Source organism: Pseudonocardia oroxyli (assembly GCF_900102195.1).
Lineage (GTDB): Bacteria > Actinomycetota > Actinomycetes > Mycobacteriales > Pseudonocardiaceae > Pseudonocardia > Pseudonocardia oroxyli.
Map to the genome: position 1 here is coordinate 225,282 of NZ_FNBE01000006.1, position 56,618 is coordinate 281,899.

The following is a 56,618-nucleotide window of genomic DNA, read 5'->3' on the forward strand; positions in this document are numbered from 1 at the left end:
CTCGACGACCCGACCCCGGTGCAACACGACGATCCGGTCCGCGGCGGCGGCCGTGGCGAGCCGGTGGGCCACCACGAACGCCGTGCGACGCGCGGTGAGCCGGTCCCCCGCGGCCAGCACGGCCGCCTCGGTGGCCGGGTCCAGCGCGGCGGTGGCCTCGTCGAAGATCAGCACGTCCGGGTCGACGAGCTCGGCGCGGGCCAGGGCGACGAGCTGGCGCTGCCCGGCCGAGAGCCCCTGCCCGCGCTCGCCGACGGGCTGGCGGAACCCGTTCGGCAGGGTCCGGACCAGCTCCAACGCGCCGACCGCACGCGCCGCCGTCTCGATCTCCGCGGGCGCGGCGGAGGGCCGCCCGTAGGCGATGTTGGCCGCGACGTCCCCGGTGAACAGGTGCGGTTCCTGGGGCACGAACCCGAGCCGGCGCCGGTAGCCCTCCAAGGGATAGTCCCGCACGTCCACCCCGTCGACCAGCAACGACCCGGAGCCCACGTCGTAGAACCGGGCGAGCAGCTTGACCAGCGTGGACTTGCCCGCCCCTGTGGCCCCGACCAGGGCGACGGTCTCCCCCGGACGCACCGACAGCGACACGTCCGCCAGAGCGGGCTCCTCCACGCCGGGGTACTGGAACGTGACCTCCCGCAGCTCGACCGCGCCGCGCAGCCGCGCCGGCGCCGGGACGGTCGGGTCCTCGCGGATCGAGCTCGGCGTGCGGAGCAGGTCCGAGATGCGCAGCAGGCCGATCCGGGCCTGCTGGTAGCCGTCGAACACCTGGGACAGCTGCTGCACGGGCGCGAAGAACAGGCCCAGGTACAGCAGGAACGCGGTCAGCACGCCGGGGGTCAGGTCGCCGCCCGCCACCCGGGCGGCCCCGACGCCGAGCACCGCGGCCTGCGCGATGTCGCTGAGGAAGGCGACGCCCGGGAAGTACGTGGCGATGTAGCCCTGCGCGCGGATGCGGGTGCGGCGGTAGGCGTCGCTGCGGGCGGTGAACGCCTCGGCGCTGCGCTCCTCGCGCACGAACGCCTGCGCCACGCGGACGCCGGTGACGTTCTCCTGCATGTCCGCGTTGACGATGCTGACCCGTTCGCGGGCCTCGGCGTAGGCCCGCGAGGACTTGCGCCGGAAGACCACGGTCGCGGCCAGCAGGACCGGCAGCACCGCGAGCGCCACCAGGGCGAGCTCGGGGTCGGTGACCAGCAGCGCCACCGCCACGCCGCCGACCGTCAGCAGGCTGACCACGGCCTGGGCGAGCCCGGTCTGCAGGAACGTCGACAGCGCGTCCACGTCCGTGGTCATCCGGGTCATGATCCGGCCGGACAGCTCGCGCTCGTAGTAGTCCAGCCCGAGCCGCTGCAGGTGCGCGTAGCTGCGGATGCGCAGCAGGTAGAGCAGGCTCTCCCCGGCGCGCGCGGTGACGATCGTCTGGAACCCGACGACCAGGGCGTCCGCCAGCACGATGCCGACCCCGGCGAGGGTCGCGATCAGCAGCACCTGCGACACCCCGGCGGTGATCCCGCCGTCCACGGCGTAGCGGGCGACGGTCGGGAACGCGAGCGTGGCCAGCGCGTCGAGCGCGACGAGGACCATGCCCAGCGCGAGGGTCCACCGGACCGGCCGCAGCAGCGTGGCCAGGCGGAACGCGGGGTCCGGCGCCACCGGGTCGACGTCCCCGAGCTGCGGGGTGTCCCGGGCGGGCCGCAGCGCGGCGACGGCCGCGAGGAGCTCCGGCGTGGCCGCGATGCCGCCGACCATCCCGCCGGCGCCCGGGCCGGTGCGGCCCGACGGCGGTCCCCCCGGCCCGCCCGCCTGGGCGGCGGCGGTGCGCAGTGCCCGATCGGACTCGACGACGGCCGCGGATGCCCCGGACTCCGCGGACTCCTGCGGCCACAGCTCGGCGGTGACCCCGTCCGCGGGCACGGCGACGGCGGGCGCCGCCGCGGGCAGCGGATCCCCCGCGGGGCCCGCGCTCGGCGGCGCGACCGGCTCGCGGGTCCCCGCCGTGGCGAGCAGCTCGCGGAACAGCGGACAGCGGCGCTGCAGCTCCGCCTCGGTCCCGACGTCCACGAGGCGGCCCCCGTCGAGCACCGCCACCCGGTCGGCGAGCGCGATGGTGGAGCGCCGGTGGGCGACGAGGATCGTGGTACGCCCCCGCACGAGCGTGTGCAGGGCCTCGTGGATCGCGGCCTCGGTGGCGGTGTCCACGGCCGAGGTCGCGTCGTCCAGGACGAGCACCCGCGGATCGGTCAGCAGGGCCCTGGCCAGGGCGATCCGCTGCCGCTGCCCGCCGGACAGGGTGAGCCCGCGCTCGCCGACCTCGGTCTCGTAGCCGGCGGGCAGGGCCTCGACGAACGACGCCACCTGAGCGGCCTCGGCGGCGGTGCGGATCTCCTCCTCGGTGGCGTCCGGCCTGCCGTAGGCGATGTTGCCCCGGATGGTGTCGGAGAACAGGAACGCCTCCTCGAACACCACCCCCAGCTCGGAGCGCAGGTCGTGCAGCCGCAGCTCCCGCACGTCCACGCCGCCGATCCGCACGGCCCCGTCCCAGGGGTCGTAGAAGCGCGGGACGAGCTGCGCCGCGGTGGACTTGCCCGAGCCCGCGGTGCCGACGATCGCCAGGGTCTCCCCGGGCTCGGCGCGCACCGACACGCCGTCGAGCACCGGGCGGCCGGGCTCGTACCCGAACCGCACCCCGTCGAGCTCCACGGCGAGCGGGCCCTCCGGCAGGGCCCGGGGCGCGGCCGGGTCCCGCACCTCCGACTCCGCGTCCACCAGGTCGTACACCCGCTCGACGCCGGCCCGCGCGAGCTGCGCGGACACCACCAGCGAGCCCACCAGGCGGGCGGGCCCCACGAGCTGGGCGACGTAGGTGGTGAACGCCAGGAACGTGCCCAGCGTGATCGACCCGGTCATCGCCATGTACCCGCCCGCGCCGATCACCGCGACCTGCCCGAGCGTGGGCAGCGCGAGCAGCACCGGGTTGAGCCGGGCGGTCATCCGCGCGGCGCGCAGGCGCTCGCCGAACAGCCGCCGCGCCAGGCCCTCCAGCGTGGCGACCTCGCGGTTCTCCTGCCCGAAGCCCTTCACCACGCGCACGCCGGTGACGGTCTCCTCGACCTGCTGCGCCACGTCCGCCGCCCGCTGCTGGGCGGACCAGGTGGCGGGGAACAGCGACCGGCGGGTGCGGCTGGTGATGTACGCCGCGAGCGGCAGCATGACCAGCGAGATCACGGTGAGCAGCGGCGAGAGCCACAGCATCGCGGCCACGGAGGCGACGACCAGCGCGATCGTGCCCGCGGTCAGCGGGACCATCGACAGCAGGGACTGCACGAGCTGCAGGTCGGTGATGGCCCGGGAGGCGACCTGGCCGGTGCGCAACGCGTCCTGGCGCCGCCCGTCGAGCCGCTGCACGGCGGTGAAGACCTGCCGCCGCAGGTCGTGCTGCACGTCCAGGGCCAGCCTGCCCGCGAGGTAGCGGCGCAGGAAGGACGCGCCGAACCGGATCACGGCGAGGCCGAGGAACGCCCCGACGATCACGGTCAGGGTGTCGGTGACGCCCGCCACCGCGTCGTCCACCGCGGCGCGGGTGAGCAGCGGACCCAGCGCGTCGAGACTGACCCCCAGCACCGAGGCGACCAACGCGCCGATCGCCACGCCCCGGTGCGTCAGACACTCGCGGGCGAGGCGGCGGATCCAGGAGCGGGTGGGGGGAGCGTCGGGCACCGACCCAACGTACGCCCGGGCACCGACGGGTTTGAGCGACCGGCCACGGCCGGGACCACCGGCTGGTTCACGATGCTGACGCTGACCACGGCCGCCGTCGGCCTGCCGCCCGCCGTGATCGCGGCCGGGATCGCCGTCGTCATCGGCATCGACCCGATCCTGGACATGATGCGCACGGCGACGAACGTCGCGGGCCAGATCACCGTCCCGGTGCTGGTCGCCGCGCAGGAGGACCTGCCGGACCGGGAGCCGCAGCAGGAGCCGACCGCCCCGGAGCCCGTCGCTAGGTGATGTCCCGCCGGTCCCCGACGACCCAGGCCAGCGCCATCCCCGCGCCCGCCCAGACCAGCAGGACGAGGAGCGCGCCCCAGCCCGGCGGCGGCCCGGAGACGCCCGCCAGGCCCTCCACCAGCGACGTGCCGAAGCGGCCGCCGAGCTCGTGGGCGGGCAGGTCGTAGAGGGCGATGTCGGTGGCGTTGCCCGGCAGGAAGGACGAGAGCCGGGCGACGGCGCCGGGGGCGCGATCGTCGTCCGCGCCGGAGCGCAGCACCAGCGCGATCAGGTTCTCGGCGACCAGCAGGTACACCAGCAGCGAGACGACGGCGCCCGCCTGGTTGGTCACCAGCGTGCCGACCGCGACGCCGAGTGCCCCCCACACGGCGCACACGGCGATCCCGAACGCGATCACCCCGAGCAGCAGTCCGACCGGGGGCAGCCGGGCCGCGCCCTGGCCGAGCAGCCCGGCGAACAGCCCGAGCACCCCCGCGAGGAGCGCGTACCCGGCCCCGACCCCCGCGGCCACCGCCGCCTTGGCCAGCAGCACGGGATGCCGCCCGCCGGTGAGGTAGGTGGTGCTGACGGTCCGGTGCCGGAACTCCGCGGTCGCCGACACCGCGCCGTACACCGCGGCGAACACACTCGTCAGGGACAGGGAGTAGGCGAGCGAGGCGAGGAGCACGCCGGGGAGCCCCTCGTCGAGGCCGCTCCCGACGGCCGCCCCGAACACCCCGCCGAAGATGTTGATCATGATGGCCAGCGCCGCCACGGGCAGCGCGAGGGTCCACCAGGACCGGACGGTCAGCGCCTTGAGCGCCTCCGAGCGCAGCACCGGCGTCATGCCACACCCCCCGTGAGCCGCAGGAACATCTGCTCCAGATCGCCCCGTTCCTCGACCAGCCCGTACAGCGCGACCCCCGCGGCCAGCGCGGTGTCCCCGACGAGCACGGCGTCGGCGGCCACGGCCAGCTCGCCGTCCGCGAGGTGGTCGATCTCCAGCACCCCGCGGGCGGCGAGCGCTTCGGCGAGGCGGGCCGGGTCGGCACACCGCACCCGGACGGCGGCGCGGCCGCGGACGCCGTCGAGCCCGCCCTGGTAGACGCAGGAGCCGCCGTCGACCACCACGAGCCGGTCGACGGTCTGGCCGATCTCGGCGAGCTGGTGGCTGGAGACGAGCACGGTCCGCCCCGAGCGCGCGAAGCCGCGCAGGAACGTCCGCAGCCAGGCGATGCCCTGGGGGTCCAGGCCGTTGCCCGGCTCGTCGAGCACCAGGATCCGCGGGTCGCCGAGCAGCGCGGTCGCCAGCGCGAGCCGCTGGTTCATGCCGAGCGAGAACCCGCCCGCGAGGCGGTCCGCGGCGTCGGCGAGCCCGACGAGCTCCAGCACCTGCGCGACCCGCTCGTCGCTCACCCCGACCGCCGCCGCGACGGCCTCCAGGTGGCGGCGCGCGGTGCGGCCCGGGTGCACGCCCTGGGCCTCGAGCACCGCGCCGACGACGCGGCCCGGCTGCGCCAGCTGCGCGTACGGGACCCCCTCGACCAGCGCCGACCCGGTGGTCGGCCGCACCAGCCCGAGGATCGCCCGCAGCGTGGTCGTCTTGCCCGAGCCGTTCGGCCCCAGGAACCCGGTGACCGCCCCGGGCTCGACGGTGAAGCTGAGCCCCCGCACGGCCGCGACCGCCCCGAAGGTCTTGCCGAGCCCGTCGACCCGGATCCGCCCGCTGCCGTCCGGCTGCACACCCACTCCCTCGTTCGCGTGCGCCCCATCGTGCCTCCCCCGCCTGCGGCGCCGGGTGCGGGGGCGTGCTCGGTTCGGCCCTTCTGTCCGGTCCGGAACCCGAATAGTGTGGTCGCGATCACCTCGACGAGGAGGCTCCGCATGACCCTGTCCCCCGAACGCCCCGTCGTCTCCGACATCCCCGGTCTGCTCGATCGCTGGGCCGCGGAGCGGCCCGAGGCCGAGGCCCTGCGGTTCGGCGAGGTGCGCCGCACCTGGGCCGAGCTCGACGAGCGGGTCCGGCGGCTCGCCGCGGCGCTGCGGGCCGAGGGGATCGGGCCGGGCGACCGGGTCGCGGTGCTGGACCTGAACCACCCGTCGTGTCTGGAGATGACGCTGGCGTGCGCGCGGATCGGGGCCGCCAACGCCATCGTCAACTTCCGGCTGGCGCCGCCGGAGATCGTCTACGTGATCAACGACGCGGGCGCGTCGCTCCTGCTCGTCGGGCCGGAGTTCGCGGCCGCGGCGGCCGCGATCGGCGACCGGATCCCGAGCGTGCGCCGCACCGTCGGGACGGACGAGTACGAGGCCTGGCTCGCCGCGCACGAGCCGGAGCCGGGCCCCGCCCAGGTGGATCCCGCGGACTGCTTCGTGCAGCTCTACACGTCCGGGACCACGGGTTTCCCGAAGGGCGTCCTGCTGACCCACCGCGCGATGCTGGCGCACTCGGACAACGTGGGGCACAGCTTCGAGGTCGACCCGACCGCCGTCGTGCAGGTGGCGATGCCGCTGTTCCACGTCGGCGGCACGTCCTACGCCCTGCTCGCGATCGCGCACGGCGCCCGGATCGTGATGCTGCGGATCCCGGACCCGGCGGCGGTCGTCGCCCAGCTGGAGCAGGAGCGGATCACGCACACGTTCCTGGTCCCGGCGCTGCTCGCGGGCGTCGCGCAGGTGCCCGGGGTGGCCGAGCGGGACCTGTCGGCGATCCGCACGCTGTCCTACGGCGCCTCGCCGATGCCGCTGCCGGTCCTGCGTGCCTGCCTGCCGCTGTTCCCGGGCCGGATGCACCAGGTCTACGGCATGACCGAGGCCTGCGGCGTGGTGTCGGCGCTCGGCCCGGCGGACCACGAGGACCCGTCGGTCGCCCACCGCCTGATCAGCGCGGGCACGCCGATCCACGGCTGCGAGATCGAGGTCCGGGACCCGGCGACCGGGGACCCGGTGCCGACCGGCGAGCCCGGCGAGATCTGGGTGCGGTCCGCGCAGCTGATGGCCGGGTACTGGACGCAGCCGGAGGCCTCGGCGGCGGCCGTCACCCCCGACGGCTGGCTGCGCTCCGGGGACGGCGGCCACCTCGACGCGGACGGCTACGTGTACGTGACCGACCGGGTCAAGGACATGATCGTCAGCGGCGGGGAGAACGTGTACCCGGCCGAGATCGAACGGGTACTGGCCGAGTACCCGGGCATCACGGACGTCGCGGTGATCGGGGTGCCGGACGAGCGGTGGGGCGAGGTGCCCCGCGCGGTCGTCGTGGCACCCGGCGGCCTCGACGAGGCGGCCGTGCTCGCCCACTGCCGCGCGCACCTGGCCGCATTCAAGTGCCCGAAGGGGATCAACGTCGTGGACGAGCTGCCGCGCAACCCGACCGGCAAGATCCTCAAGAAGGACCTCCGCGCCCCGTACTGGGCCGGCCGCGAACGCCGCACGGTCTGACCGAACGGGGCCTGTGCCTGCGCGGAACGATCTGACAGTCTCACTGTCATGAAGCTCTCGACACAGCTGCCGTACTCCGACGACCCGGTCGGCGGGGCCGAGCGGATCGTCGAGCTGGAGAAGGCGGGCCTCGACGTCGTCTGGGTCGCCGAAGCCTACAGCTACGACGCCGTCTCGGTGATGGGGTACCTCGCCGCCCGCACCGAGCGGGTCGAGATCGGCTCGGGGATCCTGCCGATCTACTCCCGCACCCCCACCCTGACGGCGATGACGGCGGCGGGGTTGGACGCCCTGACGAACGGCCGGGCCATCCTGGGCATCGGCACCTCCGGCCCGCAGGTGATCGAGGGCTTCCACGGCGTGCCGTTCGACAAGCCCGTGGCCCGCACCCGCGAGGTGATCGAGATCTGCAGGCAGGTGTGGCGGCGGGAGAAGATCGACCACCACGGGATCTACGACATCCCGCTCTCCGGCGGCACCGGGCTGGGCAAGCCGCTCAAGCTCGTCAACCACCCGAAGCGCAGCGACATCCCGATCTGGGTCGCGGCCCTCGGCGACAAGAACCTCGAGATGACCGCCGAGCTGGCCCAGGGGTGGCTGCCGCACGCCGTCGTCCCGGAGCGGATCCAGCAGGCCTTCGGCGGCCCGCTCGCGGCGGGCCTGGCCAAGCGGGACCCCGCGCTGGGGCCGCTGCAGATCGCGGGCGGCGGGTTCCTCGCCCTCGAGCCGGAGATGTTCGAGCACGCCCGCAACGCCGCCCGGTCGATGTTCGCGCTCTACGTCGGCGGCATGGGCGCGCGCGGCAAGAACTTCTACAACACCGTCATGCAGCGGCAGGGCTGGCCGGACGAGGCGAAGCTCGTGCAGGACCTCTACCTCGACGGGCGCAAGGAGGAGGCCGCCGCCGCGCTGCCCCAGGAGTTCATCGACTCCGTGACGCTGGTCGGCGAACCCGGGTTCGTGAAGGAGCGGATCGCCGCGCTGCACGAGGCGGGCGTCACGCACCTGCAGGTCACTCCGGTCACCGCGGACGCCCCGAAGGTCTTGTCGCAGGTCAAGGAGTGGCTCCCGGCGTGACCCGGGGGGTCGGTCACGGCGCGTGAGGAGCCCGTTCCACAATGGGGTGGTGCCGGATCTGCCCGTACGTACCTCGGACGAGCCGCTCGCCGCGGACGCCTACCGGTACATCGCGACGCACGCGTGGTGGATGGGGACCTTCTGGGACGACGCCGCGGACGACCCGTCGTGCTACGTCCACCTCTCCGAGCACCTGCTCCAGCAGTGGACCCCGGCGATGCAGGAGTCCGACTGGCTCCTCGACCGGGTCCTCACCGGCCGCGTGCAGTGGCTGGCGGGGTCCGGTGAGGCCGCCGTCGCCGCCGGGTTCACCCTGACCGACCACTGGCCCGTCGGCCGCTTCCGGGCGCCGTTCGGCGACTTCTACGCGGAGCTGAACGAGCTCGAGCCGCGGCGGCCCGCGGGCGGCTGGGCGAACCCGACGCCGGAGTTCGTCGCCCTGCTCCCCCGCGATCCGCGCGCCCTGCGCGCCCGGCTCGAGGAGGACTCCCCGCCCGGGCGCAGCTACAGCGGCCCCTTCCGCAGCGCCGTCGACGCGCTGCGCACGTGCATGCTGCCCGCCGACCTGCGCGGCGCGCTGTACGCGGCCCTGCTCGAGCTGCCGGACGTCACGCTCGTCGACGAGGTCAAGGACCTCGACGGCAACCTCTGCCAGGCCCTCGTGCACGACGCCGGGCCGACCCGCACCGAGCTCCTCGTCGACCCCGTCGACGGCCAGTACGCCGGGGAGCGGGACGTGCTGCGCCGGAGCTCGCCGTGCGGATTGGCGGCGGGAACCATGATCGCCGAAACGTCGGTCCGCACGTCCGTGGTCGGCTTGATCGGTTCACCGCCCGGGTTCTAGCCCGCGCAACGAAACGGACACGTGATACGCGACGAACACCGTGGGTACGCCCGATTGAAGAGGACTACCCTGGGAACCCGGTCATCGGCGATCGAGAAGCGTCAGGCGAACCAAGGCGGTTGAGAGCGAGTGTCCACAGGCAGTACGACCGGCCATACCGGCGAATTCGGGGCGAACGACTTCGGCCCGAACGAATGGCTCGTGGAGGAGATGTATCAGCGCTTCCTCGACGATCCGAAGGACGTCGACCCGGCCTGGCACGACTTCTTCGCCGACTACCGACCCGGAGGCTCGCTGTCGGGCGCCGCCCCCGCCGAGGACAGCCCGACCGCGCAGGCGGCCGCCGAGCAGGCCGATGCCGAGCAGGCCGCCGCCGCCGCGCCCGCCGAGCCCGCCGCACCCGCAGCCAAGTCGTCCACCAACGGTTCCACCCCCGCCGCCGCCGAGACTGGAAAGCAGAACGTGGCCCCCGTCAGCTCCGCCACCACGTCCGCCACCGAGACCCGCGCGAACGGGACCCGCACGCCCGCCGCCGCGCCCGCCAAGCCCGCCGCGGGCAGCACCTCGCAGGCCGCCGCGAGGCCGGCTGCGGAGAACAAGGACCAGGTCGCGCCGATCCGCGGCGCCGCGAACGCGGTCGTCAAGAACATGAACGCCTCGCTGGCCGTGCCGACGGCCACCAGCGTGCGCGCCGTGCCCGCCAAGCTGCTGGCGGACAACCGGATCGTCATCAACAACCAGCTCAAGCGCACCCGTGGCGGGAAGATCTCCTTCACGCACCTGATCGGCTACGCGGTCGTGCGGGCGCTCGCGGACTTCCCCGGGATGAACAAGTCCTTCGCGGAGACCGACGGCAAGCCCACGATCGTCACGCCCGAGCACGTCAACCTGGGCCTCGCGATCGACCTGCCCGGCAAGAACGGCCAGCGCTCGCTCGTCGTCGTGTCGATCAAGGGCTGCGAGAACATGACGTTCGCGCAGTTCTGGTCCGCCTACGAGGGCATGGTCCACAAGGCGCGCAACGGCGCGCTCACCGCCGAGGACTTCCAGGGCACCACGATCTCGCTGACCAACCCGGGCACGCTCGGCACCAACCACTCGGTGCCGCGGCTGATGCAGGGCCAGGGCGCGATCATCGGCGTCGGGGCCATGGAGTACCCGGCCGAGTTCCAGGGCGCGTCCGAGGAGCGGCTCGCCCAGATCGGCGTCAGCAAGATCATCACGCTGACCTCGACCTACGACCACCGGATCATCCAGGGCGCCGAGTCCGGGGACTTCCTGCGCCGGGTCCACCGCCTGCTGCTGGGCGACGACGGCTTCTACGACGACATCTTCACGTCGCTGCGGGTGCCGTACGAGCCGATCCGCTGGGTGCAGGACTTCCCCGAGGGCGAGGTCGACAAGACCGCGCGCGTCCTCGAGCTGATCGAGTCCTACCGGACCCGCGGCCACCTGATGGCCGACACGGACCCGCTGAACTACCGCCAGCGCCGGCACCCGGACCTGGACGTGCTCAGCCACGGGCTCACCCTGTGGGACCTCGACCGGGACTTCGCCGTCGGCGGGTTCGGCGGCGAGCACCACATGAAGCTCCGGGACGTGCTGGGCCTGCTGCGGGACTCCTACTGCCGCACCGTCGGCACCGAGTACATGCACATCGCGGACCCGGAGCAGCGCGCCTGGCTGCAGGAGCGCATCGAGGTCCCGCACCAGAAGCCGAGCGTCGTCGAGCAGAAGTACATCCTCTCGAAGCTGAACGCCGCCGAGGCGTTCGAGACCTTCCTGCAGACCAAGTACGTCGGCCAGAAGCGGTTCTCCCTCGAGGGCGGCGAGACCGTCATCCCGCTGCTCGACGCCGTGTTGGACAAGGCCGCCGAGAACGAGCTGGACGAGGTCGTCATCGGCATGCCGCACCGCGGCAGGCTGAACGTCCTGGCGAACATCGTCGGCAAGCCGATCAGCCAGATCTTCCGCGAGTTCGAGGGCAACCTCGACCCGGGCCAGGCGCACGGCTCCGGCGACGTTAAGTACCACCTGGGCGCCGAGGGCAAGTACTTCCGGATGTTCGGCGACGGCGAGACGGTCGTGTCGCTGGCGTCGAACCCGAGCCACCTCGAGGCGGTCGACCCGGTGCTCGAGGGCATCGTCCGCGCCAAGCAGGACCTCCTCGACAAGGGCGAGGGCGGGTTCACCGTCCTGCCGCTGATGATGCACGGCGACGCGGCGTTCGCGGGCCAGGGCGTCGTCGCGGAGACGCTGAACCTCGCGCTGCTGCGCGGCTACCGCACCGGCGGCACCGTGCACGTCGTCGTCAACAACCAGGTCGGCTTCACCACCGCCCCGGAGCACTCCCGCAGCTCGCAGTACTGCACGGACGTCGCGAAGATGATCGGCGCGCCGGTCTTCCACGTGAACGGGGACGACCCCGAGGCCTGCGTCTGGGTCGCCAAGCTGGCGGTCGAGTACCGCGAGCGCTGGAACAACGACGTCGTGATCGACATGATCTGCTACCGCAGGCGCGGCCACAACGAGGGGGACGACCCCTCGATGACGCAGCCCGCGATGTACGACGTGATCGACGCGAAGCGCTCGGTGCGCAAGATCTACACCGAGTCGCTGATCGGTCGGGGCGACATCACGATGGAGGAGGCCGAGCACGCGCTCAAGGACTTCTCCTCGCAGCTGGAGCACGTGTTCAACGAGGTCCGCGAGCTGGAGAAGAACCCGCCCGTCGTCTCGACCTCGGTCGAGAGCGAGCAGGTCATCCCGAAGGACCTCGACACCGCCATCCCGCTCGAGGTGGTGCACCGCATCGGGGACGCGCACGTCGACCTGCCCGAGGGCTTCACCCCGCACCAGCGGGTCAAGCCGGTGCTGGCGAAGCGCTCGACGATGTCACGCGAAGGGAATATCGACTGGGCCTTCGGCGAGCTGCTCGCCTTCGGCTCGCTGGCGATGGACGGCAAGCTCGTCCGCCTCTCCGGTCAGGACTCCCGGCGCGGCACCTTCGTGCAGCGCCACTCGGTGGTCATCGACCGCAAGACCGGCGAGGAGTACTACCCGCTGCGCCACCTGTCCGAGGACCAGGGCCGGTTCCTGCCCTACGACTCGGCGCTGTCGGAGTTCGCGGCCGTCGGCTTCGAGTACGGCTACTCGGTGGCGAACCCGGAGGCGCTGGTCCTCTGGGAGGCGCAGTTCGGCGACTTCGTCAACGGCGCCCAGTCGATCATCGACGAGTTCATCTCGTCCGGTGAGGCCAAGTGGGGCCAGATGAGCGACGTCGTGCTGCTGCTGCCGCACGGCCTCGAGGGCCAGGGCCCGGACCACAGCTCCGGTCGCATCGAGCGGTTCCTGCAGCTGTGCGCCGAGGGCTCGATGACCGTCGCGCTGCCCAGCGAGCCCGCGAACTACTTCCACCTGCTGCGCAGGCACGCGCTCGACGGGGTCCGCCGCCCGCTCGTCGTCTTCACCCCGAAGTCGATGCTGCGGAACAAGGCCGTGGTCTCGCGAGTCGAGGACTTCACCGAGGGCAGCCGGTTCCGCCCCGTGATCGACGACCCGCAGTTCCGCTCCGGCGGCGACACCGCCGGCGTCACGAAGGTCCTGCTGTGCAGCGGCAAGATCTTCTGGGAGCTGCACCAGCACCGGCAGAAGAACGAGATCACCGACACGGCCATCGTGCGCGTGGAGCAGCTCTACCCGGTGCCGGACGCGGAGCTCACCGAGATCCTCGAGCGGTACCCGAACGCGGGTGACGTCCGCTGGGTCCAGGAGGAGCCCGCGAACCAGGGCGCCTGGCCGCACATGGGTCTGGAGCTGCCGGAGAAGGTCGAGCGGCTGGCGAGCATCAAGCGGGTCTCCCGGCGCCGGATGGCGGCACCCGCGGCGGGGTCGTCGAAGGTGCACGAGGTCGAGCAGCGCGAGCTGATCGGCAAGGCCTTCAGCTAGTCGGATGTACTTCACCGACAGGGGCATCGAGGAGCTGGTCTCCCGGCGTGGGGACGAGGCGGTCAGCGTGGAGTGGCTGGCCGCCCGGCTCCGAGACTTCGTCGACGAGCACCCGCACTACGAGGACGCGGTGGAACGCCTCGCCACCTACCTGGCCCGCCAGGACGAGGACGAGTAGGCGGACGGCGCGTTCGCTCACACCTGGTGGGCGAACGCGCCGTTCGTCGGTCGGCGGGGCGGGGACTCAGCGGCGGAAGCCGAACTTGGTGCGCTGGATCAGGGCCATCAGGGCCTGGTGGGCCGCGTACATCTCCTGCTCGTACTCCGCCAGGCGCCGTGGGTCCGCGCTCGGGTCGGGGCGGGGAAAGGGGCGGACGGTCATCCACGCCTCCGACCACATGGCGTCCAGCGCGGTCTCCCAGTGCGAGCGCGCCGCGAGCTCGCTCATCGCGGCCCGCTCCCCGATCCGGCCCATGCGGTCGTCGAGCACCGCGAGCCGGTCCTCCAGCTCCGCGGCCCGCACCGCGTCCCGCCTGCGCAGCGCCTCGGCGGCGGAGGCGATCCGGGCCGTCTCCGCGCGGTAGCGCTCGGCGGGCGACTGCTCGGTCACGACATCTCCCCCGGCCCCGGCGCCGCCTCGTCCGGTCCGGGGACCAGGACCACCTCGGGCCGGGCGTGTTGGGCGCGGTCGAAGAACAGGCCGCGGCCCGCGCGGGGGCTCCACGCGACCGCCGTCATCGAGGCGAACGGGGCGAGCTCGGCGCCCTGGACGTCGAGCCCGATCCAGGCTCCGACGTCGTCCGGGCTCGCGGACAGGGTGAGCAGCTGTTTGAGCCGCATGGGCGAGCGCCACCAGCCGACGACGTGCACGCCGACCTCCGGCCCGAACCGCACGACGGTCCGCAGCGCGTCGGTGCCGCTGCGTTCGAGCAGGGGATCGGCCGCGTCCGCCCCCTGGACCAGCAGGAACACCGGGCTGCGGTCGCCGCCTGCGGCGCGGCCGCGCACCTGCTCCGCGAGGTCCTCGACGGCGGCGCGGAACCCGGTCAGGGTGACGGTGACCAGATCCGGGTCGGACGTCCCCTGCCGCACCGCGGCCGCCACCGTCTCGGTGTCCCCGACCAGCGGGGCGACGAGGAACCGGGCCCGCGGGCTGGTAAGGGCCAGCGACCGCGCCGCGGCGGCGAGCACGCGCACGGCGTCCTCACTGCTGCCCAGCACCGCGACGTTGCGCCCCGGCGCGTCCGGCAGCCGGACGCGCGCGGCGGTGCCGTCGATGTCGATCACCTGGCCGAGCACCGCCTGGACGGGATCCTCGGGCGAGACGCGGGCGACGAGCGCGGCCGCGGACGGCGAGCGCGCGCCGTCGAACAGCCGCGGCGGCTCGCCCGCATACCGCTGGTGGGCCTCCTTCTGGACCTGGTGCACCGCGGACCCGGCGCCGGCGTCCGGGATCCGGGCGATCTCGTTGGCGTGCCGGATCCCGGACTCGTGGTTGATCACCGCATGCCACTTGGGCAGCGTCAGCGCCACCTCGTTGAGCTGGGCCAGCACCCGGCGGGCCCGGGGCAGCGCGATGCGCAGCACGAACTGCTCGAAGATCGCGGGCCTGCCCCAGAAGGCCTCGATGCCGGACACGTCCTGGCTGGCGAAGACCAGGTGGATGCCCTGCGAGCGCCCGCGCCGGGCGACGTCCTCGAGCAGGTTGGTCGCCCGCTTGGCCAGCGCGTCGTTCTCGGCGAACAGGTACTGGAACTCGTCGATCACCGCGACGATCCGCGGCCACTGCCGCTCGTGGTCGGGCAGCCCGCGCAGCTCCTGGAGCTTGGTCACCTCGTTGGCCTTCGCGACCTCCGAGCGGGTGCGCATCTCGTCCGCGAGGAACTGCAGCAGCGCCAGCCCGAACTCCCGGTCGGTGTTGACGTTGATCCCGATCAGCCGCGCGTGCGGCAGCCAGGTCTGGTCCCGGCGGCCGGGCGCGAACTGCGCGAAGGAGACGCCCTCCTTGAAGTCGAGCAGGTAGAAGGCGAGCTGGTCGGGGCGGTAGCGGGCGGCGAGCGAGGCGATCATGCCCAGCAGCAGGTTGGTCTTGCCGGAGCCGCTGGGGCCGCCGATCAGCGCGTGCGGGGAGCTGTCGTCGAGCCGCAGCTCGACGACCGTGCCGTCGTTGAAGCCGATCTCGGTCTGCAGCCCGGGCGCGGAGTCGCCCTCCCCCCGTTCGGCCGGAAGCAGGTCGTCGAAGCGGCGCACCAGCGCCCGCCACCGCTCGTGCGCGCTGACGATCGTGGTGCAGGCGGCGGTGACGGCGGCCCGGTCCAGCGGCGGGTCCGGCGCCACCTCCACGGCGGGCCCGGTCATCGAGCAGCGGACGTCGGTCTCGGTCAGCCGCACGCTCTCCACGGGCGCGGCCACCGTGATCGGCAGGTCCAGCAGTACGAGCACGATCCCGCAGGCCAGGCCGCTGCGGGCGATGCGCTGCAGCTGCCGCTGCTGCTCGTCCGGCAGCGCCGAGCGGTGGCCGGCCAGCACCACGACCACCCACGGCTCGCTGCGTTGCCCCTTGGCCGCGGCATGCGCGGACACCGAGGTGTAGCCCTCGATCAGCACCTGCTGGTGCACCCGGCGGATGCGGGCCGAGAGCTCCTCAAGCAGGTCGTCGAGCCGGTTGGGGTCGTGTGCCACGAGCAGGTCGGTCCGCGAGAGCGGGTGCATCGCGGGGAACATCGAGTACTGGCTGCCGTCCCAGACGTCCACCCGCAGCACCCCCGGCCGGAAGGCGGACAGCAGCCGCATGAGCAGCCGCTCCACCAGTGCCTCGCCGTCCGCCCGGGTGTTCGGGGTGGTGTCCACGCGCAGGTGGGCCTCGTCCAGCAGCGGGACCGCGACCGGGAACTCGCCCCCGTCGTCCCCGCCGCCCTCCACCCGGCCCGCGCCGATCCGCCACAACCGGGGAAAGCCCTCGATGCCGCCCCGCGCCGGGTCGTCCCCGCGGGACTCGCCGCCGACCGGGGGCAGCGGCACGTCCCCCATCCAGCCCAGACCGGGGTCACCCGCGGCGCCGGGCGCGGCCTCGGCCAGGAGGTCCCGCAGCCGCCCGGGCCCGTCCGTGGCCCACTCCGCCAGCGCCGCGCTGCGGTCCGCCTCCGCGCGCGCGGCGACGGGGCCGAGCAGCCGGGAGCCGAACGCGGGCCCCAGACCGGGGTCCCGGGCCGCGCCGTCGACCCCTTCGCGGCGCAGCCACAGCTCGAACATCGCCACGGCCTGGCGGTGCACCGCCTCGTCCCGCAGCCCACCGGCCGCGCCGAGTACGCGCGCGGTGGCGGCGTGGAAGGCGTCGAACGCCGCGGCGACGCGCTCGCGCCGCCGCGCACCGGGCAGTCCCGCCATCTACAGCCCGGCCCCGAGGCCGCCGATCAGCTCGCCCGCCTCGTACAACGCGACCGCCACGTCGTCGACCTCCTCGCGCGCCCGGCTCAGGTGCTCGGCGGGCAGGTCGGTACCCGCCCGCGCCGTGAGCTCCTCCAGGATGCGCGCCGCCTCGCTCAATCGCTCGGCGGCGACGAGGGTGTGCGCACGGGCCTCGGCGGTGAGCCCACCGATCCCGTCCAGCGCGGCGCGCAGTTCACCGAGGGACACTACAAGCGCGCGGAGACGCCCTCGGCGGCCTCCATCGCGGCGTTCACGGCCTGCTGGACGTCCCCGATCTTGCTGGCCGCGTCGGCGAAGTAGGCGTTGGCCTGCTCCACGTCGCTCTGGCTGCTGCCCTCGGTCACCTGGGCCAGCGCGGTCTGCGCCTGCTCGATGCAGTCCTGGGCCTGTTGCAGGGCCCCCAGGCTCTCCGACGCCCGGTCGTTGGCCTGCGCGATCCCGGACCGCACTTCCTCGATGCTCGCCACGGCGGCAGTCGTCCCTCTCTGTGCAGATGATTTCGCGAGCAACGTACCGCGTGGGTGTCGTCACCGGCAGTGAAGCCCTCGTCCTGCGGGACGGACCGGACATCCTTACCGTGACCCGGGACACCCACCCCGGGAGGCCGCGGTGAGCACCGAGCAGGTCGGTACCACCGAGCAGCCGCCGCCGACCGGGGTCGGCCCGGGCGACCTCGTCGCCACGATGGTCGCCGGTGCTGTTGCTGCTCAACCCGACGCGGGTGGCGCGGGAGGGGCGCTCGGGGTGGGTCTCGAACCTGTTCCTGGGTACCGCGTCGCTGCTGTTCCTCGTCCTGCTCGTCACGGACCTGGTGAATCGCTCTCAGATCATGGTGAGCAGCATGACCGCCATCGCGGAGGCCATGACGAGGTGCGCCACGGCGGCGGCCTGCGGGGTCCGCAGGACGGCGAGCCGGGTGCCCTCGATGGCCGGGGCGTGGGCGGCGCAGCCCGCGGAGTGGACGGAGTGCGCGGGGTGGGCGGAGTGCGGCTCCTGCTCCGCCGGGCCGCCCGCGGTGGCGAGCACCGCGGTGCGCGAGCGGTGGGCCGCGGCGAAGCGGTCTCCGCAGCGCATGACGTGCCAGGCGAAGTACCCGGCCAGCCCGATCGCGACGACCGACGCCCAGGCCCCCGGGCCCGTCGCGCCGCCGTGGTGGGCGTGCCCGCCGGCACCGGACGCCTCGGTCTGCAGGCCGATCCCGAGCATGAACAGCATGGCGATGCCGCAGACGACGTGATGCCCCGCGTCGTCCGTCTCGAGGCCGGTGCGCAGCACCGAGGCCGCGAACCAGGCGGCGCTCAGCCCGAACACGGCGATCCAGGCGGCGGCGGGCAGCGGGTCACCGAGCGGCGAGAACATCGCGGCCATCCCGAACCCCATGGCGGCGTGCGAGGCCTCCCCGACCGCGGGCCGACCGTCTCGGCGGGCCGTGGCCAGCCGTACCAGGTGCAGCAGCCCGAGGCCGAGGGAGACGGCGGCGAGCAGGGCGGTGAACCAGGTCATGAACGGTCGACTCCCTCAGGCCGGACTACTGCTCGGTCGGGCCGGAGAGTAAGCAGAACGGAGCAATCGAATCCACTCCGTGGTCGGGTACCCACAGCGGGTGACAGGCGGTCCGGGGCACTTCAGTGTCCCAGCCCGACGCCCGTGGCGGAACCACCGGCAGCGGTCCGGACATTCGTCCTGGACTCCGCCGACACGAGGGGGCTGTCGGCCCTGCCTCCCAAGGGCGCGGACGCGCCACCCCGCACCCGTCGAATGACCGGACCGGTCCGACTGTGCGACAGATCACACCCGGAGCACCGCGATGATCCACTCGTCAGGAGCGGAGCGGTCGGAGATCGACCGCTCCGCTCTCGTCGGACGGATCAGTGGCGGATCAGGGCGGCGCGGCGCCGCGCGGGGCCGCTAGAGGCCCTGCTGGGTCAGCCAGTTCTTGGCGACGGTGTCCAGGTTGGGCTTGTCCGGCGCGTTCGCGGTCTTGTTGAGCTCCAGCAGCCCCTCGGTGGTGAGCTTGGCCTGCACCGCGTTCAGGATCTGCTTGACCTGGTCGGTCGCCTTCGCCGAGTTGATCAGCGGGACGACGTTCTGCGCGGCGAAGTTGTTCTGCGGGTCCTCGAGCACCACGAAGTTGTTCGCCTCGATGCTCGGGTCCGTGGTGAACAGGTCCGCGGCCTGGACCTGGCCGTCCGCCAGCGCCTTGACCGTGACCGGGCCGCCCGCGTCCAGCGCGGTGTAGCCCTTGAACTCGAGGCCGTAGGTCTCCTTGAGACCCGGGATGCCGTCCGGCCGGGTCTGGAACTCCGAGGGCCCGCCGAAGGTGACGTTCGCGGCCAGCGGCGCCAGGTCGGCGATCGACTTCAGGTTGTTCTGCTGCGCGAACGCCTGGGTGACCACCACGGCGTCCTTGTCCTCGGCCGCGGCCTTGTCCAGCACCGTCAGCGGGGCGGGGACGACGGACCGCAGCGCCGTGTAGACCGCGTCCGGCGCGGTCTCGGTGGCGTCCTTCTTGATGTACTGCAGCAGGGTGCCGGTGTACTCGGGCACCATGTCGATCGAGCCGTCGGTGAGCGCCGGGTAGTAGACCTCGCGGCTGCCGATCGGCGGCGTGACCTCGACCTGGACGCCCTTGGCCTGCAGGGCCTGCGCGTAGATCTGGGCGAGCAGCTGGCTCTCGGTGAAGTCGGCGGAGCCGATCCGGATGGTGTCGCCCGCGGCGGGCGCCTGGCTGGATCCGCCCGCGACCGGGTTGCCCCCGCCGCCGCAGGCGGTGAGGCCCAGCACCAGGGCCGCGCCTGCGGCCACGAGAGTGAGGGGTCGTCTGAGGTTCACGGCGTCGCTCCTGCCGGTTCGGGTGTCGCAGTGGTGGTGTCGGTGGAATCGGGGGACGAGTCGGGGGTGGTGATCTCCGCGGTCGGCGAGCGCCTGCCGCCGCCGCGCAGGCCGGGTGAGACGACGGCGCGCTGCACAAGCGCGAGCAGTCCCTCCACGGCGAGGGCCAGCAGGGCGACCAGGATCGCCCCGGCCGCCATCTGGGAGTAGTCGAGGGACTTGAGCCCGTCGATGAGGAAGCGGCCGAGGCCGCCGAAGCTGACGTAGGCCGCGACCGCCGCGGTGGCGATGACCTGCAGGGCCGAGGCGCGCAGCCCGCCGAGGATCAGGGGCAGCGCGTTCGGGATCTCGACCTTGAACAGGATCTGCCACTCGCGCATGCCCATCCCGCGGGCCGCGTCCACGGCGCCCTGGTCGACGTTGCGCACCCCGGAGTAGGTGCCCGCCAGCAGCGGCGGCACGGCCAGGACGGCGAGCGCGATGGTGACCGGCAGCAGGTCGATGCCCATGAGCAGCACCAGCAGCGTGAGCAGGCCGAGCTCGGGCAGCGCCCGCATCCCGTTCGCGATCCCGACGACCAGGAACCCGCCGCGGCGGGTGTGGCCGATCAGCGCGCCGAGGGGCACCGCGACGACCGCGCCCAGGGCCAGGGCCAGCACCGAGTAGAACAGGTGCTCCCCGATCCGCGCCGGGATGCCCGTGGGCCCCGACCAGTGCGCCGCATCGAAGAGGTAGGAGAACAGGAGGCTCATGCCGCCACCCGGGCCCACGGAGTGATGAAGCGGCCCGCCAAGACCAGCAGCCCGTCCACGACCAGCGCCAGGAGCACGATCAGCACGATCCCGACGATGATCTCGGTCGGGAAGTCCCGCTGGTAGCCCTCGGTGAACAGCTGCCCCAGGCCGCCGACACCGATCAGCGCGCCCACCGACACCAGGCTGATGTTCGACACCGCGGCCACCCGCAACCCGGCGATCAGCACCGGCACGGCGAGCGGCAGCTCCACGGACACGAACCGGCGCCCCGGCTTGTAACCCATGGCCGTGGCGGCCGCGACGACCAGCGCCGGGACGGCGGCGAGCGCGTCCGCCACCGACCGGACGAGCAGGGCGACGGTGTAGATCGTCAGCGCCACGACGACGTTCAGCGGGTCGAGGATCTGGGTGCCCAGGATCGCGGGCAACACGATGAACACCGCCAGCGACGGGATCGTGTAGAGCACGCTGGCCGCGGGGATGAACACGGCCCGCACGGCGCCGTTGCGGCTGGCCAGCCAGCCCAGGGGGACCGCGAGCACCAGCCCGGCGACCACCGGGATCAGCGCCAGCACGACGTGGACCTGCAAGGCCCCCCAGATCAGCGCGGTGTTGCGCGGGATCCAGTCCCAGACCATCAGCCGGTCCTGCCCCTCACGCCGCTTCGCGGGCCGCGGCGAGGGCCGCGAGCACCGCATCCGCCGAGATCGAGCCCGCGAGCCTGCCCTCGTCGTCCACCGCCACGCCCTGCCCGGACGGGGAGGACAGCGCGGCGTCCAGCGCGCTGCGCAGCGACCCGCTCGCCACGGGGTGCAGGGTGCCGCCGGGCAGCACGTCCGCCTCCGCGACCGGGCCCGCCCCGGTGACCCACCCGAGCGGCTTGTCCTCCTCGTCGACGACCAGCGTCCAGCCGCCCGTCGCGGACTCCCCCACGTGCACCGGGGTGATGGTGCCGAGCGGCACCTCGTCCGACAGGAAGCCCAGCGTGCGGTACCCGCGGTCGCGGCCGACGAAGCCGTCCACGAAGTCGTCCGCCGGGCGGGCGAGCAGCTCGGCGGGCTCGGCGTACTGCGCGAGGTGCCCGCCGGTGCGGAACACGGCGACCTTGTCCCCCAGCTTCACGGCCTCGTCGATGTCGTGGGTGACGAACACGATGGTCTTGCCCAGCTCGCCCTGCAGCCGCAGCAGCTCGTCCTGCAGGCTCTCCCGGACCACCGGGTCGACGGCGCTGAACGGCTCGTCCATGAGCAGGACGGGCGGATCCGCGGCCAGCGCGCGGGCCACCCCGACCCGCTGCTGCTGCCCGCCGGAGAGCTGCGCCGGGTAGCGGCCCGCCATCTCCGGCCCGAGCCCGACGGTCTGCATCAGCTCCTCGGCCCGCGCCCGCGCCTTCGGCTTGGACCAGCCGAGCAGCAGGGGGACGGTGGCGATGTTGTCCCGGATCGTCTTGTGCGGGAACAGCCCCGCCTGCTGGATGACGTAGCCGATGCCGCGCCGCAGGTCGGCGGGGTGGCCCGCCATGACGTCCCGCCCGTCCACCGTGATGGTGCCCTCGGTCGGCTCGATCATGCGGTTGATCATGCGCAGCGAGGTGGTCTTGCCGCAGCCCGAGGGCCCGACGAACACGGTGATCTTCCCGGACTCCACCACGAGGTCCAGCCCGTCCACCGCGACCGTGCCGTCGGCGAACCGTTTCGTGACGCTCCGGAACTCGATCACGTCGATTCCCCCGTCCACAGACGCCCGCCGTTCGGGCGCCTTGGGACCCTAACCGCACCCACCGACAAGAGCGACACGAATGGCGGACCGTGATCCCATCGGGACCGGTCGGGGCGGCGCCGCGCGGGCCCTCAGGCGCCGAGGGCCCGGGCGGGGGTGGCGAGGCGGCCGCCCGCGAGGGTGCGGCGCAGGGCGTCCGGCTCGAGGGGCCGGGCGAAGAGCCAGCCCTGGTAGGCGTCCACGCCGAGGCCGCGCAGCACGTGGAACTGCTCGGCGGTCTCCACGCCCTCGGCGACCGTCGTGCGGCCGAGTGCCCTGGCCATGTCGACGACCGCGCGGGCGACCGCGAAGTCCGCCGGGTCCGCCGCCACACCGGTCACGAAGGCCCGGTCGACCTTCACCGTCTGGGCGGGCAGCTGCTTGAGCCGGGCCAGCGAGGAGTAGCCGGTGCCGAAGTCGTCGACGGCGAACCGGACGCCCAGCCCGACCAGCTCGGCCATGGCGTCGAGCGCGGACTGCGGCAGCTCGACGAGGCTGGTCTCGACCAGCTCGAGGATCAGCCGGTTCCAGCCCAGCCCCGCCGCCTCCACGGCCGCGGTGACCTCGGCGAGGAACAGCGGGTCGCTGGGCAGCAGCCCGGCGAGGTTCACCGCGACGGCGGCCGGCGCGGGCCAGTCCGCGGCCTCCCGCACCGCGGTGCGCAGGACCCAGAGGTCGAGCTCGCGCATCATCCCGGCGCGCTCGGCGACCGGGAGGAACTCCCCCGGGCTGACCGTCCCGCGCTCGGGGTGGCGCCAGCGCACCAGGGCCTCCGCGGACAGCACGGTCCCGTCCGGACCGACGACCGGCTGGTACTCCAGCACCAGCTGGTCGTCCGCGAGGGCCGCGCGCAGCTCGGCCTCGAGCTCCAGCTGCTGGTCCGCGGCGGCCACCACCGAGGCCGTCGCGACGACGACCTCGCCGCGGCCGGTGCGCTTGGCGTGCTGCATCGCGACCTCGGCGTAGCGGAGCAGGTCCGTCTCGCCGTCGGGGAGGACGTCCGGGGTGACGACGCCGACGGACGCGGTGATCCGGACCGTCGCGCCGTGCACCGGCGCCGTCGCCCGCAGCAGGCCCGCGACCGTGTGGGCGAGTGCCTCCGGGCCGTCGGTGAGGGCGTGGTCGGCGCAGAGCACCGCGAACTGGTCGGCGGACAGCCGTGCGGCGGTGCAGGAGGCGGGCAGTCCGCGCCGCAGCCGCTCCGCGGTCTCGACCAGCAGGTCGTCCCCCGCGTCGTGGCCCAGTGAGGAGTTGACGCGGGCGAAGTCGTCCAGGTCGCCGCAGACGACCGCGACCCGGTCGTGGCCCGCGCCCGCGAGCAGGTCGGCCAGCAGCGCGACGGCGCCCGCGCGGTCGAGCAGGCCGGTGAGGTCGTCGTCGCCCATCGCGGCGGGGACCGCCGGGCGTTCCGGGCGGGTGGCCGTGACCAGCCAGAACGGATCGCCGTCGTCGGACAGCGAGGCGCTGACGCCGACCCGGCAGGTGAGGGTGGTGCCGTCGCCGCGGGCGAAGCGCACGGCGTCGAGCCGGTAGCCCTCGCCGCCCGGCGCGATCCGGCGCAGCCAGATGGGCAGCTCGGCGGCGCCGGTGTCCGGCTGGGGGGTGGCGTCGGCCGAGAGGGCCAGCGCGGTCCGCGAGCGCAGGTCCTCGAGGGGGCGGTCGAGCAGCCTGCAGAAGGTCGGGTTGGCGTCGGTCAGGCGACCGGAGGCGTCGAACAGGGCGACGCCGTCCGCGACGGTCGCCATGAGCGCCGCGAACCGCTCGGCGGCGTGGTCGGAGCGGGGTCGGACCGGCTGCTCGGGCGTGACGTCCCGGACCATGCCCGCCAGCCGCAGCGGCCGCCCGTCCGGACCGCGCTCGACGCGGGCGCGGCAGGTCAGCACGTGACCACCGGACGAATGGTCGGCTCCGCGAGCTCCGCCTCCGCCGACCCGCAGCTCCACCTGCTGCTCCTCCGGCACCTCACCGGCGCGCAGCGCGCGGCACAGCGCCGCGACCTGCTCGCCCTCGATCGGGCCGAGCGGCCCGTCCGGCCGCACGCCGAGCTCGGCGTAGAGCCGGTCCAGCGAGGGGCTGCGCCGCAGGGTCGCGGTGGCGAGGTCGTAGCCCCAGGTCCCGACGCGGGCCATCCGCTCCAGCTCGGCCGTCCAGCGTCGGTCGGGCTCGGGCTGCTCGACGAACAGCACGGCCTCGAGCCCGCCCGGCAGCGCCCAGCGGACGACCCGCACCCGGACGGTCACGCCGTCCGCGCGCCGCAGCCGGGCGTCGGCGTCCGGGCCGCTGAGGATGCGGTCGAGCGGAAGCCCGATCGGGTCCGGGCCGTGGTGGGCCGCCAGCCGCAGGAAGGCCGGGTTGACCCGCAGGATCCGGTCCCGCGCGTCGCAGACCACCGACGGCGCGGTCGGCAGCGGCACCACCTCCACGGGCGGCGGGCCGAACGCGGCGTCCCGCACGGTCGGCGGCACCCCCGGGTCGGTGATCTCGGCGGGCGGGAGGAGGTGCGGGCCGGAGTACTGCTCCGGCGGAGCGACCACCTGCACGGTGCCGGGCTCGGTGCCGGCCTCGGCGTCCCCGTCGTCCACAGGCTCGGCTTCGACCGGGAGCGGCGTCGGCCTGCGCGAGGTCGGGACGCGACCGCCCGAGGGCGCCGAGATCGCCCGCGCGATCCGGTCGGCGAAGCGGGCCTGCTCCGGCTTCGGGGCCTCAGCCCGCGAGCGGAGCCGCCCGAGCCTGCGGACCGGGTCCTCGTCGGGATCGGGCAGGCCGGGGGGTACCTGCTCGTCGACCCCCTCGTCGCGATCTCCGTAACCGCCCACCGGTGCCCCCCGTGTAAGCCCGTGCCGGCGCCGTTCTGACGCCGTCACCGACTCCAACGAGCGACTGCTCCACTCGATCCGGTCATCCGCCTCGAATGGCCGACGTCAACCCGAGTGAGGTACGTCTCCGTGATCCACTCTGCGTGATCGGCTGGGCCGACCGGCGGAAGAGCCCCTGGTGGGGCTGCTACCGCCGATCACTCCCGGTAGACCCCGCGGCCCAGGCCTGCGCGACCGCCGCCGCGACCTCGGGCGCGACGCGCGGGTCGAACGGGCTCGGCACGATCCGGTCCACCGCCAGGTCGTCCGTGGCGACGGAGAAGATCGCCTCCGCGGCGGCCAGCTTCATCGCCTCGGTGATCCGGCGCGCCCCGGCGTCGAGCGCGCCGCGGAAGACGCCGGGGAAGGCGAGGACGTTGTTGATCTGGTTCGGGAAGTCGCTGCGCCCGGTGGCCACGACCGAGGCGTACCGGCCCGCCGCGGACGGGTGGATCTCCGGGTCCGGGTTGGACAGCGCGAACACGAACGGGTCGGGCGCCATGGTGGCCAGCAGCTCCTCCGGGAGCGTGGCGCTGGACAGCCCGACGAACACGTCCGCGCCGCGCATCGCCTCGGCGATCCCGCCGGTGACCCCGCGCGGGTTGGTCTCGGCCGCGAGCGCGCCCTTCTCCCCGCCCCGGGCGGTGTCGATGACGCCCCGGGAGTCGAGGACCACGACGTCCGACGCCCCGGCCGCGAGCAGGATCCGCGCGCACGCGACCCCGGCGGCCCCCGCCCCGGAGATGACCGTCCGCAGGCCGGCGAGGTCCCGCCCGGTCGCGGCGCACGCCCCCTTCACCGCCGCGAGCAGGACGATCGCGGTGCCGTGCTGGTCGTCGTGCATGACCGGGCAGTCCAGGGCCTCGATCAGCTTGCGCTCGAGCTCGAAGCAGCGCGGCGCCGCGACGTCCTCGAGGTTGACCGCGCCGAAGCTGGGGCGCAGCCGCACCAGGGTCTCGACGATCTCGTCGACGTCCGTGGTGTCCAGGACCAGCGGGATCGAGTCCAGCTCGCCGAAGGTCTTGAACAGCGCGGACTTGCCCTCCATGACCGGCAGGCTCGCGCGCGGGCCGATGTCGCCCAGGCCCAGCACGGCGGTGCCGTCGCTGACCACCGCGACCAGCCGGTCGGTCCAGGTGTAGCGCCGGGCCAGGGCGGGATCGGCGGCGATCGCCCGGCTGACGTCCGCGACGCCGGGGGTGTAGGCGATGGCCAGGTCGCGCGCGTCCCGCAGCGGGGTGGCGAGGCCGGTGGAGAGCTTGCCGCCCTCGTGCGCGGCGAAGATCTCGTCGCGGGTGGGCAGGGTGCGCTCGGGAGAGAGGGTCACGGGAGAGCTCCGGAAGATCGGGTGCGGTGAAGAGCGCCTGCACCTCCGGGCGGGGTCTCGCCGGACGGGTGCCGGACGGCCCCTCGTCGGTTCGCCGCGGGTCGGCGACGAGACCACGAGGATGGGCTGTCGGGTACTGGGGGAGGACGGTACCTCAGAGTCGTCGTGGGCGGGGCCACATCCTGTGCGTGACGACGGCCACGACCTCCGCCGGGCCGAGCGTGCGCGAGTCGGTGGAGCCGAAGGGGTTGTCGCCCTCGACCCACCAGCCGCCGCCCTCCGGCCGCGTCGCGCGCTTGACCGACAGCTGCTGCGGACGCGCCGACCAGCGGACGAGCACGACGTCACCCGGGCGGGCGGTCCGTCCGAACCGGACCAGGACGACGTCCCCGTCGGACAGGGTGGTGGACATGGACGGGCCGCGCACGGTCACCCGCCGCCATCTCGTTGCCAGATCAATCACCCACCTCTCGCGATGCCTCCGGCCGACCCCCGAGAGTAGGGTCGGCCCTGCCAGAGAAGATCACCACCAGGGAGGACCCATGCGGCTGCCCCGCATTCTCCGCCCGCGGCTGGAGGCCACCGCGCACTGCGACCTCCCCTGCGGCGTGTACGACCCGGCCCAGGCGCGCATCGAGGCCGAGTCCGTCAAGGCCATCCAGGAGAAGTACCAGGGCAACGAGGACGTGGACTTCCGCGCCCGTGCCATCGAGATCAAGGAGCAGCGCTCCGACCTCGTGAAGCACCACCTCTGGGTGCTGTGGACCGACTACTTCAAGCCGCCGCACTTCGAGAAGTACCCGGAGCTGCACGAGCTGTTCAACAAGGCCACCAAGGCCGCGGGCGCCGCAGGCACCAAGGGCTCCAACGACCCGAAGACGGGCCAGGAGCTGCTGGACTACATCTCCCAGATCGACAAGATCTTCTGGGAGACCAAGCAGGCCGCCTGAGCCCAGGGTCTGACGAGCGGCGCCGATCGGCGGGACGCGTTCCCGCGGGTCGGCGCCGCTTCGCGTCGTCGGGGGTCCTCGGGACGATCCGGGGATCGGGGAGTGCCCCTCGTCAGCCGGCGGGCTGAGGCTTCGGGCAGGGCAGACCCCGTCCACGGATCAGCGGCAGGTAAATCTCGTCGACGATCTCCACAAGGACCTCGTCCGGCACGGCCGGGACACCACGCAGGGCGTACTCGCCGCGCAGCACCGTCATCGGCAGGGCCGCCACCCGCGGCTGCACCGCCTCCGGGGGCGCCTCGCCGCGCGCCACCGCCCGACCCAGGAGCGTGAACCAGGCGGCGCTCAGCGCGCCGCCTCCCGCCTGCTCGCGCAGCAGCTCGAGTAGGGCGGGCTCGTCCGCGGCGGCCGCCAGGAGATCACGCAGCACCGCCCCGTGGGGCGAGGACCACGTGGCGTTGGCCTGCCGCAGCAGTTCCAGGGCGTCGCCACGGAGACTGCCCGTGTCCACTGTGGGCGTCCGCGCGTCCGCCACGTACTTGTAGGCGGCGACACCGAGTGCGGCCCGCTGCGGCCAACGCCGGTAGATCGCGTTCTTGTTCGTGCCGGCGCGCCGAGCGACCTTGTCCATCGTCATGCCGGCGTACCCGGACGCACGGAGCTCCTCGGCGGCCGCACGCAGGATCGCCTCCTCCAGCTCCGCGCCTCTCCGCCGCCCCACCGTCACGGTACGGAGCGTACCTTCTCGCCTGATACGGTACGCCCAGTACCTTGAGGAGGTCGCGATGCGCGCCTGGGGCGTCACCTACGACACCGGCTTCACGAGCTGCGGGAGCACGACCCACGAACCGTTCGACCCCGACATCGTCGGCGAGGACATGCGGATCATCCGTGAGGAGCTGCGCGCGGACGCCGTGCGGATCACCGGCGGGGTCGCGGACCGGCTGGAGATCGCCGCCCGGCACGCGGCGGCCGTCGGACTGGAGGTCTGGTACTGCCCGTTCACCCACGACCTGACCACCGACGAGCTGCTGGACTTCCTCCTCGACGCCGCCGAGCGCGCCGAACGGATCCGACGGGAGGGGGCGGAGGTCCGGTTCCTCACCGGATCGGAGATCAGCATCATGACGATCGGGTTGATGCCCGGGGCGACGCTGTCCGAGCGGTCCGCCGTGCTCGCGGACCCCGCGCGCCTCCGGGAGGTCCTCCCGGAGGTGCAGCGCAGGACGAACGCCCTGCTGGCCCGGGCCCTCGACGGCGCCCGCGCGCGATTCGGCGGACCCATAGGGTACGCATCGCTCCCTCTGGAGGCGGTGGACTGGGCGCCCTTCGACTTCATCGCGACCGACGCCGGCTACCGGGACGCCACCAACGCCGCCGGCCTCCCGGCCACCCTCGCCGCGATGACCGCTCAGGGCAAGCCGTTCGCGGTCACCGAGTTCGGCTGCGCCCCCTTCACCGGGGCCGCCGACCGGGGCAGCCGTGGGGACGTCATCGGCTACGACGAGCAGAGCGGACGGGCGACGCACCTGACCGAGGCCGTCGAGCGCAACGAAGCCGAACAGGCCGGCTACCTGCTCGACCTCCTCGGGGTCTACGACGCGGGCGGGGTGGACACCGCCTTCGTGTACACCTTCGCCTGCCGGCACCTGCCGACGTCCGACGATCCCGAGCAGGACTTCGACCTGGGGAGTTTCGGGATCGTCAGGGTCCTCCCCCCGGGCCACACCGGACGCACCCACCCCGGGATGCCGTGGGAGCCGAAGGCCGCCTTCACCGCACTGGCCGAGTACGGCCGGACCCGGACCCGGCCGCAAGCCTGACGGCCGACCGGGGTTGCCCGGCTCGCCCCGCGGGTATGACTCGACCGTTCCCGGGTCCGGCAGTGCGGAGGCGTGATGAGCATCGACCGACTACTCGCCCAGTCCACCGTGAGCGACCTCGACGTCGCACGGGAGTGGTACGAGCGACTGTTCGGGTGTGCGCCCGATGCGACCCCCATGGACGGTCTCCTCGAGTGGCACCTGTCGGACACCTTCGGCGTCCAGGTCTGGGCCGAACCCGACCGCGCGGGCCGCAGCTCCATGGTGTTGGACGAGAGCGATCTCGACGCGCTCGCCGCGCGCCTCACCGCGGCCGGGATCGCCGACGCGACCCCCGAGCAGGCGACGTCGTCGCGCATCCTCCGGCTCGACGACCCCGACGGCAACCGGGTCGTCTTCACCGGCCCGTGACGGGCGGGCCGCGGGCCAGTGATCCACTCGTCGGGAGCGGTGCGGTCGGAGATCGACCGGCCCGCTCCCCTTCGGTGGATCAGGGGATGCCGGGCCGGACATTCCGGGCCGGACATGCCGGGCCGGACATTCGGGGCCGCCGCTCGCCATCCGGGAGGGGGCTTGACGGGGCGGCCCGCAGCGCGTGTGCTCGGGCCGTGATCCGGCGGCACCTCACCGAGCGCAGGCACATCGACCTGTGTCGGACCGGGGCCGCCCTCTGTCGCGGGGGCCGCTGACCCCGCCCCTTCCGCGACAGGAGACCCCCATGACCACGACCACCTCCCGAGACCTCGAGCTGCGCGCGATCGTCGACGCCACCGCCGCTGCGGTCGCCGACGCCCCCGACAAGGCCGCTGCGCTGTTCCGCGCCACCGGCGACAGCGGGGACGGCGTCCGCACCGACCTGCGCATCGGCAGGCACCAGGTCACCATCGACGAGCCGCCCGCGCTCGGCGGCCAGGACGCCGCGATCAACCCCGTCGAGTCCGCCCTGGCGGCGCTGGTGTCCTGCCAGGTCGTCACGTACCGGTTCTGGGCGGCGAAGCTCGGGATCCCGGTCGACGACGTGCACGTCGAGACCGAGGGCGACCTGGACGTCCGCGGGTTCTTCGGCCTGGACGACGCGGTGCGGCCGGGATTCGGCGAGGTGCGGCTGCTCGTGACGCTGACGGGCCCGGCCCCCGCCGAGGACTACGCGCGGCTCAAGGACGCGGTGGACGCGCACTGCCCCGTCCTGGACCTGTTCCGCAACCCGACCCCGGTGGCGTCCCGGCTGGCCTGAGCGGGGGCGGACGCTCAGCGGGGGCCGCTCGTCCAGTAGCCCTGGGCCTGCACCACCGGGACCCCGGCGAGCAGCCTGCGGATCTCCGCGATCTGCGAGGTCTCCCCCGCGACCCAGGCGTAGTCGACCGGCCACGGCCGGTCGAGGGCCGCCACCAGCGAGGCGACGTGCTCGGCTCCCGGCACCAGCACGTCCGCGGGGTCCGCGGCCGCGACCAGCACGATCGGGGCGCCGGCGACCTTCCGCACGATCGCCCGGATCGCCGGCACCGCGGCCTCGTCGCCCGCGACCAGCAGGCGGCGGGCCGCGCCGGGCGCCCACTGGACGGCGAGCGGGCCCGTCGCGGCGCGGCGGTCCGAACCGGAGATCAGCAGCTCCTCACCCGGCCGAGCCTCCAGCGCCCAGGCGCTCGCAGGCCCGGGGGCGGCGTGCACGAAGAAGTCCAGGTCCAGCTCCTCGGGCCGGGCGGCGGCGACCGTGTACGTCCGCAGCGCGGGCCGGTCGGGCAGCGCGCGCCAGCGGGCCCGCCACTCGGCGAGCGGCACGGGCTCGGGGCCGCCGAGCCCGGACGCGCCCGGGCCCGGCACCACGACCTTCACCCGTTGGTCCGCCCCCTCCGCCGCGAACCGGCGCAGCTGCGGGCCGCCGACGGTGACCCGCACGAAGCCCGGCGAGGGCCGCGTGACCGCCCGGACCGTCGTGCGGAACAGCGACCTCATCCGGCGAGCAGGCGCTCGAGGTCGTCGAGCACCGCCTGCCCGCCCCGCGGTCCGACGCCGGTGATCCAGATCGACTGGTCCACCACGTGCAGGTCCGGGAAGGCCTCGGCGCGCACCGCGGCCATCTCGGCGGGGACGGCGCTCTCGTCGCCCGCCTTCGCGGCCGTGACGACCACGAGGTCCGCCCGTGCCTGCAGCACCAGCTCCGGCGAGAGGTCGACCGAGATCGAGCCCTCCCAGTCCCGCGGCGGCGTGCGGAAACCGGCGCACTCCAGCGTGCTGCCCGCGAACGAGGCGGGCCCGTAGAGGGTCAGCTGTCCGTCGCGCGGGCGGACGAGCTGCGCCGTGCCCCCGGGGTGCGTCGCCCCGACCTCGGCGCACCGGTCGGTGTACGCGCCCAGCAGTGCCTCCGCGTCCGCCTCGCGGCCGAGGGCCCGGCCCACGAACCGGACGTTGTCCTGCCACGGATCGGCCTGGCTCGCCATGAACACGGTCGGGGCGACGGCGGCGAGCCGGTCGTAGAGCTCCGCGTGCCGCGACTCGGTGCCCAGGATCAGGTCCGGCCGCAGCGCCGCGATCTTCTCCAGGTCCGGGGTCGGCACGGTCCCGACGGTCTGGACGGCGTCGGCGTCGGGCTTCAGGTACGCGGGCACGCCCGCCGCCTCGCTGAGCACGGCCGCGCCCACCGGGACCGCGCCGAGCGCGACCGTGGTGTCGAGCTGCACCGGCTCGAGCACGACGACGCGGGCGGGTGCCGCGGGCACCTCGGTGGTGCCGTGGGCGTGGGTGACGGTGCGGGTGGCGGCAGCGGCGGGGTCCTCGGCCGGGGTGCTCGCGCACCCGGCCAGCGCGAGGCCGACCACCGCCGCGGGGAGCAGGCGACGAATCACGAAGGTGAGCCTAACCTCCGGCCCGCGCCCGCAGGTGGGCCCGCTCCCCCTGTGTGCCGAACAGCACCAGCAGCTCGACGGGCCGGGTGTCGGCCGCGCCGAACCAGTGCGGGACCCGGGTGTCGAACTCGGCGGCCTCGCCGGGCGCGAGCGTCATGTCCCGGTCGCCGAGGACGAGCCGCAGCCTGCCCTCCAGCACGTACATCCACTCGTAGCCCTCGTGGACCTTCTGGTCCGGCTCCCCGCCCGGCGGGATCACCATCTTGAACGCCTGGACGCCACCCGGCCGCCTGCTGAGCGGCACGTAGGTGCGGCCGTCCCGGTGCACGGGGGTGAAGCGGACGCGCGGGTCCCCGGTCTCGGGCGCGCCGACGAGCTCGTCGAGCGCCACCCGGTAGACGCGGGCCAGCGGCAACAGCAGCTCCAGGGTCGGCTTACGCCCACCGGACTCCAGCCGGGACAGCGTGCTCTCCGAGATGCCGGTCTCGGCGCCGACCTCGGCGAGGGTCATCCCGCGGGCCGAGCGCGCCGCCCGCAGCCGGGGGCCGACCGCGTCGAGCACGGCGTCGAGATCGCTCACGCGAGCGTCGAGATCGCTCACGCGAGGACGGGCAGCGTCACCGTGGAGGGGTGCGACGCCGAGTGCAGGACCTCGGTCCGGCAGCGGACACCGCTGGTCGCCGAGCCGAACGGCTCGCCGGTGCCCGTGTTGCGCGCGAACCGCGGGAACGCCCCGCCCGCCACCTGGACCCGGATCCGGTGTCCGGCGCGGAACCGGTAGGCGGTGGGGAACAGCTCCAGGTCGACCGCGCAGACCCCGCCCGGTCCCACCGTCACGTCCTTCGCCGGGACCGACCGCGGGTCCAGCCTGCGGATCCCGTCGACGACGTTGCGGGACACGCCCCTCTCGTCGACGTCGCAGACGCGGACGTAGACGTCCGCGTACTCGACCGAGGGCCGCACGAACAGCCGCGCGGTGACCGGGCCGACCACGTCCAGGTCGGTCTCCAGCGCGGGGCCGGTGAACAGCAGGACGTCCGGGCGGACCTCGACCGGGCCCTGGTCCGCCTGCTCGGCGGGCTTGGTGAGCAACGGGCCACCGACGGCGGGCGTCGGGTCGGCGGGGTCGTAGGTGAAGGTCGAGGACTCCGTGCCGGCCAGCGCGCCCAGGTCGAGCGGGTGGGGGGTGGCGGGCGGCGGCCACTCGTCGAACTCCAGCCACTGGTCCGCCTGCTGCAGGTGCAGCCGCACCCGGGCGCCCTCCGGGGCGGGGCCGCCGCGCAGGTGGTGGTCGAGGAACGCGACGTCCGTGCGCACGATCTCGCGCAGCTCGGCGGGCGCGCCGTGCAGCCACGGCCCGACCACGATCCGCGCGTCCACCCCGGACTCGCGCAGCGTCTGGAAGTCCTTGAGCTGGGCGTGGACGAACAGGTCCCACCACCCGGTGACCATGCTGACCGGCGGCACGTCCCGGTCCCGCTCGCCGTAGGTGGCCTCCCAGAACTCGTCGTCCGGGTCGCCGTGGCCGGTGAAGTCCCGCCAGAAGCCGACGGGCGCCCCCGCGACGTCCAGGTCCGCGGCCTGCAGCGGCATGCGGCGCAGCGCCTGCTGCACGCGCCGCGTCCGCAGCGGGTGCGGGAGCAGCGGCAGGTCGCTCTCCTGGTTCCCGATCGAGGCGGACCAGTTCAGCCCGTTGAGCAGGGTCGGCGCGCCACCCGGGTAGAAGGTGTCGGTCATCCGGGAGGCCGTGATGTGCAGCCCCATCGCCACGACGTCCGCCTGCCCGGCCACCATCCACTGGGTGTGGCCGAAGTAGCTCGCCCCCGTGGTGGCGATCCGGCCGTCGCACCAGGGCTGCTCGCGGAGCCAGTCGAGGGTCGCGAGCCCGTCCGGCCGCTCGTGCCGGAAGGGCCGGAACTGCCCGCCGGACCCGAAGCTCCCCCGGGTGGACTGCATCAGGACCTGGAAGCCCTGGCGGGCCATCGGCTGCGCCATGATCGCGCCGAAGGCCTGCCGCGAGTAGGGCAGCCGGATCAGCACCACCGGCAGCGGCCCGGTGGCCTCCGCGGGCCGGTAGAGGTCCCCGACCAGGGAGATCCCGTCCGGCATCGGGGTGCGGACCTCACGGCGGGTGAAGCGGACGCGGCCGGGCTCGAGGCCCAGGGCACGGTCGGCGAGCGCAGCGATCACCCCTCGACCGTAGCGCTGTTCGCGGCGCCCGGGCGGGATCAGTCCGTGACGAACGGGTCGTAGTGGATCTGGTCCAGCGAGGCGCCCGCGACCCGCAGCGCGCGGATCGTCGCGGTGATCATCGCGGGCGAACCGGAGACCACCACCTCGCAGTCGGCCCAGGACCCGAACCCGGTGACGACGTCCGCGAGCCTGCCGACCAGCGGCCCGGGCACCGCGGGCGGCTCCTCGACGACGGGCACCACGTCCAGCCACGGATTGCGGTAGCTGGTGCGGCGCAGGCCGTCGAGCGCGTGCAGCGAGTCCCAGTCGCGGGCCCCGTAGAACACGACCGCGCGCTCGGGGCGCCCACCGGCCCGTTCGAGCTGCTCCACCAGTGCCCGGATCGGGCTGATGCCCGTGCCGCCGCCGATCATCAGCAGCTCCCGGCCGGGGACGACGGCGCGGTCCAGCGCCCCCATCGGCGGCCCGATCCGCCAGCGGTCCCCCGGCCGGGCCGAGGCCACGATCCCGCGGCTCACGCTCCCGTAGCCGATCGCGCGGACGTGGAACTCCAGCTCACCGGACCGGTCGGGGGCGACGGCCGGGCTCAGCGCGCGCCACAGCCGCGGGTGCTGCGGGGTCTCGACGGTCACGTACTGGCCCGCCCGGTAGACGAACGGCTCGTCCGTGCGGACCCGGACGACCGCCAGGTCCCGCTCGACCCGCTCGTGCCCGACGACGGTCGCCCCCCACCAGGCCGGGCCGGGATCGCTGCGCGCGCCCGCCTGCATGCTGCCCGCGAGGAACGCGTACGTGTGGGCCCAGGCCCGGGCCACCTCGTCCGTCCACGCCGCCCCGCCGGTGTCGGCCAGCGCCACCAGCAGGGCCTGCCCGACGACCGCGTAGTGCTCGTCCCGGACGTCGAACTTGCGGTGGTCGCGGCCGAGCTGGGCGAGGAAGCCGATCAGCGTCGACGGCTCGTCCAGGTGCGTGATCACGTGCACCAGCGCCCGGCCGAACCGCGAGTGCTGCGTCTCCATCGCCAGCGGGAACAGCGACCGCAGGCCCGGCGCGTAGCCGAACAGCGTGCGGTAGAAGCGCGGGACGAAGGTCTCGGGATCGATCCCCAGCGCGGCGACGCTGCGCTGCGCGGTCTGCAGGTGGGGGGCGATCTCCTCGAGCCCCGAGGCACGCACGGCGGCGTCGTCGAGACTCATGAGCGGGAGGACCGACGGGGCGCCACGAGGCGCATCGTAGCCAGGCCCCCGACGATCGTGCGCCGAGCCCGAGCTACACGGTGCTAGACGGAGGTGGCCCGCAGCTCCGCGTTGCGCTTCTTCACCGCGAGGTCCTTGTTGACGGGGTTCTGCGCCTCGTCCGGGGCGTGACACCCCGCCTCCACGGCGATCCGGTTGATGGTGCCGAACATCCGGACCAGATGCGCGAGGCGGTGCTCGGCGGCGTCGACGGGCTGCTGCTCGCCGCGGACCAGCGCGACCGTGGTGTCCGCCCACACCGCCTCGGCGTGCATCCCGGCGGTGCGCAGCACGTCCTGCACCCGGTCGGCGAGCTCGCGCGAGGACAGGCCGATCCAGGACTCGAGGGTCCGCGCGTCGAGCGGGAAGAGCCGGTCGCGGTCGCGCAGGTAGAGCAGCTCCAGCGCGTAACCGTGGCCGTAGGCGCAGTAGAGGCAGCCGTTGTGCAGGCTCACGACCATGCCCGCCAGGTGCGTCCGCTGGCCCCCGAGGACCTGCAGGGTGACCAGGTAGCGAGGCATGTTCGCGGCGAACCACCGCAGCGCGCCCCACGGCCCCATCGCCGCGACGATGTGCGGGATCATGCGCGGCGAGAAGCCCCACATCATCCGACAGCCCGCCTGCAGGAAGGCGGTGACCGCTCGATCGAGCACGGGCCCACCTCCCTGGCGCTCACCGATGGTGATCGAATGGTACCCGGGAGTGGCGATGCCCGGCCAGGGGCCGTTCGGCTCTAGGCTCGCCCGGTGGGACGTCTCTTCCTCTTGCGCCACGGTCAGACCGAGTGGTCACAGAACGGGCGGCACACCGGCCGCACCGACATCCCGTTGACCGAGCGGGGTCGAGAGCTCGCGGCCGCGGCCGCCCCGACGCTGGCGGCGCTGCGCCCGGACGCCCCGCCCCCGGTGCGGGTGCTGAGCAGCCCGCGGCGCCGCGCCCGGGAGACCGCGGAGCTCGCGGGGCTGCGGGTGGACGCGGTCGACGAGCGCCTCCACGAGTGGGACTACGGCGACTACGAGGGCCTCACCACCCCGCAGATCCGCGAGACGGTGCCGGACTGGACGGTGTGGACGCACCCGTGTCCGCACGGCGAGGACGCCGCCGCCGTCGGCGCCCGTGCGGACGCGGTGCTCGCGGACGCCCGGCCGTGGCTCGCCGAGGGAGACGTCGTCCTCGTGGGACACGGACACTTCTCCCGGGTGCTGATCGCGCGCTGGATCGGGCTGCCCGCGACCGGCGGGGTGCACATCGCGATGGACCCGGCGGCGTGGGCGGTGCTCGGCGACGAACGCGGCGTCCCCCGCCTCGACGCGGTCAACCTGGTGGTGCCGTCGTGATCCGGGCCGAGGTGGAGCGGGCGGAACCGGCCGTCAGGAGGGTCGAGCCGTCGGACGTCCCGGCCGTCGTCGGCCTGGTGCGGGAGCTGGCCGAGTACGAGAAGGCGCTGCACGAGTGCCACCTCACCGGGGAGCAGCTGCACGCCGCGTTGTTCGGGGCCTCCCCCGCGCTGTTCGGGCACGTCGCGCTCGTCGGGGACGAGGTCGTCGGCTGCGCGCTGTGGTTCCTGAACTTCAGCACCTGGCGCGGCGTCCACGGGATCTATCTGGAGGACCTCTACGTCCGGCCCGCCCACCGCGGCTCCGGGCTCGGTCGCGCCCTGCTCGCCGCGCTGGCCCGGGAGTGCGTCGACCGGGGCTACGCGCGGCTGGAGTGGTCCGTGCTGGACTGGAACGCGCCGTCCATCGGCTTCTACCGCTCCCTCGGCGCGGTCGGCATGGACGAGTGGACGACCTTCCGCCTCACCGACGAGGCGCTGCGGTCACTCGGAGCGTGACTCCTCGTCCGCCCCGACGGCCCACCGGCGGGAGGGCTCGCTGATGAGCAGCATGAACGTGGCCACCACGAAGAACAGCCCGGCGATCCCGACCACGTAGTCGCCCGTGCGCAGCGCGTTGTAGATCATCGGGATGGTGACGAGCTGGGCCACGATGGCGGGCGTGCGCGCGCCGTGGTGGCCGCGCCAGAGGAACCAGGCCACCGCACCGAGCGCCACCGCGATGAGGAGGAAGTAGGAGGCCTCGGCCGCCCGCGTGCCGAACCCGCGCCCGGAGAAGAACAGGTACAGCACCCCGGTGACCAGGCCGATCAAGGCCTCCACGCCGACGAGGGCGGCGGCGGCGCGGACCTGGCGGGGCGGAACGGTGGTCACGACGGTCAGGTTACAGTCGCACCGTGCGCGCGCTGCTCGTCGTCAACCCCCGGGCGACGTCGACGACCCCGGCGGGACGGGACGTCCTGACCCACGCCCTCGCCAGCAGGCTGAAGCTCGACGTGCTGGAGACCCGCTACCGCGGCCACGCGGCGGAGGCCACCGCCGTGGCCTGCGCGGCGGGCATCGAGCTCATCATCACCCTCGGCGGGGACGGCACCGTGAACGAGGTCGTCAACGGCATGCTCGTGGACCGCACGGCCACCGGCCCCGGCAGGCCCGACGGCAGCGACCCCGACCGCCCCGCGCTCGCCGTCGTGCCCGGCGGGTCGGCGAACGTCTTCGCCCGCGCCCTCGGCCTGCCGCGGGACCCCGTGGAGGCCACCGGCGCCATCCTGGCGGCCCTGGAGCGGCGCAGCAGCACCCTGGTCGGGCTCGGCCGGGCGGACGACCGCTGGTTCACCTTCAACGCGGGCCTGGGGTGGGACGCGGACGTCGTCGCCGCCGTGGAGAAGCAGCGGGCGTCCGGCCGCGAGGCCAGCCCGCTGCGCTACGCGGGCACCGCGGTCGGCGAGTACCTGCGCCAGCGGCGCCACCCCGCCTCGATGACGATCGAGGTGCCCGGTGCCGCGCCGCTGGAGGACGTCCGGCTCGCCTTCGTGAGCAACACCGACCCCTGGACCTACCTCGCCGGGCGGCCGGTCCGCACCAACCCGGGGGCCACGTTCGGCACGGGGCTGGCCCTGTTCGCCCTGCGCCACCTGGGCTTCCCCACGATCTACTCGACCCTGCGCCACATCCTCGCGCCGGACGGGGACCCGCACGGGCGGAACATCGTGCGCCAGGACCGCGTTCCCTCCATCAGGATCCGTTCGGAGGAGCCGTTGGCGCTCCAGCTGGACGGTGACCACCTGGGATCACGCACGGACGTCGAGTTCCTGTCGGTGCCCGGGGCGCTACGCGTCGTGTGTTGACCGATGACGGAGAGTCGCGTCGTCGTACGAGAGACGCCCCTCGTCGCAGTCCGGCGAGCCGTCTCACTCCGATGAGTGACACGTCCAGGCCATTCACCGATGCTCGCTGACCGCCGGGCAGCAATGGGCTCGCATCCGACGGTGCCGTGATCCAAGGTAGGTCCTGCGAGATCGAGGGACGACAGCGGGGTCCCGTTGAGAGACGAGAACCCGCATGGTCCGGAGGAGTCGGGGGTAACCCCGGAGTCGCCGGGCAGGGATTCAACCGTCGCTCTTCGTCACGGTGTATCGATGCGGTGACTGAACGTGTCGGACGACGTGACGAAGTGTGGGTGAGAGTGCTCACCCGGCCGGCTCTTGTCCCTTGAAGAGCGACGACGCTCGTGAAACCATTCACAAGCGCGGAACAACCGTGTCACACAGCCGTGCGATCGGCGCGAACCCCGATCGCCAGTACGAGGAGATTCACGATCATGGATTGGCGTCACCGCGCTATCTGCCGCGACGAGGACCCCGAGCTGTTCTTCCCCGTGGGGACCTCCGGCCCGGCCCTCCTGCAGATCGCCGAGGCGAAGACCGTCTGCCGCCGCTGCCCCGTCGTCACCGAGTGCCTCGCGTGGGCCCTCGAGAGTGGCCAGGACGCGGGCGTCTGGGGCGGCATGAGTGAGGACGAGCGCCGCGCGCTCAAGCGCCGCAACGCGCGCACCCGCGCCCGCACCGCCTGAGCGGCGTCGCACGCGCAGCCGCCGAGGCGGCGCACCCGACACCGACAAGACACCAAGAAAGCGGGCCCGGTAGCCGAACGCCATCGGCACCGGGCCCGCTTCTTGTGTGTCCGCCGGATGTCACCGCACCCGACGGATCCCGTGACCTCGGACCACGGCACCGGCGCGACCTCGGCACCGGGATCCTCGGACGGTCACGTCGTTAGGCTAGCGCGCCGCCATCGGGACCGTGATAAGGGCCTCGGTTCCGCCGCCCGGACGCGGCCGGAGCGTGATCGTCGACTCCAGCTCGGTGAGCAGGGTCCGCACGATCTGCAGCCCCAGCCCCTTCGCCGTGTCGAGGTCGAAACCCTCGGGCATGCCGCGGCCGTCGTCCGCGACGACGACCTCCAGGGTCGCGGCCGTGCGGGTCGCCCGCACCACCACCTCCCCGGTCTGGCCCGGCTCGTAGGCGTGGGCCAGGGCGTTGTGCGCGAGCTCGGTCAGCACCAGCACCAGCGGGATCGCCATCGCCGAGTTCAGGGTGCCGAGCGTGCCGTCGCGGCGGACCTTCGCACGCACCTCCGCGGTGGCGCCGTCCCCGATCGCGGGCAGCACCGTGTCCACCAGCTCGTCGAGGTCGACCATCTCGGCCACCGAGTACGCCAGGGCCTCGTGGACCAGCGCGATCGAGGTGACCCGCCGGACGCTCTCCTCCAGGGCGCGGCGCGCCTCCGGGATCTCGGTGCGCCGGGCCTGCAGCCGCAGCAGCGCCGCGACCGTCTGCAGGTTGTTCTTGACCCGGTGGTGGATCTCCCGGATCGTGGCGTCCTTGCTGAGCAGGGCCTGGTCGCGGCGGCGCAGGTCGGTGATGTCGCGGACCAGCACCAGGGCGCCCGCCGCGTCGCCGCGCGGGCGCAGCGGCAGCGCCCGGACGAGCATGACCGCGCCGCGGGTGCGCACCTCCATCCGCAGCGACGTGCGGCCGTCGAGCGCGGCCTGGATGCGGGCGGCGACCTCGCTGGCGTCGAACGGGTCCCGCACGAGGTTCTTGGTCAGCGGCGCCAGCGGGATGCCGACGAGGTCGGTGTCGTGGCCCATCCGGTGGTAGGCGGACAACGCGTTCGGGCTGGCGTAGGCGACGATGCCGTGCGCGTCCAACCGGATGAGGCCGTCCCCGGCGCGCGGGCTCGTATCCGCGCCCGCCGCGGCGGAGGTCGCCGGGAAGGTGCCGTCGGCGATCATCTGGCAGAGGTCGGAGGCGCTGCCCAGGTAGGCGATCTCCAGCGGGCTCGGCACCCGCGGCATGGCGAGGTTGGTGTCGCGGGAGAGCACCGCGATCACCCGGCCGCGGTGGCGCACGGGGATGGTCTCCCGGCGGACCGGGACCTCCATGTGCCAGCGCGGCTCCTCCTCGCGGCAGATCCGCCCCTCGACGACCGCCCGCAGCAGCTGCGGGTTGTCCCGCGGGGCGACCCGCGCGGTCACCGCGTCCTCGGAGTGGGCGGTCGGCGCCGTCGTCGGACGGGCCTGGGCCACACAGAGGAACTCCTGTGGTCCGCCCGCCATCTGGTGGTCCGCGTCCCGCGGCAACGGGATCCAGAGCAGGAAGTCGGCGAACGAGGTGTCCGCCAGCAGCTGCCACTCGGCCACCACGCGCTGCAGGTGCTCGACGGCGTCCCCGGACAGGCTCGAGTGCTCGGCAAGCAGTTCGCTCAGGGTCGCCACGGCTCGATCCAACCACGTGGGACACTTGTGTCAGTTCCCACGGTAGAAGGAGGGTTGAGCATGTCGAAGCGTGCGCGCAAGCGTCGCGACCGCAAGAAGGGCGGCGCGAACCACGGCAAGCGGCCCAACACCTGAGGCCCGCTCGTGACGACGGAGGCCGGCAACCCGATCGGGATGCCGGCCTCGTGTCGTTCTAGACGGAGCGTTCGATGCGCGTGGTGCGGACCTCGACGGTCGTCCCGCCCGGCCCGGACTCGACGCTCACCTGCGCCTGCTGCAGGATCTGCTTGCGCAGCTTCGCCTTCAGCGTCTCCGGCGCGGTCTCGCCGCTGCACTTGCGCGCGAGCAGCTGCTTGAGCTTCTCGTCCAGCCCGTACTCCGCCAGGCAGGGCGAGCACTCGTCCAGGTGCTGGACCAGGACCGCGCGGCGCTCCTTGTCGCATTCGCCGTCGAGGTACAACCACACCTCGGCGAGCACCTCGGAGCAGTCGGTGTCGTGGTGCTCCCCGCAGCTCATGAGCTGGCCACCTCCTGCTCGCCCCGGATGAACCCGCGCTCGATGGCGGTGTCGGTCAGCATGTCGCGGAGCTGGCGCCGCCCACGGTGCAGGCGCGACATCACGGTCCCGATCGGCGTGCCCATGATCTCGGCGATCTCCTTGTAGGCGAACCCCTCGACGTCCGCCAGGTATACCGCCATCCGGAAGTCCTCGGGAAGCCGCTGAAGGGCTTCCTTGACGTCCGAGTCCGGGAGGTTGTCCAGCGCCTCGACCTCGGCGGACCGCAGCCCGGTGGAGCTGTGCTCCCCGGCCTGGGCGAGCTGCCAGTCGGTGATCTCGTCCGTGGGGGACTGCAGGGGCTGGCGCTGCCGCTTGCGGTAGCCGTTGATGTAGGTGTTCGTGAGGATCCGGTACAGCCAGGCCTTGAGGTTCGTGCCCTCGCGGAAGGTCCGGAAGGCCGAGTAGGCCTTCAGGTACGTCTCCTGGACCAGGTCCTCGGCGTCCGCCGGGTTGCGGGTCATCCGCAGGGCCGCGCCGTACAGCTGGTCGAGCATGGGCATGGCGTCCCGCTCGAAGCGCGCCGCGCGCTCGGCCTCGGTCTCCTCGGGAGCCCTGTCGAGGTCCTCCCCGACCGTCTCGTCCGGCACCGCGCTCCTCTCCCGAACGGCCACGGGCGTGGCCGGCGAGTCTGCGAGGGACAAGCCTACGCGTCCTCCGCCCGGCCGTCGCGGCAGCCGAAGGGGAGGCGCCTCCATCAATGCCTGAGTCACGTACGGTCACAACACGATCGGCTGGTCGGGGATTCCCGACCTTCGGGAGAGGATGACGGCGTGGCGGGGCGGGGTACACCGGCGACGGCGTTGTTGACCAGGCTGAAGGTCGACTTCACCCTCCACTCCTACGAGCACGCGAGCGGCGCGGCGTACGGCCAGGAGGCGGTCGACGCGCTCGGGCTGGCGGCGGGCCGCGTGTTCAAGACGCTCGTCGCCTCGGTGGACGGTCACCTGACCGTCGGGGTGGTCCCCGTGGACGCCACCCTCGACCTGAAGGCCCTCGCCGCCGCCGTCGGGGGGAAGAAGGCGCAGATGGCGGACGTCGCCGCAGCCGAGCGCGCCACCGGCTACGTCGCGGGCGGCATCTCCCCGCTGGGGCAGAGGAAGCGGCTGCCGATCGTGCTCGACGCCACCGCCCGCACCCACGAGACGATCTTCTGCAGCGCGGGCAGGCGCGGCCTGGAGGTGGAGCTCGCCCCGGACGACCTGGTCAGAGCCACCGACGCCCGCGTCGCCCCGATCGCCGCCCCCTGACCACCGCGGCCCCGAACATGATCGTTCCGAACGTCACGCGACCGCACCGCGGAGCACGCCCCCGTGACACCCGTCGCCTCCACTCCTGACGAGCGTCACCGGAGCGCGATCGCCACAACGCTCCTGTGACACTCGGATGGATCAGCGGCAGCGAGCGTGACACGAGCGCACCCGCCACAACACTCCCGTCACGCTCGGCGCGAGAGTCACCGGAGCGCACCTGCCACGACGCTCCTGTGACACTGGGATGGATCATCGACTGACACTGGGATGGATCATCGACGGCGAGCGTCACGGGAGCGCACTCACAGGAGCGCTCCTGTGACACTCGTCGGGGCGGGCTCAGGGCAGGTGGCGCTCGAGCCACTCCGGCAGCCGCGATTCGACGAGCGGGGGCGCCTTCCGCAGGGAGTGGTCGCCTTCCACCACCACTACCTCTCGTGTCGTGGTGCCGTCGAGCATGCCGAAGGGGTCCTTGTCGCCCTGGAAGACCAGGACCGGTGCCGTGACGGCGTCGATCTCGGCGAGGCGGTGCTTCTCCGGCTTGCCCGGGGGGTGGACCGGGAAGGCGAGGCAGACCACCCCGACCGCTCCCCCGGCCGCGGCGCAGCGGCACGCGACGCGGGCGCCGGAGCTGCGACCGCCGAAGAACAGCGGGCCCCCGAACTCGGCGCGACACGCGGAGACCACCGCCAGCCAGGCCGTGTCCAGCTGCGCCGCCGGAGCGGGGGCGCGGCGGCCCGCGACCCGGTAGGGCTGCTCGGACAGGACCACCGACACACCCACGGACAGCGCCGCCCGCGCCGCGGCGCGCAGGTCCGGCGCGTCCACGCCGCCCCCGGCGCCGTGGCCCATGATCAGCATCGCCCGCGCGTCGGGGGCGAGCCGGACGTGCACTCGCGCGGGGCCGTGCGGGGTGGCGATCTCCCGGGTCTCGGCGGGCGGCAGGTCGGGCAGCGAGCTCACGACAGCAGGTCGAGCTGGATCGGCTCCTCGACCTGGCTCGGGTCGATCTCCTCCAGCAGCTCGGGGCTGTTGTTCCGCACCGAGTTGACCTTGTCGGACACGGGCACGATCCGCAGCGTCCGCACGAGCTCGGGCGACGGCGGCGCCAGCCACCGCGCCACCTCCGCGTCCTTCCCGTCGGTGTCCGGGTCCAGCCAGGCCGCCCAGGCGTCCGGGGGCAGGACGAGCGGCATCCGGTCGTGCACCTGCGCCAGCGGCCCGACGGCCTCGGTGGTCAGCACCGTGGCCGTGACCAGGCCGTGCGGGTACTTCTCCAGCAGCTCGCCGTCCTTCGGCCTCCAGAACTCCCAGAGCCCGGCCATGGCGAGCGACCGGCCGTCCGCGTACCGGGTGAAGTAGGGCTGCTTGGACGCCTTGTGGTCCTTGGTGGCGGCGCGGCGCTGCCACTCGTACCAGCCGTCCGCCGGGAGCAGACAGCGGCGGGCGGCCAGCGCGCGCCGGAAGGCGGGCTTCTCGGCGGCGGTCTCGCTGCGCGCGTTGATCATCCGGGCGCCCGCGGACGGGTCCTTGGCCCAGGAGGGCACGAGACCCCACCTGACCAGCCGCAACGACCGCTCGGTCGTGTCCGGGTCCGGGGTGCCGTCCGCGTCTCGCGGATGCCGCTGCACGACGGCGACGACGTCCCGCGTCGGCGCGACGTTGTAGTCCGGCCCCCGCTCCTCGCCCGCCTTCTCGGTCACCGCGTCGACCGCCGTGAACTCCTCGGCCAGGTCCGTGGGTGCCTTCGTCGAGGCGTACCTCCCGCACATGGGTCCATCGTGGCACGGCGCATGCGGAATCATGGGTGCGTGCAGCCTTGGACCGCCCCCACGCCCACCGCCCCCGTCCGCGGCACGGTGTCCGTGCCCGGCTCCAAGTCCGTGACCAACCGGGCGCTGCTCCTGTCCGGCCTCGCGCACGGCCGCTCGGTGGTCCACGGCGTGCCCGCCACCCGGGACTCGGCGCTGATGTGCGGCGCGCTGCGCTCGCTCGGGCTCACGGTGCTGGTCGAGGGCGACACCGTGACGATCGACGGGGGCACGCTGCGCGGCGGCGGCACGGTGGACTGCGGCCTCGCCGGCACCGTCATGCGGTTCGTGCCGCCCGCCGCGACGCTGGCCGACGGCCCGGTGGTCTTCGACGGCGACCCGCACGCCCGCGAACGGCCCATGGCGGGGGTCCTCGACGCCCTGCGCGCCCTCGGCGCCGTGGTCGACGGCGACCGGCTCCCCTTCGTGCTGCACGGCGTGGGCGGGCTGCCCGGCGGCGACGTGACGATCGACGCGTCGGCGTCGAGCCAGTTCGTGTCCGGCCTGCTGCTCTCGGGCGCCCGCTTCGACAAGGGCCTGACCGTGCACCACGACGGCAAGCCGGTCCCGAGCCTGCCGCACATCGACATGACCGTCGCGATGCTGCGCGAGGCCGGGGTCACCGTCGCCGACCCTGAATCGAGCGGAGAGCCGAACACCTGGCGCGTCGAGCCCGGCCCGATCGCGGCCCGGACCTGGGCCGTCGAGCCCGACCTGTCCAACGCGTCGGTGTTCCTGGCCGCCGCCGCCGCGACCGGCGGCGAGGTCACGGTCACCGGGTGGCCCGCCGAGTCCACGCAGCCGGGCACCGAGATCCTCGAGGTCCTGGAGCGGATGGGCGCCGCCGTGGAGGCCCGCGCCGAGGGCATGACCGTCCGGGGCGGCGACTTGCACGGCATCGACGTCGACCTGCACGAGGCCTCCGAGCTCACCCCGACCGTCGCCGCGCTGGCCGCGTTGGCGGACTCGCCCAGCGTGATCCGCGGGGTCGCGCACATCCGCGGCCACGAGACGGACCGGCTGGCGGCCCTGCGGGCCGAGCTCAGCGCGGTCGGCGCGCAGGTCGAGGAGACCGAGGACGGGCTGCGCATCCGGCCCGGCACGCTCGCCGGGGCACCGTGGCGCGCCTACGCCGACCACCGGATGGCGACGGCGGGCGCGATCGTCGGGCTGCGGGTCCCGGGGGTGACCGTGGACGACGTCGACTGCACCGCCAAGACCATCCCGGACTTCCCGGGGCGCTGGGCAGAGCTGGTCGGTTAGGGCTGGTGTCCTGATGGCCCGCGAGTACGACGAGACCGACGTCCGGGTCCGCCCCGGCCGGGGCTCCCGCCCGCGCACCAAACGCCGCCCCGACCACGCCGACGCGGTCGAGGGCATGGTCACGGTCGTCGACCGCGGCCGGTGGACCTGCGCCCCGCACGCGGATCCCGAGGCGCCGCCGGTCACCGCGATGCGGGCGCGCGAGCTGGGCCGCACCCCGATCGTCGTCGGGGACCGGGTGGGGCTCGTCGGCGACCTCTCCGGGAAGCCGGACACGCTGGCCCGCATCGTGCGCGTCGAGGAGCGTCGGACCGTCCTGCGCCGCACCGCGGACGACACCGACCCCTTCGAGCGCCTCGTGGTGGCCAACGCCGACCAGCTCGTCATCGTCACCGCGCTGGCCGACCCGGAGCCGCGGGAGGGGTTCGTCGACCGCTGCCTGGTCGCCGCGTTCGCGGGCGGCCTGCGGCCGGTGCTGTGCCTGACCAAGTCCGACCTCGCCGACCCCGGGCCGTTCGCCGGGCGCTACGCGGAGCTGGAGTTCCCCGTCGTGGTCACCCGGCGCGGCGAGTTCCCCACCGAGCTCGCCGCCCTGCTCGACGGCCAGGTGTCCGCGCTGGTCGGGCACTCCGGCGTCGGCAAGTCCACGCTGGTCAACGCGCTCGTGCCGGACGCCGCGCAACGGACCGGGGTGGTGTCCGGGGTCGGCAAGGGCCGACACACCACCACCGCGGCGCTCGCGCTCCCGCTCGGCGGCGGCGCGGACGGGTGGGTGGTCGACACCCCCGGCGTGCGCAGCTTCGGGCTGGCCCACGTCACGCCGGACGCGGTCATCGCCGCGTTCGACGACCTCGCCCACGCCGTGGAGGACTGTCCACGCGGCTGTGGACACCTCGGGCCGCCCGCCGACCCGGAGTGCGCGCTCGACGCGCTGGTCGCCGACGGCACCCTGCAGCCCGGGCGACTCGGCGCGCTGCGCCGCGTGCTCGTCGCACTCCGCGCCGCTCCCCCGGGCACCCCGGCAGCGGAGCGCTAGCCTCGGAGCTTCCGTTTCAGGGGGGACGATGCGGGAGTTCCGGGGGAGGACACTGGTCCTGGCGGCCTGCGCATTGCTCGCCGTGCTCGCCTCCGTGATCTCCTGCGCCCGCGGCAACTCCACGGAGAGCGCGGGCTCCGGCCTCCCGAAGTACTACGCCGCCGAGGACCTGTTGACCGCGGTCACGGTGCGCCAGCGCACCGACCGCACCGCGGCCCTGCGCCTGTCCGGACACGTCGACGCCGGTGGGCCCGCCGCCGAGGTCGCGGGGGACGGGGCGCTGCGGGTGGAGCAGAGCGGGCTCGCGGCCCAGTTCACCCAGACCGTCACCACCGACGGCCAGGCGCAGAGCGCCGCGATGCTGGTGCTGCCCGGCGGCCAGGTCTACCGCCAGGACGAGGCCGGCTGGGTCCGCATCGACCAGGCCGCCTCGGGCACCCCCGAGAAGCAGTGGGCCACGGTCGCGGCCAACCTCGCCGACACCGCGGACCCCACGGCCAACCTGGCCCGCTACCGGGACGCCGCCCTGGTCGCCGACGCTGTGGACGACACCGTGGGCGGTGTGCAGGCGGTGCGGTACCTGGTGGTGATCGACCTGGTGCGGGCCGCGGAGCAGGAACCGGACCCGGCCGTGGCACAGGCCCTGCGCGGCCAGGTCGAGAGCGGCCTCACGCGGATCTCCTCCACCCTGTGGATCGACGCGGCGAACCGCCCGCTGCGCAGCGAGGCGCGGCAGAGCCTGCCCGGCATCGGCACCCTGACCCTCACCGCCGACTACCGGGACTGGGGCGCCCCGGTCACGATCACCACCCCCTAATCTGACGAGTGTGGCGGACCCACGCAGCATCGGCGGCTTCACGCTGACGCGCCTGCTCGGCGAGGGCGGGATGGGCCGGGTGTACCTGGGCCGCGGGCGGGCGGGGACCGCCGCGGTGAAGGTCGTGCGGTCCGACCTCGCGGGCGACCCCGAGTTCCGGGCCCGGTTCGGGCAGGAGATCCGGGCGGCGGCCCGGGTGCACAGTCCCTACACCGCCGCGCTGCTCGGTGCGGACGCCGAGGCCGACCCGCCCTGGATGGCCACCGAGTACGTCCCCGCGCCGTCCCTGCGCGAGGCCGTCGGGCTGCACGGACCGATGCCCGTCGAGCAGGTCCGGCTGCTCGGGATCGGGCTCGCGGAGGCGCTGAGCGCCATCCACGCCGCCGGGATCGTCCACCGCGACCTCAAGCCCGCGAACGTGCTGCTCGGGGCGGACGGGCCGAAGGTCATCGACTTCGGGATCGCCCGCGCCGCCGACGCGACGGTGCTGACCCGCACCGGCGCCGTCGTCGGGTCGCCGGGGTTCATCGCGCCCGAACAGATCACCCACGCCCGCTCCGAGCCCGCCGGGGACGTCTTCGCGCTCGGCGGCGTCCTCGCCTACGCCGCGACGGCACGGGCCCCGTTCGGGACCGGGGACGTCAACGCCCTGCTCTACCGCACCGTCCACACCGACCCCGACCTGTCCGGGATCCCCGAGCCGCTCCGGGGCCTGGTCCGGTCGTGCCTGGACCGCGATCCCGCCCGCAGGCCGGACACGGCGGCGATCCGGGCCGCGCTCGGCCCCGGCCGCCCGACGGACGGCTGGCTGCCCGCCACGTTGACGCCGTCGAGTGGCCGGGCGGTCGCGCGGGCGCCGCGGTGGCGCAGGCCGCTCGTCGCGGGCCTCGTCGCGCTGGTGGTGGCGGGGGCCGGGGCCGGCACCGCCGCGGCACTGGGTGCGTTCGGTGCGGCCCCGGCGACCCCACCGGACCCGACGCCCGTGGCGCAGCCGACCGCCGTCGCCCCGCCGACGACGGAGGACGTCCGGGTGGCGACCACGACCACCGGCTTCACCAGCCCCAGCGGCAACATCGCGTGCCTCGTCGCCCCGCAGTCGGTGCGCTGCGACATCGCCGAGTCCGCCTGGGACCCGACGACGATCCCGACCCGCCCGGCGGACTGCGAGGGCGTGTGGGGGGACGCGCTCACGGTGGCGGGCACCGACCGCCCGGACTTCGTCTGCCACGGCGACACCGTGTTCGGCACCGGCCCGGTCCTCGACTACGGCCGGTCCCTGCGCGTCGGGGACATCACGTGCACGAGCCGACAAACGGGCATCGAATGCCGGGTGGGCACGAGCGGACACGGATTCTCGATGTCCCGCACCGCCTACCGCTGGTTCTAGTGCCCCGTCCAGGAACGTTGGGGCCGGAATCGGGGGATCCAGCCACTCGTGGGCAAGGCGCCGCCCCGGTCTCGTACCGGGCGTACTCGGCCGGGGTGGCAACGCCGCCCACGGGTGGCTGGGCCGCCGAGTTCGGTCCTGAACGTTTCTGGACGGGGCACTAGGATCGGGCGCATGGCGGACGCGGAGATCCGGATCGGGACGGCGGAGCGCGAGTCCGCGTCGCAGGCGTTGAACGCCCATCTCGAGGCGGGCAGGCTCGGGGTCGAGGAGTACGCCGACCGGTCGGCGCTGGCGGCGAACGCCACCACCGCCGCCGACCTGGAAGCGCTGTTCACCGACCTCCCCGAGCCGCACCCGACGCTGCCCGGGCACGCCGTCGTGCCCCGCCCCGCTGCCGAGCCCCCGGCGCGGCGGTTCTCGGGGGCGGGCGCCCGGATCGCCGCCGCCAGCCCGATCCTCGCGCTGGTCCTGTTCTTCGTGCTGAACTCGGCGGGTGTCGGGATGGCGTGGCTGGCCTTCCTGCTGATCCCGCTCGTCGGCGCCCTGGGCTTCTCCCGGGACCGCGCCGAGGGCCGCGAGTAGCGCCTCCGGCGCTCGTGCGCGGCGAGTGGTGCCAGAGCACCACTCGCCGCGCACGAGCGCCGGAGGCGCGGTTCTCGGCTCAGTCCATGTCCGCCGGGCGGGTCGGCCAGGGCTCCAGGACGTCCGGGTAGTCCGCGCCGACCGTGTCCGGGTAGGCGGGCGGGCGCTTCTCCAGGAACGAGGTGACGCCCTCGCGGGCGTCCGCGCTGCGACCCCGGGCGTAGATCGCCGCCGAGTCGACCCGGTGCGCCGCCCACGGGGTGCTCTCCCCGAGCATCGACCACAGCATCTGCTTGGACAGCGCCACCGAGACCGCGGAGGTGTTCTCGACGATCTCCGCGGCCAGGGCGTAGGCGTGGGGCAGCAGCCGGTCCGGCGGGAGGACCTTGCTGACCAGCCGCCCGGCGAGGGCCTCCTGCGCGTCGAACACGCGGCCCGTCGCCACCCACTCCATCGCCTGCGAGATGCCGACGATCCGCGGCAGGAACCAGCTCGAGGCCGCCTCCGGCACCAGCCCGCGCCGCGCGAACACGAACCCGAACCGCGCCGTCTCCGACGCGATCCGGATGTCCATCGGCAGCGTCATGGTGGCGCCGACGCCCACGCACGGCCCGTTGATCGCCGCGATGACCGGTTTGCGGCAGGCCGCCGTGGCGAGCGAGGCGATCCCGCCGCCGTCGCGCGGGACCCCGCCGACGGTGCCGATGTCCCCGCGGTCGGCCCGGCGTGCCGGGTCGTCCGCGTCGAAGGTGGCGCCGCCGCGCCCGAGGTCAGCGCCCGCGCAGAACCCGCGGCCCCGCCCGGTGACGACGACGGCCCGCACGTCGTCGTCCGCGTCCGCCGCCCGGTAGGCCTCGACGAGCTCGCGCATCATCGTGCCGGTGAACGCGTTGAGCCGGTCCGGCCGGTCGAGGGTGATGGTGGCGACCCGGTCCGCCACCTCGTACGCGATCTCCGTGTAGGTCTGCCGGGGGACGGCAGCCGACGCCGGAGGCGGGGTGGGTGAACTCGCAGTGGTCACTTGGCCCACTCCCCCGTGAACTCGGGCCGCCGCTTGGCCATGAACGCGTCGAATGCGGCGGCGGGATCGGTGCCTCCGAAGTTGATCGTCTGGGCCCGCGACTCCCCCTCGAGCGCCTCGCGCAGGGTCTTGTCCGCGGCCTCGTTGAGCAGCACCTTCGACTGGGCCAGCGCCACCGGTGCCCCGCTGCGGAGCTTCCCGACGATCTCGTCGGTCTTGGCGTCGAGCTGGTCGTCGTCGACGACGTAGGTGATCAGGCCGATCTCCTTCGCCTCCTCGGCCCCGATGATCTCGGCCAGCAGCGCCAGCCGCTTGGCCTGCTGCAGTCCGACGATCTTGGGCAGCAGCCAGGAGCCGCCGAAGTCCAGCGAGAGGCCGCGCTGGGCGAAGATCTCGGAGAACCGGGCGGAGCGGCCCGCGACGACCAGGTCGCAGCCGATGGCGAGGTTGCAGCCCGCTCCGACCGCGACGCCGGACACCTTCGCCACCGTGGGCACGGGCAGATGGTGCAGGGCGAGCGCGATGTCGTGGAGGTAGTGCAACCGCCGCAGCGGGTGCCCCTCGCCCGTCCCTCCGGACAGGTCGGCGCCCGCACAGAAGTCCCCGCCCGCGCCGGTGAGGACGACGACCCGGATGCCCTCCTCCCGGCGGGCTCGCCGGAAGGCCGCCTCGAGCCCCTCCCAGACTGCGGCGTCCGCCGCGTTCTTGCGCTGCGGCCGGTTGATCGTGATCGTGAGGACCTCGTCGTCCAGGGTGGTGAGGACCGCGTCCCCGGTGTCCTCGCTCATACGCCGACTCCCTCGCTCGTGCCGATCCCCAGCTCGTCCGCCGGCCGCGCCCGCGCCGCCGACGGGGGGCCGAACAGCAGTTCCGTGCTCATGGCGCGCTTGTCGTACAGGTGCGCGTCGTGCTCCCAGGTGTAGCCGATGCCGCCGTGGAACTGCACACCGTCCCGGGCGGCCGCGAGGTAGGCGGGCCCGACGAAGGAGGCCACGACGCCGGCCGCCACCCCCGGCTCCGCGGGGTGCGGCGTCCGCGGCTCAGGCCGCGTACCGGACCGCGGAGACGGCCGACTCCCCGCTCGAGTACAGGTCCGCCAGCCCGTGCTTCACGGCCTGGTAGGAGCCGATCGCGCGGCCGAACTGCACGCGGATCGTCGCATACTCGGTGGTCGGCGGACTCCAGCCGGACGGCCTTCGCGCCGCTCACGGTGATCGCGGCGAGCCGGCGGGTCGGATCCAGCGTGGTGAGCACCGAGCGGGTGACCTCCGCCCCGGACACCCGGAACCAGGCGGGCCCGTCCGGCGCGGTGGCGACCACGAGGAACTCGTCCGCCGGGTCACCCGCCACGACGGGGGTCTCGCGGCCCTCCAGGCGCCAGCCGCCCGGCCCCTCGGTCGCGGTGGTCCGGCCGGGTCCCCACGGCGCCCCGGGCTCGGCGACGGCGAGCGCGGCGATCGTCTCGCCGGTCCCCATCCGGGGCAGCAGGTCCTGCTGCGCGGCCTCGTCGTCCAGGGCGAGCAGGGCGTCCGTGGCGAGCACGGCCGACCCGAGGAACGGCGTGGGCGCGAGCGCGCGGCCCAGCTCCTCGGCCACGATCGACCGTTCGACGTGCCCCGCGCCCGCGCCGCCGAGCTTCCCCGGGACGACCAACCCGGGCACGTCGAGGTCGCGACCGAGCCGGGTCCACAGGTCGCGGTCGACGCCGGTCTCGGACTCCATCGCCGCACGCACCGCGGCGGCAGGCGCGGCGATCTCGCCGACCACCTCCACCGCGAGGCGGGACAGCAGGGCTCCCGCGAGTTTGCCGACGGACCCCCGCGCGCCCGGCGCGTTCCCGGCGGCCGTCTCCTGCCGGACCCTGGCGTCGAACAGCTCGAGGACCCGCTCACGGGTGTGGAGCTCGGCGAGCCGGTCCCGGACGGCCGGGTCGGCGTCGACGCCGAGATCGCGGACCAGCGCCCGGACGGCCGCGAAGTCCAGCGGGTCGGTCTTCGCCGTGCGCCGCGAGCCGATGGTGACGCGCTCGTGGCCGAGCATCGTGACCGCGGCGTGCCACCCGGCGTCGACCTCGCCGATCACGCCGTCCGCGGGCCGGTGCACCGAGTCGGAGGTGATCTCGTTGAACGGCGACCGGCCGGACATGTCCTTGAGCGGCCGGACGGTCACCCCCGGCGCGTGCATGTCGATGATGAACATCGTGAGCCCGGAGCGCTTGGGCCGGTCGGGGTCGGTGCGGGCGAGCAGCGCTCCGTAGTCCGACCACCGCGTGCCGGTGGTCCACACCTGCTGCCCGTCCACCACCCAGCCGTCGTCGGCGGGGACGGCCCGGGTCTGCAGCGACGCGACGTCCGAGCCCGCCCCGGGTTCGGAGAACAGCCGGCACCAGATCTCCTCGCCGCGCAGCAGCGGGGGCCGGTAGCGGGTGCGCTGCTCGGTCGTCCCCAGGTCGTTCACGGTGGGCCCGCACATGCCCTGGCCGATCGTGAACGCCCCGGTGGGCAGCTCGTACTCGCTGGACTCGTCGGAGAACACCTGCTGGGACTCGGGGCCCAGCCCCTGCCCGCCCACGTCCGTGGGCCAGGTGATCCCGGCGTACCCGGCGTCGAACAGGGCGGCCTGGAAGGCCTTCGCGGCGGCCACGTCGGCCGCGGGGCCCGACGCGAGCGCATGGGCGCGCAACCAGGCACGGAGTTCCTCGCGACACGTGCTCAGGTCGGTCACGCCTCGACACCTCCCACGTCGACGCTGATCGATCAATCGTTAAGCTAACACCGTAGGAGGACGGTCAGAAGGGTGCCGGGGGCACTATCCTGCCCCGGTGAGTACCGCAGTCAGCCCCGAGGGGAACGGTCCGATCCCGCGTGGCGGGGGTCGCGAGGCGATCGCGACGGCCGCCCGGGAGGTCTTCCAGGAGCGCGGGTACCACGGCGCCTCCATCCGGGACATCGCGAAGCGCGCGGGCCTGTCGCTGTCCGCGCTCTACTACTGGCACCCCAGCAAACAGGACCTGCTGGCGGTGCTGATCGAGGACAACACCCTCGACTACTTCCGCCGGTGCGAGGAGGCGCTCGCGCGGGTCGGGGACGACCCGGCCGCGCGACTGGTCGCCCTGGTCGGAGCGACGGTGGAGTACCGGGTGGAGCGGCAGACCGAGAGCAACATCTCCAACCGGGAGTGGCGCAACCTCGAGCCCGAGCACACGACCCGGCTGCGCGAGCTGCGCGTCAAGGCCACCACGATCTGGTCGGACATCATCGACGCGGGCGTGGAGCAGGGCGTCTTCCGCTGCGAGCACCCGGTGGACGCCCGGCGCGCGGCCCAGGCGGCGTGCAACGCCATCGCGGAGTGGTACCGGCCCGGCGGCACCGTGACCACCGCCGAGCTCGTCGACCACTACAGCCGCATCGTGCTGCGGATCGTGGACCACCGCCCCGCCTGACGGCCTGTGCGTGGCAAGTGGTGCCAGAGCACCACTTGCCACGCACGAGGGCCGACGGCGTGGCACGGTCACATGGAGAAGGCCGGGTCGAGGCCCGGGTAGGGCCAGTCCGTCCGGTACAGCAGCCCGCGCCCCGACGACGTCACGTACGCCGTGTCGCCGCCGAAGCAGATGTTCGTGACGAACGGGTCCGGTTCGGCGACGGGGACCTGTCTGTCGAGCGCGCCGTCCGGCCGGATCACGCTGATCGCGCCGGTGACCAGGGTGGCGACGCAGACGTTTCCCGCGCCGTCGACCGCCAGCGAGTCCAGCAGCTGGAAGCCGCCGAAGCCGTGGAGCAGGTGCGCGCCCGCGGGCCCGCGGGGCGGTACGCCCGCCGGCCCGAGCGTGCCGGGCCCGGTCACCTCCCACTCCCACACCCGGCCGGTCTGGGTCTCGGCGACGTAGAGCCGGGAGCCGTCCGGGGACAGGCCGATCCCGTTCGGCGTCATGATCGGGTGGACGACCTCGACGATCTGCGTGCCGTCGGCGCGGGCGTAGCAGACCCGACCGACGTCCATGTCCCGCCCGCGGTTCTTGCCGAGGTCGGTGAACCAGAACCCGCCGTCGTGGTCGAAGACGATGTCGTTGGGTCCGTTCAGCCCCCGACCGTCCACCTCGGTGTAGAGGGTGGTGACGGCGCCGTCGGGCGCGACCCGCTCGATCCGGCCGCCGCTGTAGTCCGCGGGCTGCTGCCCGGGCGCGGTAATCCCGGCCCGGTCGTGCCACTCGAAGCCGCCGTTGTTGCAGACGTAGACCGCCCCGTCCGGCCCCACGGCGGCACCGTTGGGCCCGCCGCCCAGGTCGGCGACGACCTCGACCGCCCCGTCCGGCGCCACGCGCGAGAGCGTGCCGCGTTTGATCTCGACCAGGACGACCGACCCGTCCGCGCAGGCGATGGGGCCCTCGGGGAACTCGAGTCCGGAGGCCACGAGCTCCATCGCGCCTTCGTCGCCGACCATGGGTGTCTCCTCTCCGCGGAACGCCGGTTCAGCCACGCCGGGCCGCGATCTCGGGGGTCTCGGCCATCTCGGCCGTCTCGGCGACGAGCGCGCGCAGCTCCGGCTTGCGCACCTTGCCGCTGGTGGTCCGGGGCAGCTCCGGGACCACCAGCACCCGCCGCGGGATCTTGTAGCCCGCCAGCACGCCGCGGCAGAACTCGCGCACGCCCTCCTCGGTGACCGTGTGGCCCTCCCGGGCCTCGACCACCGCGACGACGAGCTGGCCCCACACCTCGTCGGGCTGCCCGACGACCGCCGCGGCCGCGACGTCCGGGTGCTGGAACAGGACCTCCTCGACCTGGTGGAACCAGCCGCCCCGCACGGCCTCGGCGGTGGCCTCGGGCCGGTTCCAGTAGCCCGCGCAGACCTGGTCGCCCCGGAGGTGGGCCATCGCCACGCCGTACCCGGCGATGTGACACAGCGGCCGGGGCATCAGCGAGACGCCGGGATCGTGGTCGTGCTCCCAGCTGATCAGCGAGTTCAGCACGGCGGCGACGACGTTGCGGTGAGTCAGCACCGCGCCCTTCGCCCGGCCCGTGGTGCCGGAGGTGTAGATCAGCCAGGCGGGCAGCGTCTCGTCGACGCGCGGCGGGTCCACGTCGTCGCCGAGCAGGTCCGCCCAGGTCAGCGCCCCGTCCGCGGGTCCGTCGAGGCAGACCAACGTCCGGATCGACGGCACGTCCGCGCTCGCCCGCCGGGCCGTCTCCAGGTACTTCCGCTCGGTGATCAGCACGGTGGGCGCGCAGTCCTCCAGGTTCAGCGCGACCTCCCGGGGGCTGAGCCGGTAGTTGAGGAACACCAGCGCCATCCCGGCCGCCGGGACGCCGTAGTAGGCCTGGACGTACTCGGCGTTGTTCTCGGTGAGGATCGCGATGCGGTCCCCGGGCTCGGCGTGGCGGGTGAGCCCGTCGGCCAGCCTGCGGACCTCGCGGTCCAGCTCCGCGTAGGTCCAGGTGCGGTCCTCGAAGACCAGGGCCGGTTCGTCCGCGCGGCGGGCGGCGGTGAAGGACAGCACGTCGCCGATGAGCATGCCATGTCGCTCCTATCCGGGGAAGGTCAGGTACTTCGGGTTCGCGGTCCGCAGCCGGTCGGTGATGTCGGCGCGCACCGCGGCCAGCAGCGCCGGGTCCGCCCAGTCGACGAGCCCGGTGCGGATCGCCGCGGCGAGCTGGGCGGTGTCGGCGGCGCCGAACGCCGCCAGCCGCCTCGCGTGGGCCCGCTCCTGCGCGGGTCCCAGCGCGATCTCCCGGGCCACGGTGTCGACGACGTTCGCCGCCACCCGGGCGTGGAAGCCGGTGCGGCCGGGGGTCGGCAGCACCTCCTCGCGCAGGAACATCGCCACCGCGTCGAGCAGCTCCGCCGCGGTGGGGCGGCCGTGCAGATCCGAGGGCGCCGCCGGCTCGACGGTCGGGTCGCCCGCCGGGTGCCCGAGGGCGAGGAACAGGTCGTGTTCCTGTTCGCACACCCGCCGCCCGATGGCGACGAGCTCGAC

General features: G+C 74.0%; 55 protein-coding genes and 1 pseudogene (2 of these 56 cut by a window edge). 22 read left to right on the top strand and 34 right to left on the bottom strand.

Annotated elements, in window-relative coordinates:
* Window positions 1–3,720 carry the 5' portion of an ABC transporter ATP-binding protein gene (locus BLS43_RS11600; protein WP_245707436.1) on the bottom strand. The gene continues 123 nt to the left of window position 1, outside the view, so 3,720 of the gene's 3,843 nt are visible here — the first part of the coding sequence; the start codon lies at window positions 3,718–3,720; the stop codon falls past the left edge of the window.
* Window positions 3,721–3,762: 42 nt separating this feature from the next.
* On the opposite strand from BLS43_RS11600, the pseudogene BLS43_RS11605 reads away from it, so the two are divergent.
* A pseudogene (locus BLS43_RS11605) lies at window positions 3,763–4,011 on the top strand (cation:dicarboxylate symporter family transporter); the annotation flags it as partial.
* Here the strand turns inward: BLS43_RS11605 and BLS43_RS11610 are convergent.
* Window positions 4,004–4,837: a hypothetical protein gene (locus BLS43_RS11610; RefSeq protein WP_093082233.1), complete on the bottom strand. Its 834-nt coding sequence runs from the start codon at window positions 4,835–4,837 to the stop codon at window positions 4,004–4,006. The pseudogene BLS43_RS11605 and the gene BLS43_RS11610 sit on opposite strands and share 8 nt — an antisense overlap.
* Window positions 4,834–5,733 (bottom strand): ATP-binding cassette domain-containing protein, encoded by a 900-nt coding sequence (locus BLS43_RS11615; protein WP_093082715.1) that lies wholly within the window; start codon window positions 5,731–5,733, stop codon window positions 4,834–4,836. The genes BLS43_RS11610 and BLS43_RS11615 overlap by 4 nt, the downstream gene beginning before the upstream one ends.
* Before the next feature lie 141 nt (window positions 5,734–5,874).
* Between BLS43_RS11615 and BLS43_RS11620 the strand changes: the two genes are divergently transcribed.
* From BLS43_RS11620 to BLS43_RS29940, 5 genes are all read left to right on the top strand, one after another.
* A complete protein-coding gene (locus tag BLS43_RS11620; protein ID WP_093082237.1) occupies window positions 5,875–7,431 on the top strand; it encodes a long-chain-fatty-acid--CoA ligase in 1,557 nt (518 codons plus the stop codon).
* Between the two features lie 48 nt (window positions 7,432–7,479).
* On the top strand, window positions 7,480–8,508 hold the full coding sequence (locus tag BLS43_RS11625; protein WP_093082242.1) for an LLM class F420-dependent oxidoreductase: 1,029 nt from the start codon (window positions 7,480–7,482) through the stop codon (window positions 8,506–8,508).
* A gap of 49 nt (window positions 8,509–8,557) precedes the next feature.
* Window positions 8,558–9,352, top strand: coding sequence for a hypothetical protein (locus BLS43_RS11630; protein ID WP_143030013.1), 795 nt, complete (start codon window positions 8,558–8,560; stop codon window positions 9,350–9,352).
* A gap of 210 nt (window positions 9,353–9,562) precedes the next feature.
* Window positions 9,563–13,300: a multifunctional oxoglutarate decarboxylase/oxoglutarate dehydrogenase thiamine pyrophosphate-binding subunit/dihydrolipoyllysine-residue succinyltransferase subunit gene (locus tag BLS43_RS11635; RefSeq protein ID WP_245707443.1), complete on the top strand. Its 3,738-nt coding sequence runs from the start codon at window positions 9,563–9,565 to the stop codon at window positions 13,298–13,300.
* Window positions 13,301–13,304: 4 nt separating this feature from the next.
* Window positions 13,305–13,478: a DUF6104 family protein gene (locus BLS43_RS29940; RefSeq protein ID WP_093082256.1), complete on the top strand. Its 174-nt coding sequence runs from the start codon at window positions 13,305–13,307 to the stop codon at window positions 13,476–13,478.
* A gap of 66 nt (window positions 13,479–13,544) precedes the next feature.
* Here BLS43_RS29940 and BLS43_RS11645 read toward each other — a convergent pair whose 3' ends face one another.
* From BLS43_RS11645 to BLS43_RS11700, 12 genes are all read right to left on the bottom strand, one after another.
* Window positions 13,545–13,910, bottom strand: a complete 366-nt coding sequence (locus BLS43_RS11645; RefSeq protein WP_093082260.1) for a hypothetical protein — start codon at window positions 13,908–13,910, stop codon at window positions 13,545–13,547.
* Window positions 13,907–16,687, bottom strand: a complete 2,781-nt coding sequence (locus BLS43_RS11650) for an FtsK/SpoIIIE domain-containing protein (RefSeq protein WP_093082264.1) — start codon at window positions 16,685–16,687, stop codon at window positions 13,907–13,909. Before BLS43_RS11650 ends, BLS43_RS11645 begins: the two co-directional genes overlap by 4 nt.
* Window positions 16,688–16,936 (bottom strand): hypothetical protein, encoded by a 249-nt coding sequence (locus BLS43_RS11655; RefSeq protein WP_093082269.1) that lies wholly within the window; start codon window positions 16,934–16,936, stop codon window positions 16,688–16,690.
* Complete coding sequence (locus BLS43_RS11660) at window positions 16,936–17,196, bottom strand: hypothetical protein (protein WP_093082274.1); 261 nt, start codon at window positions 17,194–17,196, stop codon at window positions 16,936–16,938. Before BLS43_RS11660 ends, BLS43_RS11655 begins: the two co-directional genes overlap by 1 nt.
* 355 nt (window positions 17,197–17,551) lie before the next feature.
* Complete coding sequence (locus tag BLS43_RS11665) at window positions 17,552–18,232, bottom strand: DUF5134 domain-containing protein (protein ID WP_093082279.1); 681 nt, start codon at window positions 18,230–18,232, stop codon at window positions 17,552–17,554.
* Window positions 18,233–18,637: 405 nt separating this feature from the next.
* The gene (locus BLS43_RS11670) at window positions 18,638–19,561 is read right to left on the bottom strand and encodes an ABC transporter substrate-binding protein (RefSeq protein ID WP_093082283.1); all 924 of its coding nucleotides are present in this window, start codon (window positions 19,559–19,561) and stop codon (window positions 18,638–18,640) included.
* Window positions 19,558–20,313 carry an ABC transporter permease gene (locus BLS43_RS11675; protein WP_093082720.1) on the bottom strand — a complete coding sequence of 252 codons (756 nt, stop codon included), beginning with the start codon at window positions 20,311–20,313 and terminating at the stop codon, window positions 19,558–19,560. Before BLS43_RS11675 ends, BLS43_RS11670 begins: the two co-directional genes overlap by 4 nt.
* The gene (locus BLS43_RS11680; protein WP_093082725.1) at window positions 20,310–20,954 is read right to left on the bottom strand and encodes an ABC transporter permease; all 645 of its coding nucleotides are present in this window, start codon (window positions 20,952–20,954) and stop codon (window positions 20,310–20,312) included. The genes BLS43_RS11675 and BLS43_RS11680 overlap by 4 nt, the downstream gene beginning before the upstream one ends.
* A gap of 16 nt (window positions 20,955–20,970) precedes the next feature.
* Window positions 20,971–22,035: an ABC transporter ATP-binding protein gene (locus BLS43_RS11685; protein ID WP_093082731.1), complete on the bottom strand. Its 1,065-nt coding sequence runs from the start codon at window positions 22,033–22,035 to the stop codon at window positions 20,971–20,973.
* 131 nt (window positions 22,036–22,166) lie between these two features.
* Window positions 22,167–24,890 carry a putative bifunctional diguanylate cyclase/phosphodiesterase gene (locus BLS43_RS11690; RefSeq protein ID WP_093082287.1) on the bottom strand — a complete coding sequence of 908 codons (2,724 nt, stop codon included), beginning with the start codon at window positions 24,888–24,890 and terminating at the stop codon, window positions 22,167–22,169.
* Between the two features lie 187 nt (window positions 24,891–25,077).
* Entirely contained in the window at window positions 25,078–26,256 is a 1,179-nt protein-coding gene (locus BLS43_RS11695; protein ID WP_093082292.1) for an NAD(P)-dependent malic enzyme, read from the bottom strand.
* 154 nt (window positions 26,257–26,410) lie between these two features.
* Window positions 26,411–26,719, bottom strand: a complete 309-nt coding sequence (locus BLS43_RS11700; RefSeq protein ID WP_281245827.1) for a S26 family signal peptidase — start codon at window positions 26,717–26,719, stop codon at window positions 26,411–26,413.
* A 79-nt stretch (window positions 26,720–26,798) separates the two neighbouring features.
* Here BLS43_RS11700 and sodN point away from each other — a divergent pair, with 79 nt between their 5' ends.
* Window positions 26,799–27,206, top strand: coding sequence for a superoxide dismutase, Ni (gene sodN / locus BLS43_RS11705; protein ID WP_093082297.1), 408 nt, complete (start codon window positions 26,799–26,801; stop codon window positions 27,204–27,206).
* 112 nt (window positions 27,207–27,318) lie between these two features.
* Here sodN and BLS43_RS11710 read toward each other — a convergent pair whose 3' ends face one another.
* On the bottom strand, window positions 27,319–27,933 hold the full coding sequence (locus tag BLS43_RS11710; protein ID WP_093082302.1) for a TetR/AcrR family transcriptional regulator: 615 nt from the start codon (window positions 27,931–27,933) through the stop codon (window positions 27,319–27,321).
* A 58-nt stretch (window positions 27,934–27,991) separates the two neighbouring features.
* Here BLS43_RS11710 and BLS43_RS11715 point away from each other — a divergent pair, with 58 nt between their 5' ends.
* From BLS43_RS11715 to BLS43_RS11725, 3 genes are all read left to right on the top strand, one after another.
* Window positions 27,992–29,029: a glycoside hydrolase family 113 protein gene (locus BLS43_RS11715; RefSeq protein WP_093082307.1), complete on the top strand. Its 1,038-nt coding sequence runs from the start codon at window positions 27,992–27,994 to the stop codon at window positions 29,027–29,029.
* A 75-nt stretch (window positions 29,030–29,104) separates the two neighbouring features.
* The gene (locus BLS43_RS11720; protein ID WP_093082312.1) at window positions 29,105–29,440 is read left to right on the top strand and encodes a VOC family protein; all 336 of its coding nucleotides are present in this window, start codon (window positions 29,105–29,107) and stop codon (window positions 29,438–29,440) included.
* 307 nt (window positions 29,441–29,747) lie between these two features.
* Window positions 29,748–30,263, top strand: coding sequence for an OsmC family protein (locus BLS43_RS11725; protein WP_093082317.1), 516 nt, complete (start codon window positions 29,748–29,750; stop codon window positions 30,261–30,263).
* A gap of 14 nt (window positions 30,264–30,277) precedes the next feature.
* Here BLS43_RS11725 and BLS43_RS11730 read toward each other — a convergent pair whose 3' ends face one another.
* The 6 genes from BLS43_RS11730 to BLS43_RS11755 all read right to left on the bottom strand — a co-directional run bounded on the left by BLS43_RS11730 (window position 30,278) and on the right by BLS43_RS11755 (window position 35,953).
* On the bottom strand, window positions 30,278–30,982 hold the full coding sequence (locus BLS43_RS11730; RefSeq protein WP_093082322.1) for a siderophore-interacting protein: 705 nt from the start codon (window positions 30,980–30,982) through the stop codon (window positions 30,278–30,280).
* Window positions 30,979–31,872, bottom strand: a complete 894-nt coding sequence (locus tag BLS43_RS11735; protein WP_093082327.1) for an ABC transporter substrate-binding protein — start codon at window positions 31,870–31,872, stop codon at window positions 30,979–30,981. Before BLS43_RS11735 ends, BLS43_RS11730 begins: the two co-directional genes overlap by 4 nt.
* Window positions 31,873–31,882: 10 nt before the next feature.
* Window positions 31,883–32,452 carry a helix-turn-helix domain-containing protein gene (locus tag BLS43_RS11740; RefSeq protein WP_093082332.1) on the bottom strand — a complete coding sequence of 190 codons (570 nt, stop codon included), beginning with the start codon at window positions 32,450–32,452 and terminating at the stop codon, window positions 31,883–31,885.
* Window positions 32,453–32,469: 17 nt separating this feature from the next.
* Entirely contained in the window at window positions 32,470–34,062 is a 1,593-nt protein-coding gene (locus BLS43_RS11745; RefSeq protein WP_093082337.1) for a CocE/NonD family hydrolase, read from the bottom strand.
* Between the two features lie 38 nt (window positions 34,063–34,100).
* Complete coding sequence (locus BLS43_RS11750) at window positions 34,101–35,261, bottom strand: globin domain-containing protein (protein WP_093082341.1); 1,161 nt, start codon at window positions 35,259–35,261, stop codon at window positions 34,101–34,103.
* 83 nt (window positions 35,262–35,344) lie between these two features.
* A complete protein-coding gene (locus tag BLS43_RS11755; RefSeq protein ID WP_093082346.1) occupies window positions 35,345–35,953 on the bottom strand; it encodes a carboxymuconolactone decarboxylase family protein in 609 nt (202 codons plus the stop codon).
* A gap of 93 nt (window positions 35,954–36,046) precedes the next feature.
* Here BLS43_RS11755 and BLS43_RS11760 point away from each other — a divergent pair, with 93 nt between their 5' ends.
* Both BLS43_RS11760 and BLS43_RS11765 read left to right on the top strand, forming a co-directional pair.
* The gene (locus BLS43_RS11760; protein WP_093082350.1) at window positions 36,047–36,637 is read left to right on the top strand and encodes an acid phosphatase; all 591 of its coding nucleotides are present in this window, start codon (window positions 36,047–36,049) and stop codon (window positions 36,635–36,637) included.
* Window positions 36,634–37,134 carry a GNAT family N-acetyltransferase gene (locus tag BLS43_RS11765; protein WP_245707437.1) on the top strand — a complete coding sequence of 167 codons (501 nt, stop codon included), beginning with the start codon at window positions 36,634–36,636 and terminating at the stop codon, window positions 37,132–37,134. The genes BLS43_RS11760 and BLS43_RS11765 overlap by 4 nt, the downstream gene beginning before the upstream one ends.
* On the opposite strand, the gene BLS43_RS11770 is transcribed toward BLS43_RS11765, so the two are convergent.
* Complete coding sequence (locus BLS43_RS11770) at window positions 37,120–37,509, bottom strand: hypothetical protein (protein WP_093082353.1); 390 nt, start codon at window positions 37,507–37,509, stop codon at window positions 37,120–37,122. The two genes, BLS43_RS11765 and BLS43_RS11770, sit on opposite strands and share 15 nt — an antisense overlap.
* A 23-nt stretch (window positions 37,510–37,532) precedes the next feature.
* Here BLS43_RS11770 and BLS43_RS11775 point away from each other — a divergent pair, with 23 nt between their 5' ends.
* Window positions 37,533–38,483, top strand: a complete 951-nt coding sequence (locus BLS43_RS11775) for a diacylglycerol/lipid kinase family protein (protein WP_093082358.1) — start codon at window positions 37,533–37,535, stop codon at window positions 38,481–38,483.
* A gap of 473 nt (window positions 38,484–38,956) precedes the next feature.
* Window positions 38,957–39,208: a WhiB family transcriptional regulator gene (locus BLS43_RS11780; RefSeq protein ID WP_093082363.1), complete on the top strand. Its 252-nt coding sequence runs from the start codon at window positions 38,957–38,959 to the stop codon at window positions 39,206–39,208.
* A 207-nt stretch (window positions 39,209–39,415) separates the two neighbouring features.
* On the opposite strand, the gene BLS43_RS11785 is transcribed toward BLS43_RS11780, so the two are convergent.
* Window positions 39,416–40,915, bottom strand: a complete 1,500-nt coding sequence (locus BLS43_RS11785; protein WP_093082367.1) for a sensor histidine kinase — start codon at window positions 40,913–40,915, stop codon at window positions 39,416–39,418.
* 60 nt (window positions 40,916–40,975) lie between these two features.
* Here BLS43_RS11785 and BLS43_RS31985 point away from each other — a divergent pair, with 60 nt between their 5' ends.
* On the top strand, window positions 40,976–41,050 hold the full coding sequence (locus tag BLS43_RS31985) for a 50S ribosomal protein bL37 (RefSeq protein ID WP_370467464.1): 75 nt from the start codon (window positions 40,976–40,978) through the stop codon (window positions 41,048–41,050).
* A gap of 58 nt (window positions 41,051–41,108) precedes the next feature.
* On the opposite strand, the gene rsrA is transcribed toward BLS43_RS31985, so the two are convergent.
* The gene (gene rsrA, locus BLS43_RS11790; RefSeq protein ID WP_093082371.1) at window positions 41,109–41,432 is read right to left on the bottom strand and encodes a mycothiol system anti-sigma-R factor; all 324 of its coding nucleotides are present in this window, start codon (window positions 41,430–41,432) and stop codon (window positions 41,109–41,111) included.
* Window positions 41,429–42,061 carry a sigma-70 family RNA polymerase sigma factor gene (locus BLS43_RS11795; protein WP_093082376.1) on the bottom strand — a complete coding sequence of 211 codons (633 nt, stop codon included), beginning with the start codon at window positions 42,059–42,061 and terminating at the stop codon, window positions 41,429–41,431. Before BLS43_RS11795 ends, rsrA begins: the two co-directional genes overlap by 4 nt.
* 183 nt (window positions 42,062–42,244) lie before the next feature.
* Here BLS43_RS11795 and ybaK point away from each other — a divergent pair, with 183 nt between their 5' ends.
* A complete protein-coding gene (gene ybaK, locus BLS43_RS11800; RefSeq protein WP_093082381.1) occupies window positions 42,245–42,721 on the top strand; it encodes a Cys-tRNA(Pro) deacylase in 477 nt (158 codons plus the stop codon).
* Between the two features lie 342 nt (window positions 42,722–43,063).
* Here the strand turns inward: ybaK and BLS43_RS11805 are convergent, their stop codons facing one another.
* Together BLS43_RS11805 and BLS43_RS11810 are read right to left on the bottom strand one after the other, a co-directional pair.
* Window positions 43,064–43,687: an alpha/beta hydrolase family protein gene (locus tag BLS43_RS11805; RefSeq protein WP_093082386.1), complete on the bottom strand. Its 624-nt coding sequence runs from the start codon at window positions 43,685–43,687 to the stop codon at window positions 43,064–43,066.
* Window positions 43,684–44,496, bottom strand: coding sequence for an SOS response-associated peptidase (locus BLS43_RS11810; RefSeq protein ID WP_093082390.1), 813 nt, complete (start codon window positions 44,494–44,496; stop codon window positions 43,684–43,686). Before BLS43_RS11810 ends, BLS43_RS11805 begins: the two co-directional genes overlap by 4 nt.
* Window positions 44,497–44,535: 39 nt before the next feature.
* Here BLS43_RS11810 and aroA point away from each other — a divergent pair, with 39 nt between their 5' ends.
* The 5 genes from aroA to BLS43_RS11835 all read left to right on the top strand — a co-directional run bounded on the left by aroA (window position 44,536) and on the right by BLS43_RS11835 (window position 49,623).
* A complete protein-coding gene (gene aroA, locus BLS43_RS11815) occupies window positions 44,536–45,798 on the top strand; it encodes a 3-phosphoshikimate 1-carboxyvinyltransferase (protein ID WP_245707438.1) in 1,263 nt (420 codons plus the stop codon).
* 13 nt (window positions 45,799–45,811) lie between these two features.
* Window positions 45,812–46,834: a ribosome small subunit-dependent GTPase A gene (gene rsgA, locus BLS43_RS11820; protein WP_093082401.1), complete on the top strand. Its 1,023-nt coding sequence runs from the start codon at window positions 45,812–45,814 to the stop codon at window positions 46,832–46,834.
* A 28-nt stretch (window positions 46,835–46,862) separates the two neighbouring features.
* A complete protein-coding gene (locus BLS43_RS11825) occupies window positions 46,863–47,651 on the top strand; it encodes an SCO4651 family lipoprotein (protein ID WP_143030014.1) in 789 nt (262 codons plus the stop codon).
* Window positions 47,652–47,661: 10 nt separating this feature from the next.
* Window positions 47,662–49,038 (top strand): serine/threonine-protein kinase, encoded by a 1,377-nt coding sequence (locus BLS43_RS11830; protein WP_218129792.1) that lies wholly within the window; start codon window positions 47,662–47,664, stop codon window positions 49,036–49,038.
* Between the two features lie 174 nt (window positions 49,039–49,212).
* The gene (locus BLS43_RS11835) at window positions 49,213–49,623 is read left to right on the top strand and encodes a DUF1707 SHOCT-like domain-containing protein (protein ID WP_093082411.1); all 411 of its coding nucleotides are present in this window, start codon (window positions 49,213–49,215) and stop codon (window positions 49,621–49,623) included.
* Between the two features lie 79 nt (window positions 49,624–49,702).
* On the opposite strand, the gene BLS43_RS11840 is transcribed toward BLS43_RS11835, so the two are convergent.
* The 3 genes from BLS43_RS11840 to BLS43_RS11850 form a co-directional block, all read right to left on the bottom strand.
* Window positions 49,703–50,644 (bottom strand): crotonase/enoyl-CoA hydratase family protein, encoded by a 942-nt coding sequence (locus BLS43_RS11840; protein WP_093082415.1) that lies wholly within the window; start codon window positions 50,642–50,644, stop codon window positions 49,703–49,705.
* Window positions 50,641–51,432, bottom strand: coding sequence for an enoyl-CoA hydratase/isomerase family protein (locus tag BLS43_RS11845; RefSeq protein WP_093082419.1), 792 nt, complete (start codon window positions 51,430–51,432; stop codon window positions 50,641–50,643). Before BLS43_RS11845 ends, BLS43_RS11840 begins: the two co-directional genes overlap by 4 nt.
* Before the next feature lie 88 nt (window positions 51,433–51,520).
* Window positions 51,521–53,368, bottom strand: coding sequence for an acyl-CoA dehydrogenase family protein (locus BLS43_RS11850; protein ID WP_093082424.1), 1,848 nt, complete (start codon window positions 53,366–53,368; stop codon window positions 51,521–51,523).
* A gap of 97 nt (window positions 53,369–53,465) precedes the next feature.
* Here BLS43_RS11850 and BLS43_RS11855 point away from each other — a divergent pair, with 97 nt between their 5' ends.
* On the top strand, window positions 53,466–54,086 hold the full coding sequence (locus BLS43_RS11855) for a TetR/AcrR family transcriptional regulator (protein ID WP_093082428.1): 621 nt from the start codon (window positions 53,466–53,468) through the stop codon (window positions 54,084–54,086).
* Window positions 54,087–54,154: 68 nt separating this feature from the next.
* Here BLS43_RS11855 and BLS43_RS11860 read toward each other — a convergent pair whose 3' ends face one another.
* The 3 genes in view from BLS43_RS11860 to BLS43_RS11870 are tightly spaced (at most 28 nt apart) and all read right to left on the bottom strand, a layout consistent with a single transcriptional unit that may run on beyond the window.
* A complete protein-coding gene (locus BLS43_RS11860; protein ID WP_245707439.1) occupies window positions 54,155–55,087 on the bottom strand; it encodes an SMP-30/gluconolactonase/LRE family protein in 933 nt (310 codons plus the stop codon).
* A 28-nt stretch (window positions 55,088–55,115) separates the two neighbouring features.
* Window positions 55,116–56,156 (bottom strand): AMP-binding protein, encoded by a 1,041-nt coding sequence (locus tag BLS43_RS11865; RefSeq protein ID WP_093082432.1) that lies wholly within the window; start codon window positions 56,154–56,156, stop codon window positions 55,116–55,118.
* A 12-nt stretch (window positions 56,157–56,168) separates the two neighbouring features.
* Window positions 56,169–56,618 carry the end of a phosphotransferase family protein gene (locus BLS43_RS11870; protein WP_093082437.1) on the bottom strand. Its footprint extends 864 nt past the window's final position, so 450 of the gene's 1,314 nt are visible here — the last part of the coding sequence; its start codon lies off the right edge, out of view; the stop codon is at window positions 56,169–56,171.

Bases quoted from the DNA above. Each gene is read 5' to 3' on its own strand.
- BLS43_RS11610 (WP_093082233.1), bottom strand. From the start codon at position 4,837: ATGACGCCGGTGCTGCGCTCGGAGGCGCTCAAGGCGCTGACCGTCCGG.
- BLS43_RS11725 (WP_093082317.1), top strand. From the start codon at position 29,748: ATGACCACGACCACCTCCCGAGACCTCGAGCTGCGCGCGATCGTCGAC.
- BLS43_RS11780 (WP_093082363.1), top strand. From the start codon at position 38,957: ATGGATTGGCGTCACCGCGCTATCTGCCGCGACGAGGACCCCGAGCTG.
- BLS43_RS11860 (WP_245707439.1), bottom strand. From the start codon at position 55,087: ATGGTCGGCGACGAAGGCGCGATGGAGCTCGTGGCCTCCGGACTCGAG.
- BLS43_RS11750 (WP_093082341.1), bottom strand. From the start codon at position 35,261: ATGAGTCTCGACGACGCCGCCGTGCGTGCCTCGGGGCTCGAGGAGATC.
- BLS43_RS11845 (WP_093082419.1), bottom strand. From the start codon at position 51,432: ATGAGCGAGGACACCGGGGACGCGGTCCTCACCACCCTGGACGACGAG.
- BLS43_RS11635 (WP_245707443.1), top strand. From the start codon at position 9,563: ATGTATCAGCGCTTCCTCGACGATCCGAAGGACGTCGACCCGGCCTGG.
- sodN (WP_093082297.1), top strand. From the start codon at position 26,799: ATGCGGCTGCCCCGCATTCTCCGCCCGCGGCTGGAGGCCACCGCGCAC.
- BLS43_RS11665 (WP_093082279.1), bottom strand. From the start codon at position 18,232: ATGACCTGGTTCACCGCCCTGCTCGCCGCCGTCTCCCTCGGCCTCGGG.
- rsgA (WP_093082401.1), top strand. From the start codon at position 45,812: ATGGCCCGCGAGTACGACGAGACCGACGTCCGGGTCCGCCCCGGCCGG.
- BLS43_RS11650 (WP_093082264.1), bottom strand. From the start codon at position 16,687: ATGGCGGGACTGCCCGGTGCGCGGCGGCGCGAGCGCGTCGCCGCGGCG.
- BLS43_RS11835 (WP_093082411.1), top strand. From the start codon at position 49,213: ATGGCGGACGCGGAGATCCGGATCGGGACGGCGGAGCGCGAGTCCGCG.
- BLS43_RS11675 (WP_093082720.1), bottom strand. From the start codon at position 20,313: ATGAGCCTCCTGTTCTCCTACCTCTTCGATGCGGCGCACTGGTCGGGG.
- BLS43_RS11625 (WP_093082242.1), top strand. From the start codon at position 7,480: ATGAAGCTCTCGACACAGCTGCCGTACTCCGACGACCCGGTCGGCGGG.
- BLS43_RS11680 (WP_093082725.1), bottom strand. From the start codon at position 20,954: ATGGTCTGGGACTGGATCCCGCGCAACACCGCGCTGATCTGGGGGGCC.
- BLS43_RS11620 (WP_093082237.1), top strand. From the start codon at position 5,875: ATGACCCTGTCCCCCGAACGCCCCGTCGTCTCCGACATCCCCGGTCTG.
- BLS43_RS11715 (WP_093082307.1), top strand. From the start codon at position 27,992: ATGCGCGCCTGGGGCGTCACCTACGACACCGGCTTCACGAGCTGCGGG.
- BLS43_RS11730 (WP_093082322.1), bottom strand. From the start codon at position 30,982: ATGAGGTCGCTGTTCCGCACGACGGTCCGGGCGGTCACGCGGCCCTCG.
- BLS43_RS11865 (WP_093082432.1), bottom strand. From the start codon at position 56,156: ATGCTCATCGGCGACGTGCTGTCCTTCACCGCCGCCCGCCGCGCGGAC.
- BLS43_RS11810 (WP_093082390.1), bottom strand. From the start codon at position 44,496: ATGTGCGGGAGGTACGCCTCGACGAAGGCACCCACGGACCTGGCCGAG.
- BLS43_RS29940 (WP_093082256.1), top strand. From the start codon at position 13,305: ATGTACTTCACCGACAGGGGCATCGAGGAGCTGGTCTCCCGGCGTGGG.
- BLS43_RS11825 (WP_143030014.1), top strand. From the start codon at position 46,863: ATGCGGGAGTTCCGGGGGAGGACACTGGTCCTGGCGGCCTGCGCATTG.
- rsrA (WP_093082371.1), bottom strand. From the start codon at position 41,432: ATGAGCTGCGGGGAGCACCACGACACCGACTGCTCCGAGGTGCTCGCC.
- BLS43_RS11720 (WP_093082312.1), top strand. From the start codon at position 29,105: ATGAGCATCGACCGACTACTCGCCCAGTCCACCGTGAGCGACCTCGAC.